This window comes from Halobacillus salinarum (assembly GCF_022919095.1).
Classification (GTDB): Bacteria; Bacillota; Bacilli; order Bacillales; family Halobacillaceae; genus Halobacillus_B; species Halobacillus_B salinarum.
In genome coordinates this window covers 1,208,339-1,266,009 of record NZ_CP095073.1, presented here as the reverse complement: position 1 = coordinate 1,266,009, position 57,671 = coordinate 1,208,339, and the positions used below count along the sequence as shown (strand labels likewise).

General features: G+C 45.7%; 50 protein-coding genes and 3 pseudogenes (2 of these 53 running past the window's edge). 14 read left to right on the top strand and 39 right to left on the bottom strand.

What is annotated here, in order from left to right; all coding sequences use genetic code 11:
- From MUN89_RS06490 to MUN89_RS06470, 5 genes are all read right to left on the bottom strand, one after another.
- Positions 1-2,215: the 5' portion of an alpha-mannosidase gene (locus MUN89_RS06490; protein ID WP_244712372.1), read on the bottom strand. It extends 893 nt beyond the left edge of the window; the window shows 2,215 of its 3,108 coding nt (coding positions 1-2,215); its start codon is at positions 2,213-2,215; its stop codon lies beyond the left edge, outside the window.
- A gap of 24 nt (positions 2,216-2,239) precedes the next feature.
- Positions 2,240-3,064, bottom strand: coding sequence for a carbohydrate ABC transporter permease (locus MUN89_RS06485; protein WP_244712371.1), 825 nt, complete (start codon positions 3,062-3,064; stop codon positions 2,240-2,242).
- Positions 3,065-3,078: 14 nt separating this feature from the next.
- Complete coding sequence (locus tag MUN89_RS06480) at positions 3,079-3,933, bottom strand: carbohydrate ABC transporter permease (protein WP_244713603.1); 855 nt, start codon at positions 3,931-3,933, stop codon at positions 3,079-3,081.
- 131 nt (positions 3,934-4,064) lie between these two features.
- Positions 4,065-5,447 carry an extracellular solute-binding protein gene (locus tag MUN89_RS06475; RefSeq protein WP_244712370.1) on the bottom strand — a complete coding sequence of 461 codons (1,383 nt, stop codon included), beginning with the start codon at positions 5,445-5,447 and terminating at the stop codon, positions 4,065-4,067.
- Between the two features lie 277 nt (positions 5,448-5,724).
- Positions 5,725-5,922 (bottom strand): hypothetical protein, encoded by a 198-nt coding sequence (locus tag MUN89_RS06470; protein WP_244712369.1) that lies wholly within the window; start codon positions 5,920-5,922, stop codon positions 5,725-5,727.
- Positions 5,923-6,106: 184 nt separating this feature from the next.
- Here MUN89_RS06470 and MUN89_RS06465 point away from each other — a divergent pair, with 184 nt between their 5' ends.
- Positions 6,107-6,394 (top strand): DUF4190 domain-containing protein, encoded by a 288-nt coding sequence (locus MUN89_RS06465; RefSeq protein WP_244712368.1) that lies wholly within the window; start codon positions 6,107-6,109, stop codon positions 6,392-6,394.
- Between the two features lie 231 nt (positions 6,395-6,625).
- The gene (locus MUN89_RS06460; protein ID WP_244712367.1) at positions 6,626-7,876 is read left to right on the top strand and encodes a TcaA NTF2-like domain-containing protein; all 1,251 of its coding nucleotides are present in this window, start codon (positions 6,626-6,628) and stop codon (positions 7,874-7,876) included.
- Positions 7,877-8,112: 236 nt separating this feature from the next.
- On the opposite strand, the gene MUN89_RS06455 is transcribed toward MUN89_RS06460, so the two are convergent.
- From MUN89_RS06455 to MUN89_RS06415, 9 genes and pseudogenes are all read right to left on the bottom strand, one after another.
- Complete coding sequence (locus MUN89_RS06455) at positions 8,113-8,433, bottom strand: hypothetical protein (RefSeq protein ID WP_244712366.1); 321 nt, start codon at positions 8,431-8,433, stop codon at positions 8,113-8,115.
- Between the two features lie 86 nt (positions 8,434-8,519).
- Positions 8,520-8,894 carry a hypothetical protein gene (locus MUN89_RS06450; RefSeq protein WP_244712365.1) on the bottom strand — a complete coding sequence of 125 codons (375 nt, stop codon included), beginning with the start codon at positions 8,892-8,894 and terminating at the stop codon, positions 8,520-8,522.
- A gap of 275 nt (positions 8,895-9,169) precedes the next feature.
- Positions 9,170-10,012, bottom strand: a complete 843-nt coding sequence (locus MUN89_RS06445; protein WP_244712364.1) for an SDR family oxidoreductase — start codon at positions 10,010-10,012, stop codon at positions 9,170-9,172.
- A gap of 16 nt (positions 10,013-10,028) precedes the next feature.
- Positions 10,029-11,055, bottom strand: a pseudogene (locus tag MUN89_RS06440) (mannonate dehydratase).
- Between the two features lie 15 nt (positions 11,056-11,070).
- Entirely contained in the window at positions 11,071-12,468 is a 1,398-nt protein-coding gene (uxaC, locus tag MUN89_RS06435; RefSeq protein WP_244712363.1) for a glucuronate isomerase, read from the bottom strand.
- The gene (locus MUN89_RS06430; protein WP_244712362.1) at positions 12,468-14,876 is read right to left on the bottom strand and encodes a glycoside hydrolase family 31 protein; all 2,409 of its coding nucleotides are present in this window, start codon (positions 14,874-14,876) and stop codon (positions 12,468-12,470) included. The genes uxaC and MUN89_RS06430 overlap by 1 nt, the downstream gene beginning before the upstream one ends.
- A gap of 19 nt (positions 14,877-14,895) precedes the next feature.
- Positions 14,896-16,200 (bottom strand): TRAP transporter large permease, encoded by a 1,305-nt coding sequence (locus MUN89_RS06425; protein ID WP_244712361.1) that lies wholly within the window; start codon positions 16,198-16,200, stop codon positions 14,896-14,898.
- A complete protein-coding gene (locus MUN89_RS06420; protein WP_244712360.1) occupies positions 16,200-16,691 on the bottom strand; it encodes a TRAP transporter small permease in 492 nt (163 codons plus the stop codon). The genes MUN89_RS06425 and MUN89_RS06420 overlap by 1 nt, the downstream gene beginning before the upstream one ends.
- 137 nt (positions 16,692-16,828) lie before the next feature.
- Positions 16,829-17,827 carry a TRAP transporter substrate-binding protein gene (locus MUN89_RS06415; protein ID WP_244712359.1) on the bottom strand — a complete coding sequence of 333 codons (999 nt, stop codon included), beginning with the start codon at positions 17,825-17,827 and terminating at the stop codon, positions 16,829-16,831.
- 131 nt (positions 17,828-17,958) lie between these two features.
- Between MUN89_RS06415 and MUN89_RS06410 the strand changes: the two genes are divergently transcribed.
- Positions 17,959-19,146: an ROK family transcriptional regulator gene (locus MUN89_RS06410; protein ID WP_244712357.1), complete on the top strand. Its 1,188-nt coding sequence runs from the start codon at positions 17,959-17,961 to the stop codon at positions 19,144-19,146.
- A 26-nt stretch (positions 19,147-19,172) separates the two neighbouring features.
- Here MUN89_RS06410 and MUN89_RS06405 read toward each other — a convergent pair whose 3' ends face one another.
- The 5 genes from MUN89_RS06405 to MUN89_RS06385 form a co-directional block, all read right to left on the bottom strand.
- Positions 19,173-20,051, bottom strand: coding sequence for a GNAT family N-acetyltransferase (locus MUN89_RS06405; protein ID WP_244712355.1), 879 nt, complete (start codon positions 20,049-20,051; stop codon positions 19,173-19,175).
- Between the two features lie 24 nt (positions 20,052-20,075).
- Complete coding sequence (locus tag MUN89_RS06400; protein WP_244712353.1) at positions 20,076-20,525, bottom strand: hypothetical protein; 450 nt, start codon at positions 20,523-20,525, stop codon at positions 20,076-20,078.
- A 96-nt stretch (positions 20,526-20,621) separates the two neighbouring features.
- Entirely contained in the window at positions 20,622-22,292 is a 1,671-nt protein-coding gene (locus MUN89_RS06395; RefSeq protein ID WP_244712352.1) for an acyl-CoA dehydrogenase family protein, read from the bottom strand.
- Positions 22,292-23,791, bottom strand: coding sequence for a class I adenylate-forming enzyme family protein (locus tag MUN89_RS06390; RefSeq protein WP_244712350.1), 1,500 nt, complete (start codon positions 23,789-23,791; stop codon positions 22,292-22,294). The genes MUN89_RS06395 and MUN89_RS06390 overlap by 1 nt, the downstream gene beginning before the upstream one ends.
- Positions 23,784-24,173, bottom strand: coding sequence for a MerR family transcriptional regulator (locus MUN89_RS06385; RefSeq protein ID WP_396266082.1), 390 nt, complete (start codon positions 24,171-24,173; stop codon positions 23,784-23,786). Before MUN89_RS06385 ends, MUN89_RS06390 begins: the two co-directional genes overlap by 8 nt.
- Before the next feature lie 141 nt (positions 24,174-24,314).
- On the opposite strand from MUN89_RS06385, the pseudogene MUN89_RS06380 reads away from it, so the two are divergent.
- Both MUN89_RS06380 and MUN89_RS06375 read left to right on the top strand, forming a co-directional pair.
- Positions 24,315-24,727 (top strand): annotated as a pseudogene (locus tag MUN89_RS06380) (RDD family protein).
- Between the two features lie 2 nt (positions 24,728-24,729).
- Positions 24,730-25,569, top strand: coding sequence for an aminoglycoside 6-adenylyltransferase (locus tag MUN89_RS06375; RefSeq protein WP_244712348.1), 840 nt, complete (start codon positions 24,730-24,732; stop codon positions 25,567-25,569).
- Positions 25,570-25,880: 311 nt separating this feature from the next.
- Here the strand turns inward: MUN89_RS06375 and MUN89_RS06370 are convergent, their stop codons facing one another.
- On the bottom strand, positions 25,881-26,117 hold the full coding sequence (locus MUN89_RS06370; RefSeq protein ID WP_244712347.1) for an AbrB/MazE/SpoVT family DNA-binding domain-containing protein: 237 nt from the start codon (positions 26,115-26,117) through the stop codon (positions 25,881-25,883).
- A gap of 48 nt (positions 26,118-26,165) precedes the next feature.
- On the opposite strand from MUN89_RS06370, the gene MUN89_RS06365 reads away from it, so the two are divergent.
- Positions 26,166-27,137 (top strand): nuclease-related domain-containing protein, encoded by a 972-nt coding sequence (locus tag MUN89_RS06365; protein WP_244712346.1) that lies wholly within the window; start codon positions 26,166-26,168, stop codon positions 27,135-27,137.
- Between the two features lie 427 nt (positions 27,138-27,564).
- On the opposite strand, the gene MUN89_RS06360 is transcribed toward MUN89_RS06365, so the two are convergent.
- From MUN89_RS06360 to MUN89_RS06345, 4 genes are all read right to left on the bottom strand, one after another.
- A complete protein-coding gene (locus tag MUN89_RS06360; protein WP_244712345.1) occupies positions 27,565-28,827 on the bottom strand; it encodes a PucR family transcriptional regulator in 1,263 nt (420 codons plus the stop codon).
- A 104-nt stretch (positions 28,828-28,931) separates the two neighbouring features.
- Complete coding sequence (gene pruA / locus MUN89_RS06355) at positions 28,932-30,479, bottom strand: L-glutamate gamma-semialdehyde dehydrogenase (RefSeq protein WP_244712344.1); 1,548 nt, start codon at positions 30,477-30,479, stop codon at positions 28,932-28,934.
- Positions 30,480-30,503: 24 nt separating this feature from the next.
- Complete coding sequence (locus MUN89_RS06350; protein WP_244713600.1) at positions 30,504-31,427, bottom strand: proline dehydrogenase family protein; 924 nt, start codon at positions 31,425-31,427, stop codon at positions 30,504-30,506.
- Between the two features lie 283 nt (positions 31,428-31,710).
- Entirely contained in the window at positions 31,711-32,460 is a 750-nt protein-coding gene (locus MUN89_RS06345; protein WP_244712343.1) for a PRC-barrel domain-containing protein, read from the bottom strand.
- Between the two features lie 159 nt (positions 32,461-32,619).
- On the opposite strand from MUN89_RS06345, the gene MUN89_RS06340 reads away from it, so the two are divergent.
- Positions 32,620-33,192, top strand: a complete 573-nt coding sequence (locus MUN89_RS06340) for a YdcF family protein (RefSeq protein ID WP_244712342.1) — start codon at positions 32,620-32,622, stop codon at positions 33,190-33,192.
- A gap of 217 nt (positions 33,193-33,409) precedes the next feature.
- Here the strand turns inward: MUN89_RS06340 and iolE are convergent, their stop codons facing one another.
- The 13 genes and pseudogenes from iolE to MUN89_RS06275 all read right to left on the bottom strand — a co-directional run bounded on the left by iolE (position 33,410) and on the right by MUN89_RS06275 (position 48,155).
- The gene (gene iolE / locus MUN89_RS06335) at positions 33,410-34,303 is read right to left on the bottom strand and encodes a myo-inosose-2 dehydratase (RefSeq protein WP_244712340.1); all 894 of its coding nucleotides are present in this window, start codon (positions 34,301-34,303) and stop codon (positions 33,410-33,412) included.
- An 83-nt stretch (positions 34,304-34,386) separates the two neighbouring features.
- Positions 34,387-35,850 (bottom strand): CoA-acylating methylmalonate-semialdehyde dehydrogenase, encoded by a 1,464-nt coding sequence (locus MUN89_RS06330; protein ID WP_244712338.1) that lies wholly within the window; start codon positions 35,848-35,850, stop codon positions 34,387-34,389.
- A gap of 12 nt (positions 35,851-35,862) precedes the next feature.
- On the bottom strand, positions 35,863-36,858 hold the full coding sequence (gene iolC / locus MUN89_RS06325; protein ID WP_244712337.1) for a 5-dehydro-2-deoxygluconokinase: 996 nt from the start codon (positions 36,856-36,858) through the stop codon (positions 35,863-35,865).
- A gap of 204 nt (positions 36,859-37,062) precedes the next feature.
- Positions 37,063-38,085 (bottom strand): Gfo/Idh/MocA family protein, encoded by a 1,023-nt coding sequence (locus MUN89_RS06320; protein WP_244712335.1) that lies wholly within the window; start codon positions 38,083-38,085, stop codon positions 37,063-37,065.
- Complete coding sequence (locus tag MUN89_RS06315) at positions 38,082-39,047, bottom strand: sugar phosphate isomerase/epimerase family protein (protein ID WP_244712333.1); 966 nt, start codon at positions 39,045-39,047, stop codon at positions 38,082-38,084. The genes MUN89_RS06320 and MUN89_RS06315 overlap by 4 nt, the downstream gene beginning before the upstream one ends.
- Positions 39,048-39,074: 27 nt before the next feature.
- Positions 39,075-39,971, bottom strand: a complete 897-nt coding sequence (gene fba, locus MUN89_RS06310; RefSeq protein WP_244712331.1) for a class II fructose-1,6-bisphosphate aldolase — start codon at positions 39,969-39,971, stop codon at positions 39,075-39,077.
- 12 nt (positions 39,972-39,983) lie between these two features.
- The gene (locus MUN89_RS06305; RefSeq protein WP_244712329.1) at positions 39,984-40,829 is read right to left on the bottom strand and encodes a sugar phosphate isomerase/epimerase family protein; all 846 of its coding nucleotides are present in this window, start codon (positions 40,827-40,829) and stop codon (positions 39,984-39,986) included.
- A gap of 84 nt (positions 40,830-40,913) precedes the next feature.
- Positions 40,914-41,774 carry a sugar phosphate isomerase/epimerase family protein gene (locus tag MUN89_RS06300; protein ID WP_244712327.1) on the bottom strand — a complete coding sequence of 287 codons (861 nt, stop codon included), beginning with the start codon at positions 41,772-41,774 and terminating at the stop codon, positions 40,914-40,916.
- Between the two features lie 21 nt (positions 41,775-41,795).
- The gene (locus MUN89_RS06295; RefSeq protein WP_244712326.1) at positions 41,796-42,824 is read right to left on the bottom strand and encodes a bifunctional inositol 2-dehydrogenase/D-chiro-inositol 1-dehydrogenase; all 1,029 of its coding nucleotides are present in this window, start codon (positions 42,822-42,824) and stop codon (positions 41,796-41,798) included.
- A 21-nt stretch (positions 42,825-42,845) separates the two neighbouring features.
- Positions 42,846-44,288: a sugar porter family MFS transporter gene (locus MUN89_RS06290; protein ID WP_396266098.1), complete on the bottom strand. Its 1,443-nt coding sequence runs from the start codon at positions 44,286-44,288 to the stop codon at positions 42,846-42,848.
- 138 nt (positions 44,289-44,426) lie between these two features.
- A pseudogene (gene iolD / locus MUN89_RS06285) lies at positions 44,427-46,339 on the bottom strand (3D-(3,5/4)-trihydroxycyclohexane-1,2-dione acylhydrolase (decyclizing)).
- 33 nt (positions 46,340-46,372) lie between these two features.
- Positions 46,373-47,191 (bottom strand): 5-deoxy-glucuronate isomerase, encoded by an 819-nt coding sequence (gene iolB / locus MUN89_RS06280; protein WP_244712324.1) that lies wholly within the window; start codon positions 47,189-47,191, stop codon positions 46,373-46,375.
- Positions 47,192-47,399: 208 nt separating this feature from the next.
- The gene (locus tag MUN89_RS06275) at positions 47,400-48,155 is read right to left on the bottom strand and encodes a DeoR/GlpR family DNA-binding transcription regulator (protein ID WP_244712323.1); all 756 of its coding nucleotides are present in this window, start codon (positions 48,153-48,155) and stop codon (positions 47,400-47,402) included.
- A gap of 157 nt (positions 48,156-48,312) precedes the next feature.
- On the opposite strand from MUN89_RS06275, the gene MUN89_RS06270 reads away from it, so the two are divergent.
- Positions 48,313-48,702 carry a tautomerase family protein gene (locus MUN89_RS06270; RefSeq protein ID WP_244712322.1) on the top strand — a complete coding sequence of 130 codons (390 nt, stop codon included), beginning with the start codon at positions 48,313-48,315 and terminating at the stop codon, positions 48,700-48,702.
- 156 nt (positions 48,703-48,858) lie between these two features.
- On the opposite strand, the gene MUN89_RS06265 is transcribed toward MUN89_RS06270, so the two are convergent.
- A complete protein-coding gene (locus MUN89_RS06265) occupies positions 48,859-50,520 on the bottom strand; it encodes a M14 family metallopeptidase (RefSeq protein ID WP_244712321.1) in 1,662 nt (553 codons plus the stop codon).
- Positions 50,521-50,880: 360 nt separating this feature from the next.
- The gene (locus MUN89_RS06260; RefSeq protein ID WP_244712320.1) at positions 50,881-51,183 is read right to left on the bottom strand and encodes a DUF3243 domain-containing protein; all 303 of its coding nucleotides are present in this window, start codon (positions 51,181-51,183) and stop codon (positions 50,881-50,883) included.
- A gap of 137 nt (positions 51,184-51,320) precedes the next feature.
- Between MUN89_RS06260 and MUN89_RS06255 the strand changes: the two genes are divergently transcribed.
- The 6 genes from MUN89_RS06255 to tcuA all read left to right on the top strand — a co-directional run.
- Positions 51,321-52,922 carry a sensor histidine kinase gene (locus MUN89_RS06255; RefSeq protein ID WP_244712319.1) on the top strand — a complete coding sequence of 534 codons (1,602 nt, stop codon included), beginning with the start codon at positions 51,321-51,323 and terminating at the stop codon, positions 52,920-52,922.
- 3 nt (positions 52,923-52,925) lie between these two features.
- Positions 52,926-53,597 carry a response regulator gene (locus MUN89_RS06250; RefSeq protein WP_244712318.1) on the top strand — a complete coding sequence of 224 codons (672 nt, stop codon included), beginning with the start codon at positions 52,926-52,928 and terminating at the stop codon, positions 53,595-53,597.
- A 188-nt stretch (positions 53,598-53,785) separates the two neighbouring features.
- Positions 53,786-54,763 carry a tripartite tricarboxylate transporter substrate binding protein gene (locus MUN89_RS06245; RefSeq protein WP_244712317.1) on the top strand — a complete coding sequence of 326 codons (978 nt, stop codon included), beginning with the start codon at positions 53,786-53,788 and terminating at the stop codon, positions 54,761-54,763.
- 67 nt (positions 54,764-54,830) lie between these two features.
- Positions 54,831-55,280 carry a tripartite tricarboxylate transporter TctB family protein gene (locus tag MUN89_RS06240; RefSeq protein WP_244712316.1) on the top strand — a complete coding sequence of 150 codons (450 nt, stop codon included), beginning with the start codon at positions 54,831-54,833 and terminating at the stop codon, positions 55,278-55,280.
- An 11-nt stretch (positions 55,281-55,291) separates the two neighbouring features.
- Positions 55,292-56,812, top strand: a complete 1,521-nt coding sequence (locus MUN89_RS06235; protein ID WP_244712315.1) for a tripartite tricarboxylate transporter permease — start codon at positions 55,292-55,294, stop codon at positions 56,810-56,812.
- Positions 56,813-56,825: 13 nt separating this feature from the next.
- Positions 56,826-57,671: the 5' portion of an FAD-dependent tricarballylate dehydrogenase TcuA gene (gene tcuA, locus MUN89_RS06230; protein WP_244712314.1), read on the top strand. Its footprint extends 654 nt past the window's final position; only the first 846 of its 1,500 coding nucleotides appear in the window; its start codon is at positions 56,826-56,828; its stop codon lies beyond the right edge, outside the window.

The following is a 57,671-nucleotide window of genomic DNA, read 5'->3' as shown; positions in this document are numbered from 1 at the left end:
ATACTTGAAAGACATTGCCCTTTTTACCTTCAGCTAAGACACTCCGGTCATTTTGTAAATCGACAAGCGCCGTCAGCTGACCCTTTTCATTCCACCGAAGCTCATAAAAAGGAGTGATGATGCCCTGGTCGACCTTAGTAAAGGGGGAGTCCTGTGATCCAGAACCGCTCGTTTTTTCAATAACAGTTTTTCCCAGGGAAGGAAGCTGTTCCGCTGCCACCAGCCAATCTCCATCAGCCGTTTTTTGCGCATCAAGCACTTTGCCTTGACTATCTTTCCATACAACATCATTCGTTTCATGTTTAATGCGGACAAGATCGGTACGTACATGAGGAGCAGAATTAAAAATGGTGTAAACGCCTGCTTTTTGTGTCACTAACTGCTCAGCCGCCTTATTCCACGCACTTGCAGCCAGTCCTTCTGCTTCTTCATACTCGATCTTGCTGTCTTCATACACTTCGCGGATCGATGATCCAGGAATAATATCATGGAATTGATTACGGAGGACTGTTTTCCAGCTTTCCGTCAGTTCCTCTTTCGGATAACCTTCCCACGTATCCTGTTCGATGCTGTTGAAGGCATTCATCCATTCTGCTTCTCTTAACAAAAGCTCCATCTTCCGGTTCATCCGTTTGTTGTATGCCTGGCTTGTGTACGTCCCGCGGTGGTACTCTAAGTAAAGCTCGCCATCCCACGTGTGGACGTATTGATCGGTTTCATCGATCGTTTTATGAAGCCTGCGGAAATAATCATCTGCTCTTCCCGTTTTCACTTCAGGAAGACCAGGCATTTCATCAAACCGCCGGCGCATCTCCAGCATCTCACGGTTGACTCCACCGCCTCCATCGCCATAGCCGTAAGCAAGAATCAGCTCCTGATTTAATTCTTTATCTCGATATGCATCCCAAATGCCTTTGACTGAACGTGCGTTAATCTTACCGTTATACGTGTAAAACCAGCGGTCGTCTTCAGGAGTCGTAATAAAATGGGTAAGAATTTCGGTTCCATCCATCCCTCTCCATTTAAATGTATCATGCGGCATTTTGTTGTACTGACTCCAGCTGATTTTTGTCGTCATAAAGGTTTTTATGCCTGATTTTACAAGAATCTGGGGAAGCGCCCAGCTGTATCCGAATACGTCCGGAAGCCATAAGTATTCGCATTCCTTGCCAAACTGCTCTTTAAAGAATCTCGTTCCAAGCAATAACTGGCGGACGAGCGACTCACCGGAGGTTAAGTTACAATCTGCTTCCAGCCACATCCCGCCTTCCGGTTCCCAGCGTCCTTCCTCTATTCTTTTTTTCATCTGATCATACAATTCCGGATAATCACGACTTACGTAGTCGTAAAGCTGCGGCTGGGTTTGCAGGAAGACATAGTCCGGATATTGCTCCATTAAACGGAGCACCGTCGAAAAGGAACGGGCCGCTTTCTCCCTTGTATGTTTTAAGCGCCACAGCCAGGCAACATCAATATGGGTATGGCCAATCGCATTAATCCTGACCTGCGATTCATTCGGAATCTTTTCAAGTCCGCTACGAAGCTGTTCCTGCGCTTGATGAACAGACTTATAAAAATGTTCACTGCCCGGCTCTGACCAGTCGATCACATAAAAAGCACGGTCAAGAGCTTTAAGCAGAGCAAGCCGCTCCGGCTGATTTTCATCCAAATAGTTTACGGTTTCCAAAGCCGCGGCCGATGTAAAGTATAAATCATCCGTTTTTTCGTCGAGACAGGCAATAAAGGCTTGCTTCAATTTATGTTCCTGGATCGTTGGCGCGCCTCCGCCTTCCAGCCCGGACCAGAGGCGAAAGCAAAGCTCAACGCGAGAGCCGGCAAGTGAACGGTCAAATATTACTTCCTGATGATTCATGTCCACGCCTTGATAAGGCTCCCCGTTTACATAAAGGAGTGATTCAAACCCTGAGTTATGGCCGCCATCAGTGATGCCGAAATCAAATACGCCGACAATTTTTTCATTTTCCCATTCCCCAGGAAACGAGATTTCCTTCTTTAACCAGACATACTGGTCACGACCTTCCCACCTTTCTCCAGTCTTCCACGTCCCCCAGTCTCCTGCCTCAGGCGGACGGGCTGCAACCTCTCCTTCTTCATCAGGCAGGGAGGCAAACGATTCGAGTGGCCGCTTAGCAATATATCGATAAGCATTTAATTCTGAAATACGTTGTTCTAGTTTTTCAATCGTCCAAAACAATCCTATCACTCCTTCGAAATTAAACTAGCCTTTTGAGGCCCCGCCAAGACTGAACCCTTGGGACATAAACTTTTGAGCAAAGATATAAAGAATGACAGCCGGCATCGTATAGATGATGGAAAATGCCGCGAGCTTTCCGTATTCCACCATTCCATAGGTACCAAAGAATTGAAAAATAGTTACCGAAGCAGGAAATTTATCCGGGGATTGGATAAGAATATACGGAACAAAGAAGTTCCCCCAGCTCATCGAAAAGGTAAAAATTCCAACGGTACAAATGCCGGGAATCATTAATGGTGCGACTACACGCTTAACCCCTTTCCAAATCGATGCACCATCCACCCAGGCGGATTCTTCCAGTTCAAGCGGGACTGCGTCCATAAAGTTTTTCAGCATCCATATCCCGTAAGGAAGACCTGACGCAGTGAGAAAAAGCATGGTAGCAACAAGCGAATCCTGCAGCTTTAGAAAAATAAATAATTGGTACACCGGCACCATCACCGCTGTAATCGGCAGGGAAGTCATAAACAAAATTGTGAACATAAAAGGCTTCTTATATTTTTGTGAATAACGGGACAACGGATAAGCAGCAAGCACTCCGACGATGATGACCAGCAGCGCCTGGCCACACGATAAAAAGAGTCCAATCATAAACGAGCGGATATTCGCCGGATCCGATAAAATCGCGGTGAAGTTGTCCAACGTAAACTCCTTCGGGATCGTCAACGCCTGCTTCGCATTTAAATCCACAGAAGCAAACATCACCCATAAAAGAGGAAGCATAAAGCAAAGGCCGATGACCGTTAAAATAAAGTAAGGAACCACTTTTTCAAGTTTAAAACGATTCATTCTTTCCACTCCTTCTAAATCTGTACTTTCATGGATCGAATGTAAAAAAGGCTGGCAAAGATTCCAATGATGAGCAGCACGAGAGAAATGGCAGTTCCATAGCCTAACTGGTAATTGACAAATGCCTGGTTATACATAAAGATCGGCAGTGTCTGGGTAGCCGTGCCTGGCCCTCCGCCCGTCATTGTAAAAATCAATGTAAATACGCCGAGCGTCTGCAAAGTTACGAGAATCATGTTCGTCACAATCGATCCCTTCACCATCGGGAGAATAATCCTTGTAAGTACTTGAAACTTGGAGGCGCCATCAATGATTGCTGCTTCTTCAACGGTTTTCGGAACGTCGTCAAGGGAAGCCTGGAATACCATCATTGAAAAAGCTGTGCCGTGCCATATGTTTGCGATACACACGCTAATCATCGGAAAGGAATAAAGCCAGGTAATCGACTCCAAACCAAGGGAGTTCAGCAGCATGTTCAACGTACCGCTGTCACTTAAAAAAGCAACCCAGCAGAAGGCAACTACAATCTCCGGTGTTACCCAGCCGGCAATAACGATAATCCCGATAATTCTGCGGAATGCCTGGTTCTTTTCTTTCATTAAGATCGCAAGCAGAAAACCTAATACCTGCTGACCGACAATCGCGGAGAGAAACAAGAAAACAATGGTTTTCATCACACTCACTCTAAAGCCGGGATCCTCGAACATCGCCGCAAAGTTTTGAAAACCGACGAACTCCATACTTTGGGCTTGTGTACCGGTTAATGCGAGGTTCGTAAAGGAGAAATAAAAGGTTAACAAGATTGGGCCGACGAAGAATACAAGCAGTAAAATCCACGAAGGCAGCAAGAAAAAAATCGACCGCAGCATAATAGCTTTTCTTTTGCCTTTTTTCTTATTAATTCTGGCCGATAACACTTGATCTGCACTCAACAAGACCACCTCTTTCGAAATGTATTTCCAGCACAGCCCTTCTGGAGGGAGGGCTGTGCTCGTATGCTTTATCGTTCGACCACTTTATCAGCACCTACTATATCTGTAACCTCTTTTTTGTATTGGTCTGCTGCCTGTTCAGGGGTGAGTTTATCGGTTACTACATTTTCAACGAGTGTCTGGATGACTGTAGATACACGCGGGTATTTATCCACTGCTGGACGGAAATGAGTATTTTCCAAGTAAGCGGAAGCTTCTTCAAAGAAGTCCATTTGCTGGTATTCTTCTTCTTCCGCCACATCTTCACGAGGCGTCAAGCTTCTGTCCTTCAGCTGCAGGTTAAGATTGTTTTCTTTCGTTGAAGCCATTTTAATAAATTCCCAGGCTAGATCTTTATTGTTTGATTTTGACGGGATGGAAAGTGCCCAGCCACCAGACATCGATGTCGTACCAGGATCCTGCCCGTTTTGTGTCGGCATAGCAGCAAAACCAAGATCTTTATCAGATTCCGGCCACGGAGCTGGACCGCCTTCTCTCCATGTTCCTGCCTGCCAAATGCCATCCAGACCAATGCCAAGCTTCCCTTGCGGCATGAGCTGCTGGTAGGCAATTGTTCCACCCTGTCCGTTAAGCGCTTTAGAAAGATCAGGACCTAAATCCTGTTCATAAACCTGATCAATAAACTTAAAGGTGTCTGAGAGCCCGTCACTTTTCACAATCCACTTCTTCTTATCCTGGTCATATAACGGATCCCCTGTTCCATACAAAAGCATTTCAAAGGTCTGCATTGACGTCGCCTCACCGGTTGCTTTTCCTGAATTCATCCATAATGGAACGACATCCTTCGGCATGTTTTTCTTCACAGCTTTTGCAGCGGCAAGAATGTCATCCCACGTCTTCGGCTCCCAAGGAACAGAGACACCAGCCTCTTTAAGAACTTTCTTGTTATACCAAAGCCCCCGGGAATCTGTATTGTAAGGGACACCGTAGATCTCTCCATCTTCTGCTATTACACCGGCTTTTACGTTTTCCGTAAAATTGCCCCATTCATCCCAACCCTTCACCTTATCCGATATAGGCTCAAGATAACCGGCACTTGCATCTGAATTCACCATAAACGTATCCTCGGTCACGAGATCCGGGGCTGTATTTTCTGACTTTAACAACAGGGCCACTTTAGCGAAGTAATCTCCTTCGTTTACTTTCAGAGGAGAGAGTTTCACATTGACATCCGGATGTTCCTCATTAAATTGCGGGATCACTTCTTCATTGAGCCATTCAACCAATCCTTCATTGGAACCTCCACCTCCGCGGAAGGTGATCGTTAGTTCATCCTTTGAACCGCCATCTCCTGATCCATTTGCTTCATTATCCGAACAAGCCGCAAGCATGAAGCAGAAAATAAGGAGAACGGATAGACCAGCAAGCTTTTTAGCAGACGTGAACTTCATAACATCGCTCCTTTATCATAGTAATCAACCGAAAATAGTAAGCGCTTTCAAATACAGACAAAAAAATAAAAGCATGGACAGACCAGTCGACGAATTAAGTAAGTGACTGTTATTTTTTGGACATCCCTCCGATTAGGTTGTTATATAGTTAACATACTTGATATATATGTATAGGTCAATATAATATTAGAATTTTCTTAAAATTTTATTTTTTTCCATACAAAAAATGCAGAGACCTGAAAAGATCTCTGCAAGCGGGGCTGTTGCCGCCGGATATTTAAATAGAAGTCCACTTCACCGATTCGATGATACTTGATTTAGGATATTTCACCCGGTACTTTTGATTAATTTTATTAATGAGCGGATGTTTAATCTCCGGCTCGTTTACCTGCGTATCAGTAAATGGCTCCTCCCCATAGCGTACTTCAAAGTTGATATGATGTCGTTTGTAGCGGATGATTCCTGAGATGAACATAGACATCCTCCTCTCTATTTAAAATAACATTTTCTTTTATACAGATGAACCCATGTCCTAATGGTCTTAAAGACCTTTATGAAAATTATTTAGTTAGATATTTTTTACCATATATTGGTGACAAATATCCCATAAAATGCTATATTAATCAAGAACTACATATAGGATGAAAGGAGGAGTTGAAGTGGAAGAACAAACGACGAGACTTATCGTGGAGAAACCAGAAGGCAATGGACTTGCGGTGGCTTCATTGGTATTAGGGATTATCGGAGTAGTATTTGGATTTATCCCGTTTATTGGTATATTCTTTGGATTCCTTTTTTGGGTACTAGCAATTATCTTCGGTTTTATCGGGATGAAAAAGGATGTAAAAAAAGGACTTGCCATTTCCGGATTAATTATGGGCGCCTTTATGTTTATTTACCAAATTGGATTTGTAACCCTTCTTGGAATAGGAGCGTCCGGTTACTAGTATCAAGTTACATAGTTCCTTATCCTAATCACATGAATGGGCGCTTGAGATTCTTTCTTAAGCGCCCATTCATTTTCATGAAAGGAGATAGTGAGGTTGAATTTTTGTACCGAATGCGGCCATAAGCTGACTAATGAAAACTTTTGTACAGAATGTGGAATAAAGCAGGTTAAAGAAAAGGAAGACCTGAAATTTTCCGAGCCAAAACAAGAAAAGGTTAGGAAACCGCCTATGTCGCGTAAGAAAAAAATCAGTATAATTGCTGCTATCGCTTTAACAGCCATACTTATTAGTATGCACCTGCTTATTCTTTCACTATTAGACCCCATGAAAGACGTAAAAGCAATGGATCGTGCCATGACTGAATCCAATCAAGATGCTTTTTTCACACACCTTACTCTAGATGACAAAGCAATGTTAAATAAACAAGAATACTTAAATTACCTTAACCAAGCAGACTGGAAAAATATTCGTACTCAGCTGACTGAAGCTCTCAACGGAGATAAAAATTTTGATTCGAGCATTCAAGACTTTGATGGAAATACTTTGTTCATGGTGAAAAAGAATACGGTTGTACCTGGAATCTACCATAATTATGAAATTCAGGCTGTACCATCCCTTGTAATGGTACATTCAAATCTGCCTGCTTCATTTTTCCTCAAAGATCACTCCGTTGAGCTAAAAAACCCGGAAGAGCCTCTTGAACTAGTGGCTTCATACCCTGGAAAAATAGAAATTAATGGGCTGATGAAGACGGAATTTGGAGACATTAAGCAAAAACAAACCATAGAGATTGTTCCAAATCAGTCCCAGGAAATCGTAGTAGAATTTGAATTTCCTGAGCGCACTTATCAAATAACGACCAATGTTCCTGAAGCTACTCTCTATATCAACGGAAAAAGTACAAACAAACAATTAAAAGACTATGAAGCACTTGGTCCTTTTCCAGAAGATAAAGAAGTGAAAATGCATGCTGAATGGAAGGACAAGCAGGGGACAAATCATAGCACAGAAGTAGTTAACCAGGCATCTGGATATTGGGGAGACCTTGATTTTGAATTTGAATTAGAAGAAGAAGTAATGGCAGGCTCAAGTCGAGAAAGCAGCGCAAACAGTGTAGAAGCTGCTAATAATCATGTTCTATCCTTCCGGGATGCTTATGAACAAGCTTTAAATTCAAAAGATTTCAACATTGTTTCGTCTTTTCTCGCCAAGGATGCTGGAGCTGAACTAAAAAACTACATTGGAAAGCTTAAGGATAAAGGATATTCTTATAATTTTACCAATAACGAAGTGACTCATAGTGTTCAGAATGATGAGGACACTTATAAGATTACAACAAACGAAAAATTTATCTTTACCAACCACCTAGGCGAACAGACAAAATATGATCGAAACAAAACTTATACAGTAGAAGAAACCGATGAAGGATTAAAAATTATAAAAATTACTATTGAAGACACCAATCGGAATGAACTATAGTTTCAAAGGGACTTGGCCAAGAGTGTTTTAATCATAATAAAATCCGAATGAAGGTGAAATTGATAAGAATTCACTCTCCGTTCGGATTTTTTATGGTAGATTATTTTCATATCTATCACTGTCAATACTTTGGACAGTTGTCTATTAAAACGGTAGAACGGTCTCCTCAACATCATGCATCGCTTTCAGAAGAACCGTCAGGAATCAGATCATATCTATAATTTCCCAGTCCCTTTTTAAAATACACTTAAAAGAGTATCGATCTTATCAATCATACCTTCAACTAATTTGTAGCCGATAAAATAGGAAATGATTAGAGTCGAAAGCATAGCCCCAAAGCTCCAATACATACTATTTACCTGTGGTTTATATTTCAGTACATACGTATAGATCGCTAAAGCCGGCACAAGGCACATCGAAAAGAATAAAGAAATTCCTGCCAGCCCTAAAGTTAAGGTGGCGCTTCCACTTAAACCAAAGACTATAGCAACGATATTTAATGCTGCAAATGGAACTAATAAACTTGCATATTGAGCAGTTAGAGCTTTAACATCCAAAGGTATGGATAGCATTTTAACGGCAGCAAACAAAACCACAAATCCGATAGACAGAGCGATGAAGCCTACTAGAAAGAGCCTTGAACTTATTGGAAAAAAAGGCAGCGATTGCCCCCTACAAAGCTCGCAAACTGTTTGTAATAAGAGTTTGCCAAGAAATATAAACTGAGTGAAAAGGCAAGTAAATAAACGAAAAGAGTAGTTAGACCTTGAAAAAACAATGAATCATCGGCATCAAATGCATGAGAAGGTCTTTTTAATAATTTTAAAGAATAATGGCCATATGCACTGGAAAACTGCTTCGCCTTCTCTAAATTTTCATTATTTGAATGAGCCGCCTCTGCTGCTGGCACCTCCGAAACTTCTCCAGCATGAGTTAATCCATCACTAACTAACGAACTTCCACAACCTCCGCAAAACTTCCCTGATTCCTGTTCGTGATTACAATTAGAACACTTCATTCAACCATCCTTTCTATTAAGTTATAGAACTCCTATGTAATCCTAGCAATAACCCTAACACCCTCCTTTAGACTTATCTATCAATAGTTATTTTATCATAAAAACAGATAGTTATTAGTATCTTTTTACTACAAAATAAAATCTTATTCTGTTGGATTTGATGAGTAACTTAAATGAAATGCCTGAAATTTCAAGCGAGCTTAGTAAATAGAAAGCTTGCAGAAAAACCAAGTTTTTCTGCAAGCTGAGTTGCTGAATCAATTATTTGTTTACTATTATACTCCGGAATACGCTGAAAAGCCTCCATCAATAGGAACGACAATTCCATTCACAAAGCTCGATGCCTTATAATCTACGAGCCACAGCAGCGTACCTACAAGCTCCTCTGCTTCCCCGAAGCGCTCTGTTGGAGTTTGGGAAAGAATCTTATCCGCACGCTCTGTATATTTTCCCTGTTCATCCAGCAGCAGCCCGCGATTTTGCTCGGTGAGAAAAAAGCCAGGCGCCATAGCATTGACGCGGATGCCGGCTTTGGAAAAATATACGGCCAGCCACTGGGTAAAATTACTTACCGCGGCTTTCGCACCGCTGTAGGCTGGAATTTTAGTCAATGGGGTAAAAGCATTCATCGAAGAGATGTTAAGGATCACCGCTTCTTTTTTATTCGTCATCTGTTCAGCAAATACCTGAGTCGGAATTAAAGTACCGGAGAAATTGAGACGGAATAGTTCGTCCACGGCTTCTGTTTCCAAATCAAAAAACGTTTGCGCGTCTTCCGCTTCCCCAGTGAAATATTCATGACTGGTCGTTGCCTTCGGATGATTGCCTCCGGCTCCGTTTATCAGGATATCCACGGGGCCCCACTTTTCGTTGAGCTGCTCTCTAATATCCAGCAGCTCGTTTTTATCGAGGACGTTCACACTATATCCACGGGCTTCACCGCCATCTTCATGAATCTCGTTCACTACCCGGTCGATTTTTTCCTGATTGCGGGCTAGAATGGCCACCTTTGCACCGCACTTGGCCAGTGCACGACTGAGCACAGATCCGAGTACCCCGCTTCCGCCGGTGACGACTGCTGTTTTTCCTTCGAGATTAATATGAAAAGGGAGTTCCATCTAATTCCTCCGTTCTTTATTTAATGGTGTCGATGATGCCGTTTAAATAGGAGGCCCTAACGCACGGTCATAAAGCCCGTAACCAGGACGGCCTTCCTCTCCCCAGATCATCCGGCCGTGATCAGGACGGATCGGCCCATCAAAGCCTGCCTCATGGAGCTTCTTGATTAAGTCCACCATTGGCAGAGATCCTTCATGAATCGAATGGGCCGTTTCCTGGAACGACCGCTCCCCAGTCCACTTCACATTTCTTGCGTGCACAAAATGGATCCGGCCTTTAGCGGCCTCAATGATGTCAAAGAGATTATTTTCTTTAGAAGATCCTAAAGACCCGGTACAAAACGTCAGGCCATTATGAGGGCGGTCAACTTTTTTCAAAAAGTATTCAATGTTTTCCTTATTCGTCACAATTCTCGGCAGGCCGAAAATAGACCAAGGCGGATCATCCGGATGAATGGCCATGAGCACATCCTCCGCTTCCGCTACCGGAATCACACGTTCTAAAAAGTAGATTAAGTTGTCCATCAGCTGCTCTTCGCTAATGCTGCGATACTCATCCATAATTTCTTGAAGCTCTGTCGTCTGATAAGATAAATCCCACCCCGGCAATACCAGTTCGCCTGCTAAGGGATCAATCGAAGCCGCTGTTTCTTCGTGGTAAGCAAGCGAATGAGAGCCATCTGCCAGCGCAGCCGTTAAGTTCGTTCTCGTCCAGTCAAACACCGGCATAAAGTTGTAGCAAACCGTACCGATGCCCGCTTTTCCTAAATTGCGGATCGTTTGCTGGTAGTTTTCAATGTACTTGTCTCTCGTCGGACGGCCAAGCTTAATATCTTCGTGAACCGGCACACTTTCGATCACGTTTAAGCGCATGCCAGCTTCTTCAATCCGTTGTTTTAAGGAAAGAATATGGTCATAAGGCCATACTTCCCCCGCTGGAATATCATAAATAGCAGAAACGATCCCTTCATCTGAGGAATTTGTTTAATGTGTTCTAGCGTTACGGGATCATCCGTCCCGTACCATCGAAAGCTCATTTCCATAAGCTTGACTCCCTTCTATAAGTTAAAATATCGCTGTGCATTATAGTAAGATATATCCTGCACATAGCGGCCGAGCCATTCTGTATCAGCCGGGACTCTGCCGCTTACTGCCCACCGGCCCATCATATCGCAAAGAATGCGCCGGAAGTACTCGTGACGGGAAAAAGACAGAAAAGATCGCGAGTCTGTTAACATCCCGACAAAGTGCTTAATTAACCCCACATTAGCAAGGATTTTCATTTGGTCCTCCATGCCGTCAATGTGATCGTTAAACCACCAGGCAGGGCCGAACTGAACTTTTCCCGGCACACTGCAATCCTGAAAGTTCCCGGCCATCGTGGCCAAAATATAATTGTCACGAGGATTTAAACAGTACAAGATTGTCTTTGGCAGGTGCTCATTCATATCCAAGGAATCCAGAAAGCGTGAGAGCGGCTCGGCAAGAAGCTCATCCCCAATCGAATCGAAGCCGCTGTCTTTGCCGGCGGCTTTCAGCATCCGCGTATTGTTGTTACGCATCGGGCCGAGATGAAACTGCATCACCCAGCCTTTTTGGCAATATCTTTCGGCGAGGAACTTCAGCGCATACGTCTGGAACTGCTCCACCTCATGCTTCGTTAACGGCTCATCATCCAGTCGTTTTTGAAAAATGGAAGCAGCATCTTCCTCTGTCGCCTCGGCAAAAAACATCCGGCTGATCCCGTGATCCGAAGCCTTACAGCCATGAGCTGCAAAATAGTCGATCCGTCCTGACAGTGCATCAATAAACAGAGGAAAAGAGGAAATATCTTTGTTCGTTACTTTCCCGAGCTTGTGCACCCAGTCCAGAAAATACTCGCTCGTAATATCAAGAGCTTTATCAGGTCTGAATGAAGGGGCAACGGTAACCGGAAATTCATCCTTGGCGAGATCCGCATGGTGAGTCAGCGAATCGGCAGGGTCATCCGTTGTGCCGACAAATTCCACGTGGTTATTAATCAACAGACTGCGTGGAAGCATATAACTCTGCTTGAGCTCCTCGTTTGCCGTCTCGTAAATGCGCGCTGCATTTTCCTTAGTAAGAATTTCGTCAATATCAAAATATCGTTTCAGCTCCATTTGTGTCCAGTGAAAAAGTGGGTTGCCTAATGTATTCGGAACCGTTTCCGCCCATGCTTCGAACTTCTCCCAATGGTTCGCACCGCCGGTAATATAATGTTCATCGATGCCGTTGGCCCGCATTAAACGCCATTTATAGTGGTCTCCTCCAAGCCACACATCCGTAATCGTACCAAATGAATCATTATTGGCAATTTCTTCGGGAGGCAAGTGGTTGTGAAAATCGATAATCGGCAGGTCTTTCGCATAATCGTGATAAAGCTCGCGTGCAAGATCATTCGTGAGCAAAAAATCATCGGTAATAAATGCAGTCATTATTTTCCTCCTCTAGTCCTATCGTTCATACTCAATTGAATGGATTTTCCATCTAGAGGCTGCTGATTCACTTGGATAAGTCTTTTCTCCGTCTCTGGAAAATACACGGAAATCGTTTCATAAGAAAGTGGATACTCTCCCTCTACCTTTACTTGAACGTCTACCTGCTCTTCTGTCGTAATGGTTTTGACCGTGATCCAGCTGCAGTGGTTCTCCTGGTATTCAAGCGTTTCGCCATCATCTTCATAAAAGGACTGCTCTACTTCACCATCTCCGCGTCTTGGAAACACAAGCAGGCCACGCGACTGATCACTGTTATGCTCGAAGGAGATGTCCCCATCACAAATCGGAAAGACGGATCCTGCCTGCGCAAACATCGGCACCTTGGAAAGCGGGGCATCGACGGTTACTTCTTCTCCACCTGCGTACCATTCGGAGGCATTGATATCATACCAGCCGCCTGCATGATCAGGAAGATAAACCGTTCGTTTCGTCTGTCCTTTGTCCATGACATTCGCGATTAATAAGCTGCGCCCAACCATGAATTCATCATTTTCCTCAAAGGTCTTTTCATCCTGTTCAAAATGATAAAAGGTTGGTGTTAGCATCGGCTCGTTATTCACATGAGCTTCGTGGAGCAAATGGTACAAATAAGGAATCCACTTGACCCGTTCCTTCATCCAGTGACGAATCTCCTCTACGTGGTCAGGATACATCCACGGAACGTTTACCGTCTGATCTTCATTCCAGGAATGGATTGTAAACCTCGGGTGAAAAATCCCATTTTGAATCCAGCGGATAAATAATTCAGGTTCTGGAGCCTTGCCGGCAAACCCGCCGACATCATGGCCGAAATTATAAACGCCGGACAAGCTTAAGCTCAGCCCCATTTTCAAATTGTACCGAATGGTTTTCCATTCCGTAAAATTATCTCCGGACCACGTCTGTACGTAGCGCTGTAGTCCAGGACCGCCTGATCGGGAAATTAAGTAAGGCCGCTTTTCCGGTGCATGCTCCTTTTGAGCATCGTAGGAAGCCTTCATCATCAGCAGCGTTTGAATCGGTTTCAGATAAGACAACGGCAGTGGATCACCGAAACCATCCGCGACCGCCCGGTCATCCCATACTTCATATTCATTGTTATCATTCCAGGTGGAGTCAATGCCGTAATCAAGCAGCGTCTCTTTTACTTTTTCCTTCCACCACGTAATGGTGTCTCTATTCGTAAAATCAAGATAAGAACCCAAGGCATCCCAGAACTGAGAGATTTCCGGGTGAATCCCGGAATGGTCCTTAATAAACAAGCCCCGTTCAGCCGCCTCCTTATAGAAGGGATGATCATCCAAAAGAACGGGCTTAATATTGGCACAAACGGCTATACCGTGTTCATGAAAATGTTCATTCATGCCAACAGGGTCTGGAACTTTGGAAGTATTCCAGTTAAATACGTATCGTTTATCCCCTTTAGAGGTGTACCCGGAAGACAACTGAAATGAATCACAAGGGATATCGAATTGCTTACAGGCTTCTACGAATTTTTTCAACTGTTCCTGGGCATCAGGAGCATCCGTATAAGTCATCGTCGATCCTGAGTAGCCGAGACTCCACTTAGGAGGGAAAATCATCTTTCCTGTCAGCCACGTGTAAGTTTTTACGACGTCACTGATCGATGGGCCAAGCATAAAGTAATAATCAAGGTCGCCTTTTTTGGACTGATAATACCGGTACAGCCCATGGTAGTTATCAAGCTCTGCCCCCATATCAAAGACACTGTCCGCATAATTGTCATAGTAGATCCCGTAGGATGTGGAAGTTTCCTGCGAATGGACGAGATAAAACGGAATGAATTTATACAAAGGATCCGTCCGCTCGGCATCATACCCCATCGCGTCAATCGTCCTCATTTGGTAACGCTTGTGATGACGGTTCATCTCGCCGCTTTTTTCACCGAGACCGTAGTAGCGCTCTTCAGGTGTACGCTCCATATAATGATAGACGCCGTCGCCGAGCTGCTTGTTAAAATTATAGCTTTGCGTTTTCCGATCACCGGCGATTTTGACCCAGTCAGAACCGCGCTTTGTGTACCAATCGATGAAAAATCCATTTAAGTGGACCGTAGCTTTCAAGCTGTTTGTCCAGATGTGAACCTTTTCTTTCTCTTCCTTGACTTCGTAGGCGGGCAGATGAAAAGGAGTCAAATCAAATCGGTCTCTTCCTTCAAATGGAACATCCGTCATACCCGGCGCTACCGCCCATGTCTTCCTTTGGGAATAGAGTTCATCAAAGCGGCTGTAAACCCGGAAAAGCCCTTCCTCTAAAATATAGAGATGGACTTGCTGTTCTTCCCCTTTAAATATCAATTCATTATCGTTTATTCTATCTAAAGTAAATCGAATAGTCGTAATCAAAGGTCCGCCTCCTTTCCAGTTACATTAATCCGAATAATCTTGGCAGCGCGAGACTGAACCAAGGAATATAGGTGACGAGCATAAGCATGACAATTAAAGCGGCAAACATTTTGACCAGCGGCGGCAGAACGGACTCGATCGAGACGTCTGCAACACTACAGCCGACAAATAACGCACTTCCAACTGGCGGAGTCATAATTCCGATACATAAGTTGAACACAAGCACGATACCGAAGTGAACAGGATCCATGCCAAGCTGGGTGGCAATCGGTAGAAAAATCGGTGTAAAGATCAAAACGGCCGGGGTCAAATCCATAAACGTCCCGACAATCAGCAGGATAATATTCATGATGAGCAGAATGATAATGGGGTTCGTGGAAGCCTGCAGCAAGAGACCACTAATGGCTGCTGGAATCCCAGTAAAAGCCATCACCCAGGACATGATCGAAGAAGCTCCGACCAAAAACAATACAATCCCGGTCATAACGATTGTTTCAAGAAGGATTCCCGGAATATCCGCAAGCTTTATTTCCCGGTAAATCGCAGCAAGGATAATTGAATAAAGTACAGCTACCGCCGCACCTTCCGTAGCTGTAAAAATACCAGCTACAATCCCGCCAATGACGATGACAATCAGCAAAAGACTTGGAATGGCATCTAAAAAGATTTTCATTCCTTGAGAAAAAGTCGGCCTTTCTGCGACCGGGTACGACTGCCGTTTGGCTATAAAAAAGGCGACGGTCATCACAGCGACTCCCATGAGAATCCCCGGCAGATACCCTGCCATAAATAATGCAGAAATAGACGTTCCACCACTGACGAGGGAGTAAAGGATTAAGACGCCGCTAGGAGGAATCAACAATCCCGCAGGGGAAGAGGCAATGTTGACCGCCGCTGAATAAGAACGATCATAGCCTTCCTTCGCTTGCAGCGGTGTCATGACTCTTCCAATTGCAGCAGCTGCTGCTACGGCAGAGCCTGATATCGATCCAAACAGCATGTTTCCTACGACATTTGTATGCGCAAGCGAACCTGGGAGACGTCCGCCGATTAACTTAGCTAAATTAATCAGCCGGATAGCAATCCCCCCGTTGTTCATAATACTTCCGGATAAAATAAAAAAGATCACGGCAAGCAGGGCAAAGCTGTTAATCCCCTGGACCATTTTCTGCGCTGCGGTAAAAACAGCAATGTCCATCGGTACGACCGTTAAAGCCGTGATAAAGGAGGATACCCCTATCCCGACAGAAATCGGAACCCCGATCGCAAGCAGGAGAAAGAACACCCCAAACAACAGCAAGGAGGCTTGTAAGACTGTATCCATCAGTTTTCCTCCTCTCTGCCGGCCATTTCCTCTTTATATTCTTTCATAAGGAGAAGCTTATAAATAATGATGATGACGCCGCTAATCGGCAGGATGGCATACACAAGTCCCATCGGCATGTTCAAAATCGGTGTGGTCTGTGACATGGTTGTCTGTACGACCTCCATCCCACCTTTGACCATGACTAATACAGCAAAGGCAAGAATAAATAAATCGTTAATAATCCGGACACTGAGCCGGCTTTTTCCTTTAAACTTATTCTTCAAGAAAGTAATGGCTAAATGCTGGTTTGAACCAAACGCATAAGCCGCTCCTAAGATCGCTGTCCAAACGAGCAGGAAACGCAGCAGTTCACCCGTGAACGTACTCGGCGCATTGAACAAATAACGGCTTGCCACCTGCCAGATGGCCCCGAGAAACAAGATGACAGTAAAGACGGAAGTAATTCCTAAAACAGTTCGGTCAAGGACCAGTTTCATTCTATCAACCATGCGGATCTCCCTCCTGGTGAATGCTCTACATTAAGAAAAGGCAGAGAAACTTGCAAATACGGACCGCGTCAGCATACCATACGAACGCTTCGTGAAAAATAACCAAGAGGCACCCGGAGCGGGCACCCCCCTTACAGTTATTTCATACTCTTAATCTCATCAATGATTTTGGCAATATCCTTATCTTTCTTAAACTCTTTATACATCGGCTGTACCGCATCAATAAACGGCTGTTTATCAACATCATAGAATTTCACACCCATATCTTCTGCCTCTTTAACAGCATCATCAATGGCTTTATTCCAAATTTCAGTATGGTATTTGGTCGCATCCGCAGCTGCTTCTTCAAAGGCTTTTTGTTGATCTTCCGTCAAGCCATCCCACGTTTTTTGACTGATCACAGCGATATCAGGAATCATCGTATGTTCATTTTTAGAGAAAGCTTTTGCAACTTCTCCATGCTTCCCTGTCGTCAGAGCGGTCGGGTTACTTTCTGCTCCGTCTACAACACCTTGCTGAAGCGCTGTATAAATTTCTCCATAAGGCATCGGAGTCGGAGTACCTCCCATAAGCTTGACCATCTCAATGGCAGTCGGGCTGTCCATAACACGAATTTTCAGCCCTTTTAAATCGTCAGGTGTTTTAATCGGGGTATCTTTTGTATAAAAACTGCGTGCCCCGGAGTCAAAATAAGTAAGCCCTATAAATCCTTTATCTTTCGTAGATTGATAGATATCTTTAACAACATCGGACTCCATCACTTTACGGTAGTGATCCTTGCTTTCGAATATATATGGAAGTGAAAATACGGAATATTCTTTTGAAAAACTCTCAAGCGCTCCTGCGCTTACCTTCGTCATATCGACTGCTCCGCTTTGCAGCTGTTCGAGCACTTCCTTTTCACTTCCTAACACACCGTTAGGATAAATTTTGACTGTTACTTCTCCATTCGTTTTCTCTTTGACTTCCTCCGCAAACTTTTCAAGCGCTTTATTAACCGGGTGATCCTCACTTAAATTGTGGGCAAGCTTCAGCTGCTTTGAGCCGCCGGATTCCCCTCCGGATGAATTCCCGCACCCCGTTAATAGAACGATACTGAAGCTTAAAACCAGCAGGCCTAACAAAAATCTTTTCATTTGTTTCCTCTCCCTTCTAAGCTAATCGTGATGACGCTTCCAAAAACTTTGTTTGTTTACACAACAAACCGTTAGTTATATAATAAAAGCTACCAATCTAAAATTCAAGCGTTTTTTGAAAGGGGTTTCAAATGAGTACAGGAGACGCCACTTACATCAAGGCTTTAAACAAACGAATTTTAATAGAAAAAATGATAGAACACCGGTCGATTTCAAGAATAGAGCTGTCCCGACTAACCGGATTGAACCGTTCTACAGTGTCGGCACAAATCAATCAAATGATGGAGGACAAGCTGGTGATCGAGCACCATTCTGATGTTTCCAGAGGTGGAAGAAAGGCGATTCTCCTGCAAATGAACGAGGAAGCCGGTTTTACGATCGGTATTGATCTCGACTTTCCTCAAACACAAGTCCAAGTGACAAATCTATTAGGTAAACCGATCCTCACCAAGCGTTTCACGATCGATGAAGCCTCAATGGCTCAATCCGAACAGCGGCTGATTGAAATTATTCGAGAAGTTGTGGACGAATACAGCAAACGTTATACCCCGGTTGGATTAGCTGGAATAGGCATCGGTGTGCACGGGATCGTCGATAACGAGAATCATATTGTGTTCACACCAAAACAGGAGCGCATGGAAATCAATTTACAAGCAGCAATGGAAAGTGAATTTCACGTACCTGTCTCTATTGATAACAACGCCAATTTAAGCGTGTATGCCGAAAAGGTCTACAACTATCCTATTTCTGATTTATTTTCCATTACGATGTATTCAGGAATTGGGCTCGGAATCGTTGAGGATCACAGAATTTACCGAGGGTTTCAAGGATTTGCGGGCGAACTGGGCCATATGATCGTCGAGCCGAACGGCCTGCCGTGTGCCTGCGGAAATCTCGGCTGCTGGGAGCTTTATACATCGGAGAAGTCCCTGCTGAAGCAGCTGAACGCTGCCGGTGTGAAAGTAGATGAAATTGAAGAGCTGGATTTTAGCTACATCCGTGAAGAGTTTCCTGAGTTCATCAGGCAGTTCCTTGATTATTTAGCCATCGGCATTAATAACGTGATCAATATTTTTAATCCGCAGATGATCATTTTAAACAGCCAATTTCTTCATATGAACCAGGAGCTGCTTGAGGAAGTAAAAAAACGATTGACCTCGCGTATGAACCATTATGACCAGATTGTCTCTTCCTCACTCGGGAAAGAAGCGTGCTCCCTTGGCGGAGCCATGATTGCTTTGAAAAGTTACTACGGTGTGAAGACGTTAAACTTATCTGCCTTTGAATATTTCCAAGAAAAAGAGACCAGTCAGCCTTGAGAGGCTGTATGCTGGTCTCTTTATTTTCACAAGGTCTTTCGAAAGTAATCGGTTGAATAAGTGACTTCAAAACCAAGCTGCTTATAAAGCTGAAAAGCCCGGAAATTTTCGCTGTTCACCTCAAGGGAAATCTGCTTAGCAGGCAACGTTTGCGCTTTTTCAAGCAGCAGATACATCAGTTCTTTTCCTAAGCCTTTTCCTTGATGGGCCGGGAGAATACCGACGCCGTAAATGGAAATCAGTTCGTTTTCGATCGCAATCGATCCCATTCCTACAGCTTCCTTGTTTACGTCAAATAAAAAGGTATAGCGCTGTTCACTTTCGATGGACGCTTTTGAAAAAGTTTTCGCATCCTCAAGCGCCAAGCCAAACGTTTCGTGATTTAAATCGGTCAGGAGATCCAGGTCCTCCCCTTGGGCCGACCGCATCGTTAATCGTCCATTTACAGGAATCGAGAACGGTTCTGGCTGGACCCACTTCATAAAGTATTCCGTAAACTCATAATAGCCATTCTGCCTGACAGCAAAATCCTCGCCGCTTCTCGATTTTCCGTTAACTAAATAGAGCAGCGACGGAATTTTATGGTTTTTCCAGACGTTCAGTGCATAAGTCTGCAACGAACGGAATAAACCTCGACTTCGATAATCAGGATGGGTGAAACCCATGAGCTCAATCTCTGTACGTGTCGGAATAAACAGCTGGAGTACAGCGATAAGCCTGCTGTTTTCATGAATTGTGAACACCCACGGCAGCAAACGGTCGAAATTTAGATTTTCAGCTAAGTACAGCTCCGTCTCAAACTGATCATGGTTGAGCATCGTTAGTTCGAGCTCACGTATCTGCCGCGTCAGATTTTCGTCTATAGAGGTATGGGATTGAAAATGGTAATGTTGCTCTAACTGCATAGCAGGCTCCTCCTAAAAAAACAGTTACTTATTATAATTCCAAAGAATGGTCCATTTTCCCTCCTCTTTCGCCGCAAATACATCCTGATACATCGTAAAATTTCCAAATTGTCCGTGATACGTCTGCACAACATTCATTGAATAAACAGTAGCAATCGGCTTTGCCCCTTGCTCCATGCTCCAGTTCTTCAGCTTTTTTCGATGCTTGATTTCATAAGAGAAATCCTCACCGCCAAAGTGCTTTAAAATGACATCCGACCGCTCCTGAATGTATTGATTTTTCGTGAACTTTTTCTGCACCCGTGAATTTAACATCGACCACGAGTCTGCGAATTCCGCTTTTTGCTCATAATTATAGAACTTTTCTACGGCCTGTTTTGCCTGGTAGCTGGGATTAGTAAGGAAAAGAATGGCGACGGTGATGCCTCCTGCAAGCAGAATAACGAAAACAAAGACCGCTAACCCTTTGCTCATGGCTCCCTCCCCCTTGTCTTCTACAATTTATGCAGAAACAGAAGGATTTAGGAGGCTTATCTCATCGGAAACAGCAGTGACACAGAACTCCTTGACTCAACCTTTGATATCCTCGTAATACTCTACCGTTTTCATCTGCCCGCCTGATGGCCGGAGCTTCCATGTCGTTTCCAAATAAATCTCGGCAAGCTTCTCAAACTTCCCGCCATATTTGCCGGCCCATTCAACAGCGACGATGCTTTCGTACATCAGAGCCATTTTTTCGGCGAGCTGTTTCGCTTCAAAGGTCTGCAAGGCTTCTTCAAAATCAGCGAAGGCGAGCAGCTCGTCACGGAGAATGGTCATCTGTTTTACTGCTGCTGCCTTCAGGGCGGAGTCAGCGATCTGTCCGAGCCGGTGTTCCATTTCGCTGATAAACAAATAATGAGCCTCATATTTATTCACAAGCCTGACGAGTTCAAGACCGAGGATGTTCGCGGTTCCTTCCCAAACAGTGAGTACCTGGGCATCACGCAGCAGCCGCGGAGTGACAAAATCCTCAATATACCCGTTTCCGCCATGCATTTCGATGGCTTCATGGGAAAAGTGAATCGCCTGTTCGGCCGTTTCTTTTTTCAAAACCGCAATGAACAGCCGGTTTAATATTTCCTCCTCAGCAGTAGCGGTACCGCTCGTAACTTTTTCAAACAGCTGAATGGAATCAAACAGCGTGGCGGTCTCCGCATGAAGCTTCGCTTTCAATTTTCCTAATGTATCCTGGACCATGGGATAAGTGGTGAGCCGTTTACCGAACGCTTCTCTTCGTTCTGCGTATTCTTCTGATTCAGCGAGCGCACGGCGCATAATGCCGATCGAAGCGACCGCATTGCACACCCGTGAAAGGTTAAGTGCTTCCATCATATAATAGAAGCCGCGGCTCTTTTCGCCGACCACATAAGCAGCGGCACCATCAAACTCTACTTCAGCTGACGGAACAGCTCGGACGCCGAGTTTATCCTTTAACCGCCGGATCCTCAGTCCATTTAACTGGCCATCCTCTTTGCGCCAGGGCACCGCAAATAAGGTCAGGCCCCGCGATCCCTTCTTTTCCTCATCGATTCTGGCAAGCACCATTGCGACTCCGCACATTCCGGCGTTGGAGGCAAAATACTTTTCACCGTACAGCCGGTAATGATCCCCGTCTTTGACTGCCTTTACGACATTAGCACCAACATCAGACCCTCCCTGGCGTTCGGTTAAAAAGGTGGCCCCTTCATACAATGGTGTTTCCCCAGTAGAGCAGACGTGTGGCAGGAACCGATTTTTTAGTTCATCATCCGCATAGTGATCTAATAAATAAGCGGTTGCCATCGTTAAAGTCACGGGGCAGTAAAAACCCGGCTCAGCCTGTGAGAGTAAATAGCCCTGGGCATAACTGTACGTGTAGCTGCCTTTATGTCCGAGCGCCGGAATCGGCTTATGCACATAGCCGACGATTCCGCTGCGGTACGTTTCCTCAACCGTTTGTTTATACCCTTCGTTCACCCAGACTTCTGAGACTTCTTCACCAAACTTATCATAGCGATCCAGCCTCGGCTGACCGCTGCGATCCGTGTGCTTAGCCCGCTCATCAATCTCATTCGCACAGCGTTCACCGAACTCTTCCAGCTGCTTTTCAGCAAAATCAAGAAACGTTCCGCTTAAGCGCTCTTTTAATATCCGGTGCAGTGTCTCGTCATTTTTGAAAAAATTTGTTCGGTCCGACTGTTTTTCCTGCAGTACTTTCATTACACTTTGCTCCCTTCGCGCAGCGGCTGTTTCAATATTTTTCCCGAGGCGTTTCGCGGCAGGGCATCCACCTGCTCATACATACGAGGTACTTTGAATTTGGCGAGCCGCTCTTCAAGAAATGCTCGCAGCTCTGATTCCTCAACCTTCCCATCCGCAGCAAAAATCGCTTTAACCGTTTCGCCCCATTCCGGGTGGGGGACACCGATCACTGCAGCTTCTTTGATGCCAAATTGCAGGAGCGCCTCCTCGATTTCTTTCGGATACACATTAACCCCGCCGGTAATAATGACATCCTTCTTACGATCGACGATAAAAAAATAACCCTCTTCATCCTGCTTGGCAAGGTCCCCGGTTTTCAACCATTCTCCTAAGTAAACGGCGTTTGTCGCTGCTTCGTTTCGGTAATACCCAAGCATATTTCCTTCGCCTCTCAGAACTATTTCACCGATTTCCCCTTGTGGAACATCTTCCCCGTTATCGTCGACAAGGCGGATCTCGGTGCCTTGAGCGCCCCGTTTCCCGATGCTTCCTGCCTTTTGGTCATGCTCGTCTCCAAGCAGCAGTGTTCCGCTCGGCCCCGCTTCGGTCAGCCCGTACACACAGACGAGCTGATCGGTCTGAAATGCCTGTTTCACTTGGCGCACCTCGTTTTCAGACAACGGCGCGCCTCCATACACCCACCATTTCATCGAAGACAAGTCCGCTTCTTTGAGGCGCGGGTGAGTTAGTGTAGCTAAATAAGCGACAGGTGCACCAAAGAAATGCGTTGTCCGCTCCTCTTCCACCGTGTTGATCAATAATTCCGGGGTAAAAGCAGGCGTCAGCACTAACGTTGACCCCACCATCATGCCGGCCATGAGAAATAAATGAAGCGGAGCGGAATGGCTGAGAGGCATCATAAGGAGAATCCGGCTCTCCGGCTTGACTTCCATTTCTATACAGATCATCGAAGCCACCGTCAAAATATTACGATAGCTGAACAGCACGCCTTTAGGATCTCCTGTCGTACCTGAAGTATAAAGGATCGTTGATTCATCATCTTCTGTACAGCCACAAAATATCGGATCAGGGTCTCCGGAATTAAGCAAGGCATTGAAGTCCATCCACCCAGGCGCTTCCGGTCCTGTTTTGATTTTTAATCCTGAAAAGCTCGTCATTTTTACCGTATGAAAAACCATTTGGTGCGCGATTAACGCTTTTGCTTCAGAATGCTTCAAGATGTGCTCGACTTCCGGAAGCGCCAATTTCACATTGATTGGCACGACGACCGCCCCTAAACGCTGCATAGCAAAATAAGCGACAACAAATTCCGTTACATTCGGTACAAATAACGCCACTTTATCACCACGCTGGATCCCTGCTTCTTTGACAGCGCTTCCAAATTGATTGACAAGACGATCAAGCTGTTCATAGGTCAGACGTTCTTTCTGACTGACAACCGCTTCACGAGATGGGTACTTTCTGGCATTGCGTTCCAACAGCTGAGAACTATTCATGAGCCTTCTCCCCTTCAAATTGGTTTAGTTTATTTTCAAACTGGGTGAGTAATGCTTCCATTTCCTGTTTCATTTCCTGAAACTCAGCAATCGTCGCTTCGATTTCTGCAATTCGTTTTCTCCCGTAATCGACCGTGACCTCAAGCTGCTTTTTTCCGGTACGATCCTGATCAAACAGCAGCACCATTTCCTTAATTTCCTCCAGTGAAAAGCCGTACCGCTTGCCGCGGAAAATCAGCTTGAGCTTCGCCATTTCTGCTTTGGAATACAGTCGTTTATTCGCGGCTGTCCGTTCCGGATGCAGCAGTCCAATCTCTTCATAATAACGGATCGTCCGCTGGGAAACGCCAAACTCTTCGGCTGATTCGGCAATAGTTTTCACCCTCACTCCTCCCTTATCATACACTCCTGTTTTCAGTTTACCATTGCCGTTAACGTAAAGTGCAAGTGCATCGTACTAATTTTCGCAATGTTTTCTATTTTTTAGTAAGCTTGAAAGGATGACGGATGAAAGGATGATTTTATGGTACTAGAACGCCCAGCAGGATTTGGCGTGCGTTTTTTTGCAAACCTGGTCGACTCTATCATTGTCGGAATTATTCTAGGATTCATCACTTTACTCGTTTATGGGGAATTTTATATGCAAGATACGAACTTCACCGATTTGATCAGCTTTCTTTACCTATTGCTCACTCCAGTATTCTGGCGGGGGTACGTGATTGGCAAACGGATTTTCGGGATCCGGATCGTTAAAACATCCGGGGAAAACGTCACGTTCGTCACGATGCTCCTCCGCGTCATTGTCGGGGTCTCGCCTATGTAGCAACACTTGGAATTGGTGTAATCGTAAGTGCATTTATGGTCGGTCTCCGTGAAGACAAGCGGGCGATCCACGATTTTATTGCCGGAACCTACGTAAAATACGGGGAGGAATAATTTTGAGAACCGAACAGGAAATGATGGATTTAATTTTGACTACAGCTGCCGAGGACCCGCGAATTCGGGCAGTCATGATGAACGGATCGCGAGTGAATGCCAATGCCGTAAAAGACGAATTCCAGGATTACGATATCGTCTATTTTGTAAAAGATATCTCTTCCTTTACCGCCGACCACTCCTGGGTCGACGTCTTCGGTGAGCGGCTCATTATGCAGATGCCTGATCAAATGCAGCTCTACGAACAGGACAAAACTGATCCCGACCGCTTTGCTTACTTAATGCAGTATAAAGACGGCAACCGCATCGACTTGACGCTTAAGACTGATGCGCCAGAGCAATTCGACAGCCTAAGCAGCGTGCTGCTTGATAAGGATGGGAGGCTTCCAGTCCTGCCCGACCCGACAGATACCGATTACTTGATTAAGAAACCAAGCGCTGATGAAATCGCTGCCAGCGCCAACGAATTTTGGTGGGTGAGTACATATGTTGCAAAAGGCCTGTGCCGGAAAGAGATCCCTTTTGCCAAAGCAGCGATGGAAGGTCCCGTCCGGCAAATGTTAAAACGAATGGTCACCTGGTACATTGGCGTCGAAACAGACTTCAGTGTGAACGTCGGAAGTGCCGGAAAATACTTTGAGCGGTATTTGGATGAGGAGAAGTGGACAAAGTACACTTCTACATACGCAGGTGCCGATTACGACGAAAACTGGACAGCCTTGCTCGCGATGGGCGAGCTGTTTACAATTACCGGGCGCGCTGTTGCTGAAGCGTTCGGTTACGAGGATCCCGCGGAGCCGCAAGTGTTCGAGTATTTGCTGGAGATGCAGAGAAAGGGCTGAGGTTTTTTGGTGGTTGTGGGCTGGGCTTAGTTTGGGCGGGGTCTGGCGGGGTTTGGCGACGGGTTTTGGCGTCAGGTTCGCTGAATTATTCCTGCTTTCGCTTATTTATTGCGAAAAGCGCTGAATTATTTCTGTTTCCGCTGAATTATCGTGAAAAACGCCAAATTATTTCTGTTTCCGCTGAATTATCGCAAAAATCGCTGGATTATTCCTGCTTCTGCTGAATTATCACAAAAATCGCCGGATTATTTCTGCTTCCGCCGAATTAAAACGCCAACCACGCGTTTTAAAACGTTTGGTTGGCGCATCATCTACCAGAACTCTTTCCCTTCCGGCTTACCCCAGTCGATTTCCTCATGTTTATTTTCTTCAGTGATTCTGGAGACAAGCTCTTCAACGCTATACTTTTTCCTTTTTGCAGCTATTTCCATGTCCTTTCCCCGAACGCTGAGATAAACGTGATCGCCTTCCTTCACGCCTAATTCTTTTAAAATCTCCTCAGGCAGGCGGATGGCCAAATCTTCTCCCCATTTTTCAACTTTACTCACTTTATCCACTCCTTTATGCAGGAATAATGATGCTCTATGTCTAAATAAATGGCTGAAAGGTGTGACGTCATGATAATAAAAGACAGGCAGTTCCCGCTGGAAATCCAGCAGCTTCAGGTGCTTAAACGAAGGCTCCGGCCTGATCATCCTAAAATGCAGGAGGTTGAGGCAAAACTGGTCCGGCAGCTTGCCGGCTATAAAGGCGAACTCTCCCTCGGTTATCCGCTCAGTTTTCTCCCCGCTGACTACTTCATCTTCCACGACCTGCGACTCAAGATTGATGGCCATTTTTTCCAAATGGATACTCTTATTCTATCACCAAAATGGCTGATGATCATCGAAGTTAAAAATATTGCCGGGGAAATTCATTTTGACCAAAGATTCAACCAATTGGTTCGTAAAGTGAATGATGATCAAGAAGCTTTTTCTAACCCGATTGTACAAGTGGAGCGGCATCGCTCTCACCTCAATTGTTGGATGAAAAACTTCTCCCTTCCGGAGCTTCCGATTCACTGTTTAGTCGCAAGCAGCCACCCTCATTCTATCATTTCCTCTAATGACCCTCACTTGAATAAGGTCGTCCGTACAGATAATCTTCCTGAAAAATTGAAGGAGTTTGACTCAGCTCCAAATACGCTTAACAAGAAGGATATGAACAAGATTTCCACGTTAATTTTGAAAAACCACACTGCCAAACCGCTAAGTACTATCGATCAACTGAAACTGTCGCCAAAAGATATAAAGGCTGGTGTCTACTGTGAAAAGTGCAGTTATCTTCCACTAATACGAAAGCATGCCCGCTGGGTCTGCCCTTCCTGTTCTAAAAACTCAAAACACGCTCATTTAGCCTCCTTAAAGGATTATGCGTTATTATTCGGGCCGGAAATCACCAATGCCTCTATGCGCAGGTTTCTCCGCCTCGAATCTTCCCATACAGCAAAGCGGCTGCTCAGTTCTTTGGAGGTGGAGAAATCCGGAGTTACGAAAGGAAGAAAGTATCGACTGCGTTACGATAATTAAGCGATCGCTGAATAATTCTCATTTTCGATGAAAAATTCCTATTTCCGCTGAAAAATTTCTGTTTTCGCCGGATTATCATGATTTTCGATGAATTATCTAATTTTCCGCTTAATTATCATGATTTCCGCTGAATCCAGACCTTCCTCTCGACTCAACACTATTGTCGCTGAATCCAGACCTTCCTCTCGACACAACACTATTGTCACTGAATCCAGACATTCCTCTCGTTCCACCACTATTTTCGCTGAATTCCCGTCTTCCCCCTGAACTACAGCTGCTTTCGATGAATTCCAGCCTCTCAACTAAATCACAACTCTATCCGTCGAATTCAGCTCCCCATCTACTCCACTGCTTTTCCCACCGAATCCCGCCTCTCAGCTAACCCCCAACTCTTCCAATAAAACAAAAAGCCGAGACTCATCTCGGCTTACAGAACATCTTTATAGCGCTGGTAATAGGCTTCCACATTATTCAGCAGCAGCAGCTCGGTGTACAAGTAACTTTTCATGTTAAAATCGCTGAAATCGATGCTTGTCAGCTCCTGAATCTGCTTAATCCGGTAATTAAGCGTGTTCGGATGGATGAACAGCTCGTTTGCGGTCTGCTTGCCTTTGCCGTTGTTTGCTAAATAAATTTCGAGTGTCCGGAGCAGATCGGTCTGCTTCTCGGTATCGTTTTGAATCAGCCGCAGCAGATCGTCGCTGTAATAGTCCTCAGAGCTGTTTTTTTCATATAGGGCGGCCAGGTAGCGGAAGATGCCGAGCTTTCTGAATTCGCGGGGCATCGTTTCCGGTCGCGGCGTGATGAAGTTGGCGATTTCGATGACTTCGAGCGCTTCAAGAAAGCTTTTCCGCGTCTGGATTAACGTCGTATATTCCTTGCCGACACCAATTAAATAGTTGTAAAAATTTTCTTCACCGGTTTCCTGCTTCACTTCTTCAATTAAACCCCGGGCGAGCTCCGTTGAGGAATTCTGCTCACCCGGTTCTCCGTGCAGAACGATGATCATTTGGAATTCGGTTTTTAAGTAGTGCATTTGTTTTTTCGCAAAAAACGCCTGAACGGTTTTTTCCAAGTAATCAAGCATGTATTTATACTGCGGTGCAGTAACTGAAAAAATAACAACCGAAAAGCGCTCCGGCAAAGCGAGTTTCGCAAGCGAGGCCTCATGGCGGAACTGTCTTTCGCTGCCGTATTCATGGTGCAGAAGCTTCCATAATAGTTCTTCTCTGCGGCCTTCTTTCGCGTTCACTTTTTCGTACAGGTCATAGATCAGCTTGCCGAGATGAGGTGTAATTTCTTCTAAAAATAGCAGCTCCTCTTCATTCAGAATGCCATCGGATTCCTGCACCCATACGTAGCCCATCGTGTGGCCGAGATGCTTGGCCGCTATAACAACGCGCTGATGAAAGCCGAGCTCTTCGATAGGATGAACACGAATTGGATCGGAGTCCTTTTCCAGCTTCTGCACGATGCCTTCTTTTTTCAAGCGGTCGATGATAAAAATCGGACACTTTTTCGATAGGATTGTCTTCTGCTGGGTTTGATCGAGAGCTTCCATTGAGGAGCTGTAGGAGACGAGCTCAAAGTTTTTATTTTCAATGATGACGGGCTTTTGCAGTTTTGAACTTATCAGCTCGGTTGCTTTATGAATGTCTTCGACTTGGAGAATCAGCTCTTTCACTTCCATAAAAACCCATACCTTTCCAAAAATCAGCTATTTATCTCATATTATAGCGATATATGGAATAAAAAAAAAGAAGCTCCCCTTATTAAGGAGAGCTTCCAGGTTGATTAAAACTTTTCGGAAATGGTTTTCGCCTGCATGTGGAGCGCTAGATAATCCGGTCCACCGGCTTTGGAGTCGGTACCTGACATCTTGAAGCCGCCAAACGGCTGGTATCCGACGATCGCACCAGTACAGTTACGGTTAAAATACAGGTTCCCAACGTGGAAATCGGTTTTCGCAATTTCCAGATGCTCGCGGTTGTTGGAAATCACAGCACCCGTTAAGCCGTATTCTGTATTGTTGGCAATTTCGATCGCTTCATCAAAGTTTTTCGCTTTTGTAAAGCAAACGACTGGACCGAAGATTTCTTCCTGCTGCATGCGGGATTTCGGATCAAGGTCGGCAAAAATGGTCGGGTCGATGAAATAACCTTTGGAATCATCGCCTTTTCCGCCGGTAACGAGACGTCCTTCCTCTTTTCCGATTTCGATATAGCTCATAATTTTGTCATACGCGCTTTGGTCAACGACTGGTCCCATATAGACGTTACCTTCAGAAGCGTTGCCGACCGTCAGCTCTTTCGTGCGTTTCGCAACCATATCAAGCAGTTCATCATAGACATCTTCATGAACGACTGCCCGGGAGCCGGAAGAACATTTTTGACCGGAAAAACCGAAGGCAGATACGACGATGGCTTCTGCTGCGGTTTCCAGATTGGCATTGCTGTCAACGACTACCGTATCCTTCCCGCCCATTTCTGCAATGACTTGCTTCAAGTGGTTTTGACCTTCCTGAACCTCGGAGGCACGTTTCATTATGCGTTTCCCTACATCACGGGAGCCAGTAAAGGAAATCAGCGCCGTTTTCGGATGATCGACGAGGTAATCTCCAACTTCGCCGCCGCTTCCTGGTACGAAGTTGAGTACGCCTTTTGGAACGCCTGCTTCTTCAAGTACTTCTACGAACTTAGCTGCGATGACCGGACTGTTACTAGCCGGCTTCATAATGACAGTATTTCCTGTAACAAGTGGTGCAATGGTCGTACCTGCCATGATGGCAAAAGCCAGGTTCCAAGGAGGAATGACCACAGATACGCCTGTCGGCTGGTAGATATAGCGGTTTTGCTCACCAGGACGGCTTTCAACCGGCTTGCCGTCTTTCAGTTCCAGCATCTGACGGCCGTAATATTCCATGAAATCGATCGCTTCTGCCGTATCGGCGTCTGCTTCCTTCCATGGCTTGCCGACTTCATATACGAGATAGGCAGAAAACTCATGCTTTCTGCGGCGTACAATGTTCGCAGCACGGAAAAGAATTTCAGCGCGAGCTGCCGGATTCCATTTCCTCCAGCTTTCAAATGCATCGGAGGCAGCCTGTACGGCTTTTTCAGCAATTTCCTGATTGGCTTTCGATACGGAGCCAACGACTTCTTTCGTATTCGCCGGGTTTGTGGAAATAATTTGGTTATCCGTTCGGATGCGCTCCCCGCCGACCAGCAGATCGTGGTTTTTACCTAATTCATCCTTCACCTGCTTTAGTGCATCTTCAAACGCCTTCTTGTTTTCCTCAATAGAAAAGTCTGTAAATGGTTCGTGTCTGTAAGCGGTTACCATAGAAATAAAACTCCCTTCAAAAAATTATTTCGTAAAGATTCCTTTGACTGCAAAAGCAATGTTTGCGGGTCTTTCTGCCAACCGTCTCATGAAATAGCCGTACCAGTCTTCTCCGTACGGGAGATAGACACGAACGGTATAGCCTTCCTTCAACAGCTCATGCTGCGTTTGGTTCCGCATGCCGTAAAGCATTTGAAACTCAAACTGGTCGTTCGGAATGCCATGCTCCTTGACCAGTCTTTTCGTGTAATCAAGGATCGCGTCATCATGACTGGCAATCGCCGTATAATGACCGTTCAACAGATTTTTCTTAATCAGGCCTTTTAAGTTCTCATCCACCTTCTGTTTTTCCTGAAAGGCGACTTTGCCTGATTCTTTATAGGCTCCTTTGACGAGCCGTAAGTATGGGCGGTACGGATCCAATTCGTCCACATACTCTTCAGACTTATAAAGGTACGATTGAATAACGGTACCTAAATTTGGATAATTTTCCTTTAAAGCTTTATAGATTGCGAGAGTTCGTTCGCATCTGGAGGAATCCTCCATATCGATCGTCACTGTGATTCCCAGCTTCTCCGCTTCCTCGAGAATCTGCTCCATATTTTCCATCACGAGCTCTTCGTCAATATCAAGCCCTAATGAAGTCAACTTTAATGAGACTTCGGAATTCAACTGATGGTGGGAAATAGCCTGAATGGTCTCTATACATTCCTGAGCACGTTCCCGAGCTTCTTTCTTCGAATTTACGAATTCGCCAAGATGGTCCACAGTCACCTGCAGCCCCTCATGGTTCAGTGTCTCAATCAACGGAATTGCCTGGGAGAATGTCTCTCCGCCTACAATCTTGTCAGCCCCAAACTTCGTTCCAAACCGCTTTGCCATGCGGTCCAACACTTTATTTTTGGAAAGGTATAAGAAGAAATTCTTACTAATGGCTTCCAAGATCATCACACCCCTTCATCCTGCTCTATATTCTGAACCCATGTGAGTATATCAGGTGGAAATTCCTTTGTACTAAAAGTATAACGAGACTACCCACGCGCGCACAACGTGTACAAACGACAATCTTTGCACCCTTGTTTTATGTGAATGACACAAAATTATAAAAATTTTGTATAATGATGTTTAATTTTAATGATCGACCCTGGTCGATAGTATGTTCAATTGAATGATCCAGCAGTTTCCGGGACACCAAAAAACCCTTCGCACGTGCGAAGGGTCTCCGACTTCCTTACTCCCAATAAGGCTTCTTGTCGTAGCTTTCATATAATTTCTTTTCAAAATCACGTGTCATCGTTTCGCCTTTACGATACAGCGGACCTCTTTCGATATCCTCAAGGCTCATGTTGACTTGCAGGTTATCTTTTTTCCAATCAGCAAAATCAATCCAGTCCGGGGAGACAAGAGCAAACGTATGGGTGGACCATTTACCAGAGTTGGTGAGGAAATAACGAATCCGCCACGTTTCTTTTTCGATAAATACGTCCTGGATATAACCGACATCCCCATCGTCAGCCACTACGTGAGCATGGCTGAACACACCTTTCATATGGTTGATGCTGCGGAGCTGTGATTTTCTTTCCGTGATCCCTGGACTCTGGACGGCTGCATTCGAATGAATGTCCGGGGTAGGATAATCGCCCCAAAGTAATTCTCCCGCCCAGTATTTGCTCCAGTTGAAGTGAGCGGAAAGCTCCTCTTCCTTTTCCGGACTCATTTCAGACTCTTTCGTAACACCGGCGCGATTCCGCAATTCACTACGGGTATGATTGACTTCAATTCTCTTTTCGTCAAAATCAACCCGGCTGATGGCGGACGGAGAAAGGTAAATCACCTGATCAGGGAACCAGCGTTTCGATACGATCGTTAAATATCGCACGGTGTAATCATGATCATCAAAGTAAAGATCCTTGACTTTTCCCATTTCCCCATCTTCTGCATAAAGGGTTAATTTCTCAAGACCTGTTGCACTTAAAAACATTCTACTCACCTCTTTATAGCGTTCTAGTAAAATATTCCCTTTTTCACATTTCACAAAACGGTTTTACAAAAGAATAAACTTCCAAATTCCTCCTGTTAACAAAATTCCTATATAATAGAAGCAGTATCGATGAAAGGATCTCTGCTATTGCCACTCACTATGAAACAAACCAAAAAAATTCTGCTCAGTTTTTTCGCTGTCTGCGTGCTTAGTGTCATCCTATGTACGGCCACATTATACATCCTTGGGCCAAATTTTTTACTAGTCAAGGGGTCCCCTAAGCCTAGTGATGCCATTATCCTCTTGAGCGGAAGTGAAGACCGATTAGAACTCGCTGCACAGCTGTACAGCAAAGGATACGGTAAAAAAGTCATTCTTACTAATTCTACAGAACCCGCGACCACACCAGAAGCTGCGATGAAAGAAGGGATCGCGAAGGAAGCCATACTCGAAGAGCCTAACGCAACGAGCACATATGAAAATGCCTTGTTTGCAAGAAAAATTATGCATGAGCATCACTTAAAATCAGCTGTGGTGGTGACAAGTGACTACCACTCCCGCAGGACGAGGTACACGTTTAACACCATTTATGACGATATCGATGTGACGTACGCGTTTTCAGATTCGTACTTTAACCCTGATGACGGGCTTACTAAACAGGAAAATCGCACGGTATTTCAGGAATATGTGAAAATGATCGGATATGCGGTGCGCTTTTTGTTCACATCCTAATCAAAGGTGTCCTGGAGGCTGTGGAAACTGAAGAACTGCTGACTTTTTGAGTTATGCATACAAAAAGAAGCCGCATTGGACAATAATATCATCCAATGCGGCTTCTTCAGCGCGAGCAGAACATCCACGTGGTCAAGTGATCTTCTTGACCACGTTAACTGAGGCCGTGCCCGCGGCAAGCGATTCGTGAGTATCAACGACAGACTTAAAAGCATAACTAAACTCCCGCTTTCTCCCTAATATAATTCCGTGCGATCAGTGCGTATTCAAGCGGGTTGGCAAGCGCCGGATCCTGTTCTGCTTCGACAAGCAACCAGCCCCGGTACTCGGAAGAAGCGAGTGTATCAAAGATGGGCAGGAAGTCGATGCTCCCGTTTCCTGGCACAGTGAACATTCCTTTTCTTACACCTTCGAGAAAGGTGCTTCGTTCTACTTTTACTTGGCGGGCGACGTCTTCACGCACATCCTTCAAGTGAACGTGCTTAATACGTGGAAGATGGGTCTTCAGCACTTCGACGGGGTCTTCCCCGGATAAGTAAAGGTGGCCGGTGTCATAGAGCAGCGAGACGAGCTTCTCATCGGTCATCTCCATCAGGCGGTTGACTTCTGCAGTCGTTTGGACGCCCGTACCCATATGATGATGAAAGACAATGTCCATATCCTTTTCCCGAGCACGTTTTCCGAGGCGGTTTAAACCATCAGCAAGGGCCGTCCACTCTTCTTCAGTAAATATCGGCTTCGCTTCAAATAAAGGCACGTTTTCTTTTTGGATGCTCTGCCCCTGCTCTGAGACAACGATTACTTCAGCTCCCATTTCATAAAGAAAATCACGATGCTCAAGAAAGGCTGCCTCCGTTTTCTCGTAAGGTTCGGTTGTTAAAAACGCGCTGAACCAGGCACTGGCAATTTCCATATTCCTAAGCTCAAGAGCTTTTCTTAACTGCTTCGTATCACGCGGATATTTGTTGCCGACTTCTGTGCCTGTGTATCCGGCAAGAGCCATCTCGCTGACGCACTGTTCAAAAGTATTCGCACTTCCTAATTCAGGCATATCGTCATTGGTCCAGCCGATCGGACAGATGCCGAGCTTTACATTTTGTTCCTTTAACATATTGCTCACCCCTTAACCGCTTACATTTTAATGTATGAGAAAAGGAAAGAAGCCGAGGCTCCTTTCCTCTCGATTTGAAAAAGTTAGACCCAGCGTGTCGTCATCACTTTTTTACGAGTATAGAATTCCACGCCGTCTTTTCCGTTCGCATGCAGATCACCGTAGAAAGAATTTTTCCAGCCTGAGAACGGGAAGAAGGCCATTGGAGCAGGCACACCGATGTTGACACCGAGCATGCCGGCATCTATGGTTTCACGGAACTGCCGGACACTGCCTCCGTCGCGCGTGAAGATGCAGGCTCCGTTGGCAAAAGGTGATTCGTTGGTGACGTTAATCGCTTCTGTCAGGTTGCTTACCCGGACAATGGACAATACAGGCGCAAAAATTTCATCCTGCCAGATTTTCATTTCTGTCGTCACGTTGTCAAAAATCGTCGGTCCGACAAAGTAGCCTTCGCTGTCGGTTTGGTCATTCCTGCCGTCACGCACAAGCTTTGCACCTTCTTCTTCTCCAGTGCCGATATAATTCAACGTGCGCTCTTTATGCTGCTCCCGAATCACTGGTCCTAAGAATACCTCATCATCGAGCCCGTTCCCCATTTTGACCGCGTCGGCTTTTTCCTTCAGCTGGGTAATAAATTCATCAGCAGCCGATTCTTCGATAGCTACAACAGATGCGGCCATGCAGCGCTCTCCTGCTGAACCAAAAGCAGCGTTTAAGATTTGGGTGGTCGCATTATCAAGGTTGGCATCTTTTAATACGATGGAGTGGTTTTTGGCTCCTGCAAGCGCCTGGACACGCTTTAAGTTTTCTGTGCCGCGTTTGTACACATATTCTGCCACAGGTTGAGAGCCGACGAAGGAAATCGCAGCAACTTTTTCATGATCGAGCAAACCGTTCACGACATCGTGAGCTCCATGAACAATGTTGAATACCCCTTTCGGCAATCCTGCTTCCTCCAGCAGCTCAGCTAGGCGGTTAGCCAAAAGCGGCGTACGCTCAGACGGTTTCATCACAAAGGTGTTGCCAGTTGCGATCGCCATCGGGTACATCCAGCAAGGAACCATCATTGGAAAGTTAAAGGGAGTGATCCCGCCGATGACGCCAATTGGATAGCGCTGGACTGAAGATTCCAGACCGGTGGCAATCGACGGCAGCTGATCGCCCATCATGAGCGTAGGAGCGCCGCAGGCAAATTCAACATTTTCAATCCCGCGCTGGACTTCTCCCTTCGCTTCTTTCAAGTTTTTGCCGTTTTCTATCGTAATCAGTTCAGCAAGTTCATCCCAATGGTCGACGAGAAGCTGCTGGTATTTGAATAAAATGCGGGCACGCTTTGGCACAGCTACCTCTTTCCATTCTTGAAAAGCCTCCTGGGCGACGGTCACGGCATGGTCCACATCTTCCTGTGAAGAGATAGGGACGTGAGCAATGACTTCACCAGTCGCTGGATTATAGACCTCCTGAGTCTGATCGCTTTTTGGTTCGATCCATTCTCCGCCCACATAATTTTTTAATGTTTTTACCTCGTTAATGACTTTACTCATGTAAATGCCTCCTTAAGATTGGATGGTTGCAGTGGCCATAAACTGGTCAATTTCATCGGAAGTCGGCATCGCTTCCGAACAGCTGTGCTTGGAAATCACAATCGCCGCTGATGCGCTGCCGTATTCCATAGCTTTGGAAAGATCCCATTGGTTAAACAAACCGTAGATAAAAGCAGATGCATAAGAATCGCCGGCCCCGAATGTTTTAAGCACTTTTGTTTTAAACGTTCCGCTCGTATAAGTACTGCCATCTTTCGTATAAGCATAGGAACCTTTGGAACCATGCTTAATAACGACGATTTCTGCTTTGTGGCTGAACCATTTGGATGCCGTCTCTTCATCGTTCTTCTGCTCTTTTTCAAACTGCTCCATCATATTGAACTCATCCCGGGTACCGATGATGACATCGCATTTTTCTGCGGCAAGGTTATAATAGGTGGCTGTTTCCTTGTCATTGTTCCAACTGTATGGCCGGTAATCCAAATCAAAGATAACGACGACATCATGCTTTCTTGCGTATTCGAGCGAAAGGAACACCGCTTCGCGGGACGGGCTGGCTGACAAGGCTGTACCGGAAATATGGAGGGCTTTGGCACTTTTGATGTAATCCTCCGAAACGTCATCTGTACTCAGCTTTAAATCAGCGACATTATCCCGATACATCAGGATGCTGCAATCTTCAGGACTCTTAATCTCTGTAAAAGCAAGCCCGGTGACCGCTCCCGTCTGGTCAACTGCAATATTGGCCGTATCGATTTGTTCATTCTCCAAGTAGTTGACGATGAATCGTCCCATCTGGTCATCAGATACCTTGCCGATAAAACCCGGCTTCAGTCCCAGTCTTCCTGCTCCAATGGTAATGTTCGCGGGTGATCCTCCAACGTATTTTGTAAAAGACTTTGTTTCTTCCATCGGACGATTAAATTGATCCGCGTTTAAGTCAATGCAAAGTCTTCCAACTCCGATAAGATCTATGGGTCTATCAGACTTGAAATCCAAGTGATACATATAATCCCCTCCCAATATTTTTGCTAGGAAACGCTAGATTCGGCACCTGTAAGCGCTTGAATTGTTCTATCATTACCTTATAATATCTAAAACTAAAACGCAACCAAAAGTTACAAAATAAACCCAAAAAATAACCTTAATTTACCCAAAAGTTGATAGCGTATAAAGAGGTTCTATTTGATTAATAACTAAAAAATAATAAAACTATTCCTTTAATAACTTATCCGAAGCTGCATAAAGGGAAGGGATTTCCTGCTTATGAACTGCGATAATTTCTCTTGAGCTCTTCGCTTCCACACATGCTTCTACTGTTAAAGCAACTTTGTAGCCATCCCAGGCAGACGGTCCGGTGACTTTTCCCGCTTGCACTGAGTCGATCCATTCCTGTATCTCCTTGTCGTAAGCCTCCAAAAACCGTTCCTTCCAATCCACTAATATCTCGTTGGTTCGTTTGGCTTGCTTGCGCATCAGCACACTTGCAGGTTCGGGGAGGTTCGCGATTCCTTGTTCACCGATAATTTCGCAGTGAATATCATAGCCATATTGGCAGTTGACAAAGATTTCTGCATCGATTCTTGTCCCCTTCTCTGTTTCCAGCAAAATAATATGTGGATCCTGAATGCTGCTATGAGACGTTTTTCTTGGAAGTACGACTTGAGCAGACACGAATTCATCATCAAGCAGCCAGCGCAGCGTATCAATTTCATGCGGGAAGGAATCCGTAAGCGGCATATCTTCACTAAAGTTCGGAGCTGACGGCGCCCGGTGAGCACAATGGACGACCAGTGGTTCCCCCACTTGTCCTTCATCCACAAGTTTTTTCAATGCTTTGTACCCCTTGTCATAACGTCTCATATAACCGACCTGGACGTATTGCTTCTCTTTTTGTAATTCCGCCTCTACAATTCGCTTGCAGCCTTCCGCTGTCACAGCTAACGGCTTTTCACAAAATACCGGCTTGTCAGCTTCGATTGCAGCCAGTACAAACTCTTCATGTGTCGGCCCCCATGAAGTTACGATTACAGCATCCACATCAGGGGCCTGAATTAAATCAATGCCACTTTCATAAACCTCTGCATCCAGGTGCTCTTTGGCGCAAGCCTGACGTGCACGCTGTTCGTCCACATCATTGACAGCGGTCACTTGTGCTCCTTTCAATACATTCGTAATTCTGTGAATATGATCCTGGCCGATCATCCCTGTCCCGACCACTCCTACACGTATCATGTAAACTGCCTCCTTTTTTCTTCAAACGTCCTTGGCAAAGCTTCCTTCAGTACATCCATTGATTTTTTTACACCGGTTAACGGATCCATCGTTAAATCTTCCATTTCGAGGACTATTTCATTTTCATAGCCTGCCATTTTCGCCACTGTGAAAAATTCCTTCCACCAGCTCACTTCATGTCCATGCCCTAAAGCAGCATAGTTCCAAGAACGTGAAGCATAGCTGTCCATTGGTTTAATGTCGATTAGTCCCTGGCGTTCTGCGAGACCTCGTTCAATCCGGACGTCCTTGGCATGAATGTGATAGATCGAGTTTCCAAGCTCTCTTAGTGCACGTATGGGATCGCCGCCCATCCAAAATAAGTGACTCGGATCGAAGTTCATCCCAATCCGGTCACCGACTTCATTTTTTAAGCGGAAAAACGTCTCCGGGTTATACACGAGGTTATAGCCTAGATTTTCGATCGCAATTTTTTCTACGCCATACTCTTCTGCTGTTTTGACAGCTTCCTTCCAGTAAGGCACCGCTACTTCATTCCATTGCCAGTTAAGGGCCTCAAAGTGTGGAGGGAGAATCGGATGAGTGATCCAGTTTGGGGTTTTGTCGCCTGGTCCTCCGCCGGGACAGCCGGACATCATCACCACTTTCTCCACACCGAGGAGACCTGCGAGGCGAAACGTTTTGTTTACTACTCGTTTATGAGCTTCACCTTCAGCTCCCGGAGCCAGCTGGTTGCCGGAGCAGTTCAAGGCTGCGATGCTCATACCTTTTCGCTCGATCGCATCCAGGAAATTTCTCCTGGAAGATTCATGTTCAAGCAAAGCATCAAGGTCCACGTGAGGGGCATCTGACCAATTCCCACAGCCCAGCTCCAGTGTTTCAACCCCCAATTGTTCACATGTATCAAGCATCTCTTCAAAAGATTGGTGCCCAAGAATATCTGTCACTAATCCAGTTTTCACCTGTAAACCTCCCTTTTTCGAATCTCTTTAGCTCGATTTTACGTGTAAAGCTTTCCGGCTCGTATGAAATTCCTTCATTTTACTGATCGCCATTTGCTTAACAGCTTCTTTCGCAGGCGTAATGATCACTCTCGGTTCATATACCTTTTCATCGCTGGCAAGTACATCTCGCAAGGCGTGCGTCCATGCCTGAATGCATTCAGTATTGACGTTGATTTTGGCGTGGCCATATTCGATCGCCTTTTGAATCTGATATTCTGGAATCCCCGACCCTCCATGCAAAACGAGCGGAACCTGAGTTAATTCCGAGATTTGCTTCATTTCTTTAAACCCAAGCTTCGGTTCACCTTGATAAGGACCATGCACAGAGCCGAGCGCAGCGGCAAGTGCATCCACACGGGCTTCGCGGACAAGCTGTTCACATTCTTTCGGATCCGCATACTTAATGCCGCCGACCAGTCCGTCTTCTGTTCCGCCGACGGTGCCCACTTCTGCTTCCACCGATACATTTTTTGGATGGGCGTAAGCTACTACCTGTTTTGTCATCGCAATGTTTTCTTCAATCGGTGAACGTGATCCGTCAAACATCACCGACGAAAACCCCGCATCTATCGCAGCTTTGCAGCGGGCAACGCTCATGCCGTGATCTAGGTGAAGTACGACTGGAACACGGATATTCATCTCTGCTATTAACGATTTCACCATCGCTGCTATCGTGCGAAACCCGCCTAAATGATCGACTAACCGATCCGATGCTCCAAGGATTACAGGTGCTTCTTCCTCTTCTGCCGCTTCAAGGAAAGCCTGGATCGATTCCAAATTATTAATATTATACTGACCGACGGCATATTTTCCTTCCTTGGCCTGATTAAGCACGTCTTTCATCGAAACTAACGCCGGCACTTCGATCGCTCTATTTTCCATAAGTATCATCCTTTACATGGGTTGAGTAGAATAATAGCTGCTGACTGCCTCTAACGTCGTTTGCTTGGCCTTTTGAATGACTGCTTCTGCATCCATGGCGTAATACTCTGGGCGGAACAATTCGACCGACACCACTCCTTCATCCGGGAAGCCAATGTCCTTTAACGTGGCAAACACTTTCTGCAATGGCAGAATGCCGCGGCCCGGCCACACCCGATGTTCATCCCGGAGACACCCCACCGGGTAATCCTCCGTGTCATCAATGTGAACGATGAATATTTTCGTGCCATCAGCCTGGGCAAGATCCTCTACCCGCGATCCCATCGCGTATAGATGAAAGCAGTCCATGACAAGTCCGATATTTTCCCTGTCTACTTCCTGAACGACTTCATAGGCGTCATTAAACGTATTAATCGTACACTCCGGATGGCCGACAAACTCCAGTGCTACCTTTAATTCGTAATCTTCCGCTATCTTTGAGAACTCCCGGAGCATACGCACCGCGCTGTTTTTAATGTCCTGCTTTAAAATTGCTTTGCCGGTGACGAGCGGAACAGTGACAAGATATTCAACTCCGAGCTCTTTTCCGGTTTGAGCCATTTCCGTGAACTCTTTGATCACAGCCTCCTCATCATCACGGTTATTAAAGAATACAAGTGCATTCAAGGCAAGCGGCTTAATATGGCGGCTGGCAAAATCATTCTTCAAATCTTCCAAAGTATGTGTTTCTAAGTATTCGGGCAGCTTATCCATCCAGCGGATTTCAATATAGTCATAGCCATGTTTTTCACAGAGTTCCAAGTCTTTTTCCAGATTGGAATTCTCAAGCGTAGTCGCCTCGTTAAAGCATAATTTCATCGCTGTTTACTCCTTTGATAAAAAATGCAAGTGCTCCGCCGCAGACTTACCTGCGGCATCAGCAGCTTGCTTTCTCGCAACTTTTTAAACGTTCAATTCCTCGCGAAGCCTGTGAAGCATAAACGAAGAAGCCTCATCTCTTTTATCGACCCAGGCAAATACGGAATTCGTTGCAATACCATCAAACTTCATATCTCTCATTCTCGTAAAAATCGTGTCAAAATCGACTTCCCCTTCCCCGATGTTCAAATGCTGGTGAACAGTCACTTCTGCTCCAGGCGGGTTGACGATATAGCGCAGTCCGTTGGCAGCTTTATGGTTAAAGGTGTCTGAGAACAGCACATGGGTCAAACGGTCCCCGGCGTCATCAAACATCGTATTGATATCGCCAATACCGTCATCGTAATAAAAGGTGTGTGCCGTTGAGTAGACGAGATTGATCCACGGTTTATCGAGGGCTCTGATCATATTCATTGCTTCGTCGTTCCGTTCAATAAAGTCATAGGGATGAGCCTGCAAGTTGAGTTTAATATTTTCTTTTTCAAAGATTGGCAGCAGCTCATCCATCGATTTTATAAATTTTTCTTCACACGTCTGTGGTTCATATTTTGAACCGCTGAATTCTGTATTCATCACGTCCACGTCAAGCTCCACCGCGATTTCAATGGCACGCTTCCAGTTGCGCACCGCTGCCTGGCGTCGGTCTTCATCAGGACCTGCCCAGTAATGCACGGGCAGGATTGAGGAAATCTTCACGCCGGCGTCCTGGCACCATTTTTTTAAGTTTTGGATTTTTTCGCGGTTAACCTTCGGATATTTGTAAAAAGGAACAAAATCCTCCCGCGGCGAAAGTTCAATATACTCATAGCCGAGCTCTGCGGTTTTATTAACAACTTCCTTCAAAGAGAGGTCTGTGTACATGGATGGGTCTAGTGCTAGTTTCATAAATAAAAATCCTCCTTAAAATTAAACGTGTAGTTTTTGCTCATAAAATTCAGGCTTTTCACCAAGCAGAACATCTTGTTCTTCTCCCGTTTCCTGAGCCTTTAAACAGGCATCCGCCGTAACGGCAGCAATGTAACCGTCCCACGCACTCGGTCCTTGAGGCTGACCGTAAGCTTCGATCGCATCAAAGAAGTTTTGCAGCTCCTTGTTGTAGGCATCCATAAAACGAAGCTTCCAGTCATTTAAAATGTTCGTACTTGCTTTGGACTGCTTGCGGACAATAACACTCGGAACTTCAGGGAGACGTGCGATACCTTCTTCACCGATCACTTCGCATTGAATGTCATAGCCGTACCGGCAATTGACAAATACTTCTACGTTAATCAGGACCCCTTGCTTTGTTTTCAAGGTGAACACCTGCGGATCCTGAAGTTCAGCGTGGGCGTGCTTTGTTTTTCTCGGAAAGTCAACCTTTACAGAGTGGTAGTCATCGTGAATCAACCAGTGTAAGGCATCGATTTCATGAATTAAGGTCTCTGTCACGGCCATATTGGTTTTATAGCTTTCATCGACAGCAGCATTTCTATGGGCGGCACGGACCATAAGCACGTTGCCGATTTCGTTTTGGTCCAGGGTTTCCTTCAGCTGAGCATAGCCCTCATCGTAACGACGCATAAATCCAACCTGGACGAGACGCCGGCCATGCTTTTTCTCCGCTTCGATGATTCTCAGGCACCCTTCTGCTGTCGTTGCCAAAGGTTTTTCGCAAAATACATATTTACCCGCTTCAACCGCAAGCAGCACGCTGCTCTCATGCGCCGGCCCCCAGCTTGTAATAAACACCGCATCAATATTTCCATCAGCAACGAGAGCCTGATCATCAGGATAAATCGCAGCGTTTAAGTTAAAATCTCGCACAGCGCTTTGTGCAGACTGCTCGTTCACATCCGTAACAGCGGTGATTCTCCCTCCTGAAATTACGTTTTCTACCCGGCTGATATGCTCTCGGCCAATCGCCCCTGTTCCAATAACTCCAACTCTTACTGTCATGATCAAACCCCACCTTAATGATTATTTACTTGCACTTACTTTCCCTAAAGGGACATCTTCGCCCTTACTTTTGTAATTACGGAAATACTGCTCCAATTCCTCCAGAGTTTTCCCTTTCGTTTCCGGCAGAAATTTTGCTACAAATGCAATCGCAAGAACACCTAAGAATGCAAAGATGAAGAACGTCGTGGACAACCCTAGTCCCTCTAGAAGAATCGGGAAGGAAAAGCCGATTAGGAAGTTGACCATCCAGAGGACAAACACGCTGACACCCATACCAAGCCCACGGAGCCGCAATGGGAAGATTTCAGACAGCATCAGCCACGTTACTGGAGAGATTGCTCCTTGCTGGAAGGCTAAAAAGGTTACCGTTAAAGAAATAATCACATATGGAAGCGCCGTAGAGCCTTCCATTGTAAAGGAAAAAATCCCGATGAGAAGCAGTGCCCCTACTGTTCCAATCTGTCCGGCGAGAAGCATCGGACGGCGGCCGATTTTTCCGAGCAGCCAGATTCCGACAAAAGTAGCAAGCACCGAAATGACACCGTTTGCAATATTAGCTACAAGAGCCGCTTCCGTCGCAAAGCCTGCATCCCGCAAAATTTCTGTACCATAATACATAATGGAATTGACCCCGGTAATCTGTTGAACAACAGCTATTCCTAAACCGATAAACAGAATCCGCCTTACCCAGGGGACCGTCAAATCGCGATACGTCGCTTTTTTAATATGACGTTCACTGGCTACCGCCGTAACAATCTCGCTTAATTCTCCTTCAGAAGCGCCATCTTGACGAATTCGATCAAGGATTCCACCCGCCTGCTTCGTTTTGTTCTTTCCAACAAGGTAACGCGGACTTTCAGGTAAACGAAGCATCCCGAAAAATAGAAGGAGGGCCGGTACAGCGGCGACACTGAGCATAATCCGCCACACGAATGCATTATCACCAATGGAAGTTCCTAAAATTGCATTGATTGTAAAAGCCATGAGCTGCCCGGTCACAATCATCAATTCGTTCTGAGTCACCATTCGGCCACGGCTTTCCACCGGAGCCATTTCAGCTAAGTAAGTCGGCACCGTTACCGATGCTCCCCCAACAGCAAGCCCAAGCAGGAACCTGCATAACACCATCACCTCTACATTGGGCGCGAACGTACATCCGATCGTTGAAATAAAGAACAGTCCAGCTAGATAAATGATCGTTGTTTTACGGCCTTTCCAGTCAGAAACACGTCCGCCAAGCACGGCTCCAATCGCCGCTCCAAACAGCAGCACGCTTGTAACGATCCCTTCGGTAAACGCCGTCAAATTCAACTGGCTTTCGTCAGACATGTACGGCAGCGCACCGTTGATAACACCCGTGTCGTAACCGAACAAGAGTCCTCCAAACGTCGAAACAATGATGATGATAAACAAGAATTTCCTATGGTCCATGGTTTTTGTCTTCACGACTCTAACCTCCATTTTCTGATTTTTCGGAAAACTCAACGGACAACTTCCTGCGCATTCCCCTGTGTCATGGATCCTAACCAATTGAAACCGCTCACAATTCGGTTCAAATTTTTTTGGCACTGGCAGGAGAATGCACTCCCGCCACCCCAGTTAATATTGCTTCGCTTCACTCAACATGTTCATGCGTTCTTTATGAGCCTGTTGAATGCTTTCCTTATCCGAAACTTCCGCTACTCCGACATTCCACCAGCCCTGGTAGCCGTCTGTCATCGTTTTCGGAAGTACTTTCATATCAATTAAAGTGGAAACGTCCTGCTTTTTGGAATCTTCAAGCGCTTCTTCCAGCTCTTTCAGCGAGTGGACTTTATACGTTTTGGCTCCATATCCTTCTGCTACTTTGGCATAATCAATGTTCATAATTTCATTGTTGTCTGTGCGGAACTCACAGTAATAGCTGCCGCCCCCATGGTCCATTTGCAAATTGTTGATGCAGCCGTAACCAGAGTTATCAAACAAGAGCACATTGATTTTCTTATTGTATTGCAGCGATGTAATCAACTCGGAATGAAGCATGAGAAAGCTTCCGTCGCCTACAATCGAATAAACCTCTCTATCCGGATGGGCAAGCTTTAAACCGAGCGTACCGGAAATTTCATAGCCCATGCACGAATAGCCGTACTCCAAGTGGTACGTATTCGGCACTGAAGCATGCCAGAGCCGCTGAAGATCCCCGGAAGCGAACCGGCCGAGCAAATAATCACACTGTCTGGAGCAATGGTTTCATTAATTTTCAAGAGTGCCGTCGTCTGCGGAAGATCGGTATTCAACGCATCTGCGTATTCATTCAGCGTCCCTTGGGAGAAATGCTCTTTAATCTCAGGGTCAAAGCTGTCGCGGTTAAACACCACTTCACTTAAACGCTTGCGTTCTGCAAGCCATTCCTGTTTTAATGCCGTTATGGATTCGCCAAATTCTGTTTGATAACCGTCCAATCGTTCGACCAGCGCCTCCAGAGCAAGCTTGGCATCAGCAACGACTTGAAAGCCATCCATTTTATATGCCTGCATCCGGTTCACATTGATATTGAGAAATCTAGTATTCTCTAAATCAAACGCCGTTTTAGAGGAAGTGGCAAAATCGGTGTATCTCGTTCCGACCCCAATAATTAAATCCGCATCTTTCGCTGCTTTGTTGGCGCAAAGTGTACCGGTGATGCCAAGTCCGCCTAAATTATTCTGGAACTCTGATTCGACAACAGATTTGCCAGCCTGCGTTTCCACAAGCGGAATATTGTGCTTTTCAGACAGCTGAATTAAAGCTTCACGAGCCTGCGAGTAGCGGCAGCCGCCGCCGACGAGAATCACAGGTTTTTTACTCTCGCGGATTAAGGCTTCCGCCCCTTTTAACTCGCGATCGTTAGCGAGGGGACGATCGAGGTAATGCACCCGTTTTTTGAAAAACTCCACATCATAGTCGTAAGCTTCTCCTTCGACATCCTGGGCGATTGATACGGTAGCCGGCCCTGCTTTTGCCGGATCAGTCATGACTTCAAAGGCACGGATTAAGCTGCTCATCAGCTGCTCCGGACGCGTAACAAGGTCCCAGTAACGGGACACCGGTTTTAAAGCATCATTGGTCGTTGTAGCAATACTTCCTTCCTGCTCGAACTGCTGAAGCACTGGATCAGGCTGGCGGGTGGCAAAAGTATCGCCCGGCAGAAACAGGACAGGAATGTTGTTAGCCAGCGCGGTCGCTGCTGCCGTCACCGTATTCGCTGACCCTGGTCCGACAGAAGTAGTAACAGCATAGATTTTCTGGCGGAGCATTTCTTTACTGTAAGCAATTGCTGCCAGCGACATGCCCTGTTCATTTTTACCTTGAATAACGTTCAAATGGCCGGAATCCTGCTCAAGAGCCTGCCCAATCCCAAGTACATTGCCATGTCCGAATACGTTAAATATCCCTTCCACAAACGGAAACTCGTCCCCGTCTACATGGATGTACTGATTGTTCAAAAATTTAATTAAAGCCTGTGAGGTTGTTAATCGAACCGTATTTGTCATATCATTTTCCACCCTTATCAGTGTTTTGTAAGATCAGTCCCGTTCTACAATCCACTCGTGGTCTGGATCATTATGAAACTTCCATTTTCTTTTCGGGCCTGCCATGACATTTAAATAGTAGGACGTATAGCCGTCAGGCACACCGACCGGATGGTAGCCTTTGGGAACGAGGACGACATGACCGTTTTCTACGGTCATCGTTTCATCAAGCGAACGGTCATCGGTATAGACGCGCTGGAACACAAACCCCTGCGGCGGGTTCATTTCGTGGTAGTAGCTTTCCTCAAGGAACGATTCCTCCGGTAAATTGTCCTCATCATGCTTGTGCGGCGGATAACTCGACCAATTGCCGCTTTCAGTAAAGACTTCAACGACCAGCAGGCTGTTAGCCGAATCGTCGTAGTCCGGCAAAATGTTATGTACCCTCCGCTTATTGTTATCCTTGCCTCGATGCTCGACATCGTTATCGGCTGCTTTAATTAATTTCGTTGGCAGCTGATTGTCTGATGGCGAGTAGCACAGAGCGACGCGGGCCTTAGTAACCGCTTCCACTTTAAAGCTGCGGTCATTGGATACGTAAACACTGTCCGTCGGCCGCTGTTCAAACACACTATCCCGCGCACCTATATTTTCGAAGGTTTCTGTGCCGTCAGTGACGTCAATCCGCCCCGTCAAAGCAACGATACAGCACTCGACTTTTCCCAGCTCCTCTTCGTGCGTCCCGCCTGGAGAAAGGTCGATCACTTTAAACCCTACATATTCAAGCGGGGTCGCTTCCTTCGTATGGTCGTGAACGACAACCACACCGTTAGATAGCTGCTCATGTTCTGGTTTCCGCAATAAGCGGCTCATTGTACATTCCTCCATCCATGCAAATTACAAAAGTTTACCTTAAATAACCCATATACCTTTAGGTTAAGTGGATAATTAATTGTTTGTTGTAAACTTATGATTAACTTTTTGTTAACTTGTGATTACATCATAATATTTAAAACGCTTACAGTCAAGAGTATTCTGACAAATTAATAAAAAAGGAAGGAGAACGCCTTCCTTTAGAGGATCATTCGGGATACACGAGCTTCATATTATTCTTTTCAGCAAACTGTTTATACTTATCTTCCGGCTCCTCACCTGTCACCATATAATTGATATCTTCCAAACGACAGTATGTGGTTAATGAATACTTATCAAATTTGGAATGATCGACTAAAAGAAAAACCTCTTCACTCCGATTGACGACTGCACTTTTAATCTGTGTTTCCAGTGGTGATGAATTGGTCACCCCATTCGTAAGGGAAACACCCGTGGACGCCATAAATACTTTACTGAAGTTATAGCTCTTAATTGCTTCTGCACTTTCAAGACCGGTATAGGATTTCGTGGAACGCTCATACATTCCGCCGGTGGAATAAATCTTTAAATTCTCATACGGTGTTGCTTCCAACGTGAAATCCAGATTGTTCGTCACAATCACTAAGTTTTTTTGCTTAATAAAATCAAGCATTTCTACTGTCGTTGTTCCAGAGTCGAGGAAAATAATATCGCCGTCTTCCACGTATGAAGCGGCCAGTTCAGCAATTTTGATTTTTTCCTGATGATTCTGAATCTGGCGGTGATGAAATGGCAGCGTCGATGATTGATTGACCGATACTCCTCCATAAACCTTCTTCAGTTTGCCTTGTTCCACAAGCTCCTGAACGTCCCGGCGTATCGTATTTTTCGAAACGTTAAACTCCTTCACGAGTTCATCAAGCGAAGCGGTCTGCTTCTGATGGACATAGTCCAGCAATTCATTAATTCGTTCTACTTTTATCATCTTTGTTGACTCCCCTCTATTTGTAGTTTGTCTAGTCTTTAGTAACTATGTTACCAAAAAAGAACCAAAACTTCACCATTTTATTTGCAAAAGTACTGATATTTATCTTTTATTGTGATACATTTATGATATTCTTAACCAAAAAGGAGGCGTATTTATGCCATTAGTACGTTTTGATGTGATGGAAGGACGCACGGATGAGGAGCTGCAAACTCTGCTTGATGCCACACACGAAGCTATGGTCGATGCCTTTCAAGTGCCGGAGCGGGACCGCTATCAAATTGTCCACCAGCATAAAGAGGGTGAAATGATCATCCAGGACACGGGACTGGGATTTGAACGAAGTAAAAATGTAGTCGTCATCTCGATGGTGAGCCGGCCGCGAACGGCAGTCCAGAAGGAGACACTGTATAAGAATCTTGTTGAATTATTGCAAGAGCGCTGTGGTATCGCCCCAGAGGATGTGATGGTTTCGATCGCCAACAACGGTGATGCTGACTGGAGTTTTGGCGGCGGGAATGCCCAGTTTTTGACTGGTGAGCTGTAGTTGGCCGATCATTAAAAAAACTACTTTGAGTGTATGAATCAGCAGGCTATTTATTAATCACACCACTTACCTGTTTGCAGCCTGCCATTAATGTTTGAAATTCTCTTTACAAAAGAAGAGATCACAGCCCATAACGGCCGTGATCTCTTTCTTCGTTCACTTTAATTTTCTTGGATTCAATCCTTTTGTAAACCGGTAGATCGGAAGTTTCTTCCCTTCCTCTGCATCAATCGCGTTAAAGGTAACATAGCTGTCGTCAGATTCCGGCTCAAGGGCAACCGCAGCAAGATTAGCCTCTGGCTGAGCCATCGTTACTACATAGGTGCCTTTTTCAAAGGTTTTCTCTTTCTTATTTACTTCTGTTTTCACATTAATCAGCTGGTGACCTTCGTACATCCGTCCCTCTTCTTTTTCCGTAACCGTGTAAGCTTCTGCCGGAAGCTTGACCTCCTTCGGCAGCTTAAATACTTTTACTCCGCTGTTTTTCAGTTTTTCAACCGCCTCTTTCTGATCTGGTTCAAGGAAGTAAGCGGTCGGGCGCTGCCGGGTCAACGTCGGAATGGAGTCGGTGGCGCTTGAGTAATCAATTGGAATATCTTTCGTTTTCCCATTTGCAATATCGACCACCTTAAGGGTCTGATCGTCTACTTCTTTCTGGCGGTCTTCAATAACAATTGGATCGTCATCATTTGCGGTAAACCCTTTTTTCACAATGTTCCAGCGTTCCTTATTCACCAGACGTTTTATGGAACGGGCGTTTTCTGCCGTTGTGTTAATGAGTGACGTATGAGTCTCCACCTGGGCCGCTACTCTGCGTTTGAAATTTTCACGCCCGATGCCAATGCCTCGTGTTTCCACAAGGTAGGATAACGAGGGGGACAAACCGAATGCATTTCGTCCGATTCGCGGATCAGTCCCACCTTCTTTGATGACGACCTTCTTGTCATCACGGCTCGTCGTATAGTAATCCGTCGTCGTAAATCCGTCGCTGCGCAGCTGTTCCTGTGCTTGGTCGACAAATAATTCGTCAGACGTTTTACGGATTTTCTCTGGGATGTTTAAATTTTTCCCTGAAAGAATCAATAAATCGTGGTATTTTAAGTATCCCTCTTCCCCAAGATCACTGAAGGTATCATTGCCTACACTGTACTCATGGGCATCAATGGTGACCTCAGGATTATATTTATTATAGAGGTCGTGGATAGCCTGAATTTCGGGAAGCTCAAATTTGATGTGATCACGGTTGGCGTCTAGTCCATTAGCGGTCGTCCTTTCAAAGGCTTGGGCTCCGTCCGGGTTCACACGCGGAACAATGATGACGTTAACTTTGTCGAGAACCTTTTCCCCGTACTCCCCGCTGAGCTTGTCAGCCATTGCGAGTACGCCTTCCCCGCCTGCCGGCTCATTTCCGTGGATTTGTCCTTGGAGCCATACTGTCGGTTTTTTAGAATAACGGTGGTGTTTAGAGAATCGATGATGTTTTTTGTCGTCTTTGGAGAAAAATAATGCTGGTAATTCGCGGCCCTCAATGGACTCGCCGATCATTTTTACGTGGAGAAGATCACTGGACTCGTCCAGTTTTTTAACAAAGGAAAGCATCTCTTCCTGGGTAGTGAACGCTTTTCCTTCTTTTTCAAAAGCAGGCGTATCAAAGTCAACATCAGGTTCCGGATAAAGCTTCTTCACCTGCTCCGGCTGTGAATATTCCTTGCCAAAATAAGGGGTTTCTTCTGCGGCGCTGACCGTCCCGAACGACCCTAAGGACATCATCAGCAGTAAAGCAAATGAGAAAAAAGACATGCGGATTCGTTTGTTCATAACATTGCTCCTTTCCTTTAGTTATCCGCCATTATAATGAACAATATCGAATATTACGACTAATTTTGCGATAATTCTGCAAAAATCAAACTATGGAATGATTCATTAGGTATCCTTTCCTTAATAAAAAGTACCACTCCTAAATGAATCGTACCGGTTCTTTTTACAGGGGATTCTAGGCACTTCATTTGAACACAAAGAGAAATCTTCTGTCAGAGCGGTCATGCTCCCATCTCCTTATAAGAAGTTGAAGTTCAACTAACCTAAAAATCCGAATGAGGGTGAAGTCTTATCGTAATACGTTCACCTTCATTCGGAATTTATATGGTCTAAAACTCTTCTATCCCAGTCCCGCTGGTATTAATTGGTCTGTTCAGCAAGTTTCACGAGCACGTGAGCCATATGCTCGCGTTCTTTTTCATCGGCCACATTCCATAATTCATTCAACACCTTTTCTTCACGATTGCGTGGCTGTTCATTTTCGGCTAAATAATCAGCCACGCGTTTGGCTCCTTTTGTGAGACGTTCTTCACTCAACCCAAGCTTTTCCCCGCGATGCACCTGATTGCCTAAATGATTCTTAAACGATTCGAAGTTTTCGAGGATTTCATCTTTCGTATCTTCCTTCATATTCTGAACAAATTTTTTCGGATCTTTTTCCATCAGTAAGAACCTCCTACATTTTGATTACCATACCATTTCCGCATAATCCAATTAAAAAACATGACGATGTGCTCCTCGCCTGTTTTCAAAAAATTCTGTTAGAATAGGGAGAATAGACGTTCTGAAGGGGGGATTGGATGAACAAGCTGTTCAGGGTTTCGCTGAAGGTGAAAATACTCGGGTTGGTCATCTTTCTCCTGCTGCTCGTTTTAAGTCTGGTCACGTTTATGGTTGCCTATATGGATTCTAACGAGGATGAACAGAATGCCGAGGATTTGGCATTGCAGACATCGAAAACGCTTTCCTACATGCCGGTCGTTCAGGAATCGTTTAAATCGAACTCACCAACAGAGGACTTGAATGCGGTCGCCGAGCAAATCCGTGATGAAGTCGAAGCGTCGACGATTAAAATCCTCACCCGTGACGGCGTCATGTACGGTTATGCCGGCGAGAGCTCTCCGGATGAAAATGAAGATAAACAGCGGTACAGCGCCTTAGTCTTTGGCAGCAATTATGTACTGCAGACACAAGCGGATGACCATAACATATTGAAGGCGATTTCGCCGATCATGATCGACTACGGTGAATACAGAAAAGTCGAAGGCACCGTTTCCGTCGAATTTAATATGAAACAGATCCATAAGAAGATTATCCGTGATATCAAAAAGCTTATCCTGGCGTCGGCTTCGGTTTTCATTGTCGGAATCGCCGGGAGCGTACTGTTAGCGAGAAGCATCCGTAAAGATACGCTCGGCCTGGAACCCTTTGAGATCTCTGCGCTTTATCGGGAGCGAAATGCCATCCTTCAATCGGTCAAGGAAGGGATGATTGCCTTTGATCATATAGGGACCATTACGATGATGAATTTTTCCGCCCGCCAGCTGCTTGGACTGCCTGGAAACATGGAAGGGAAGAATATCTACAATTATATTTCATCGAAAGAACTTCTTGATGTCGTCAATTCAGAAGAAAGCCTAACCAATAAAGAACTTGTGTACAGAGATCGCCCGGTTATCATCAACAGCAGCCCAATAATCGAAGAGGGCCGCCACACGGGGACGGTCGTCAGCTTCCGGGACAAAACAGAAATAAAGCAGATGGTAGATGCTTTATCCGAGGTCCGCCAGCATTCGGAAGATCTTCGTGCCCAGGCGCATGAATTTACGAGCAAGCTGTATGTCATTCTCGGCATGATTCAGCTCGGAAAATATGAAGAAGCGATAAAGCTGATCCAGGAGGAAACCCATACCCAGGAGCAAGTGTCCGAGATGTTTTTCAGAAATATTAATGATGAAAAAGTGCAGGCGATCCTGCTCGGAAAATTTGCAAAAGCCTCCGAGAAGAAAATCACGTTTACGATAGAAGAAGGCAGCTCGCTCCATCCATTGCCGAGCCATATCCGCCTTTCTCCACTCATCGTTATGTTAGGCAACGTCATTAACAACGCCTTTGAAGCCGTCGCAGATCAGAAAGTCAAGCACGTGACCTTTTTCGTTACCGATCTTGGCAAGGATATCGTGTTTGAAATCGCAGACAGTGGGCCGGGTATGCCGCAAGCGCTGCAGGAACAGATTTTTCAAAAAGGGTTCTCTATGAAAGGAAATAACCGCGGTTACGGGTTAGCCAACGTCAAAGAAGAGGTGGAACGGCTCAGCGGCTCGATGGAAATCAGCAGCCAGACACAGGAAGGAACGATCTTTACGATCATCCTTCCCAAACAACTCGAAATGGAGGAATAAGGAATGTTTCACGTCATTATTGCAGAAGACGATTTTCGCGTTGCACAGATACACGAAGAATTTATCTCTCAAATCGAGGGCTTGGAGCTGGCAGGGAAAGCCCGTGATGCGGAAGAAACGATGGCTTTGCTCGCCGCACACGAGGTCGATCTCGTCCTCCTTGATGTGTACATGCCGGATCAGCTCGGTACAGAGCTGCTGCACCGGATCCGTGAGCAATATCCGCTTGTCGACATCATTATGATCACAGCCGCCAAAGATAAAGCCTTTTTAGAAAAAGCCCTCAGCTACGGAGTTCACGATTACTTAATTAAGCCTGTGACGATCGAACAGTTCCACAATTCCCTGACCCGTTACAAAAAAAAGAAGGAGCTGCTGAACTCCACAGACGAAATTAACAGCACTATGCTTCATCAGGTCTTCGGGGAAGCTCCGAAGAAAAAATCAGGTAAATCCCTGCCGACCGGAATTGATGCACGGACTTTGGAAAAGATCATAGAGCTCTTGGAAACAGAGGCGGAAGGCATCACTTCTGAACTCGCCGGAGAACGGATCGGAGCTTCAAGAACGACAGCCCGGCGCTACCTGGAATACTTAGTGGGCATTGACGAAGCGAAGGTGGAACAGGTTTACGGCATCGTCGGCCGTCCCGAACGCCGCTATTATACCCAATAATTATTCGAATACTAAAAACATTTTGTGAACTTAATGCACAAAATGTTTTTTACGTTTATAAAACACATTATTTTGAAAACGTTTACATTAGTTTTCAAGCAATTGTAATATGAATGTAATCGATGATTCACCACTCAAAATTACCGCGGTATGAGGTGGAAATATACTACAACATAGGAGTGAAAACAATGCGCAAATTTGGAATAATCCCCATTCTTGCTCTTCTCTTACTTATGACAGCCTGCTCAGGAAATGCTTCAGGATCTCAGGAATATCCAAAGAAAAACATTGAACTTGTCGCCCCTGCTTCTCCCGGCGGCGGCTGGGACTTAACGGCCCGTTCGCTGAAAAAAGTGCTCTCCGGAGAAAAACTTGTGAAGAAAAACATCACGGTAGTCAATAAACCCGGCGGTGGCGGTGAAGTCGGCTGGAAGTACTTGCAGTCAAAAGATTCCCATTCGCTGGCGATTAACTCCAGTCTCGTTTTAACAAATGAACTGCTCGGACAAAGTGAATTGAGCTACAAGGACTTTACACCGATCGCAACCCTTGCGACGGAATGGCAGGCGCTTGCTGTTCCGAAGGACTCCAAGTACTCCTCCGCCAAGGAATTTTTGAAAGACCTCAAGAAAGACCCGAGCTCTGTAAAAATTGGCGTCGGCCCCGGTTTAGGTAACGACGACCACTTGTCGATCGTCCAGGCAGCTAGTGAATATGGCATCAAGCCGTCAAAAATGAACTTCCTCGTTTATGAAGGCGGTGGCGATGTCGTAACTGCCCTGCTCGGCGGGCACGTCGATGCCGTTACAACTTCCTTATCTGAAGTAAAAGACCAGCACCAGGCCGGCAAGCTGAAAATTCTCGCCGTCTCCTCTGACAAACCGATTAAAGGGATGGAAGATGTGCCGACGTGGAAAGAACAAGGCATCGATATGGTGTTCCCTCACTGGCGCGGCATTATGGGACCGAAAGACATGACTGAGGAAGAAGTCGCTTACTGGGATGAAAAACTCAGCAAAATGGTGAAAACAGATGCCTGGAAAGAAGTCCTGAAAAACAACGACTGGGAAGGCTTCTATAAGGATAGTGAAGAATCGAAGCAATTCCTTAAGCAACAGCACGACCAGTACCAGAAGCTTGTTAAAGAATCCGGCTTAGTTAAGTAAGCTCAATCGCCTGCTGTCCTACTAAGGCAGCAGGCGTTTACTTCTACCAACACGAGGTGAACGAAACATGAAAGCTATCAAACTCGGCTTCCCGATTTTACTCATTCTCTTCAGTATTGTGTTTTTGATCGCTTCCCTGCAGCTTCCAAAAGCGAACTTAGGGAATTCCAATGCACCGATTTATTTTCCTGCCGGCATTAGCGTGTTCATGCTGCTGTTTGGCGTGATTTATCTAATTCAGGAACTGAGAACGCTGCACGAAGAAAACGGAGATATCCGTCAGATGCTTTCCGGCCGGACGCCAAAGTTGATTGGTATAACGATTCTATTCGGGTTGATTTATGCGTTTATTTTTGAACGCGTCGGCTTTTTACTCTCTACCTTTCTTTTTCTCGGCGGGCTGTTATTTGTCATCAACGGACGGAAAAAATGGCTGGTCAATGTGATCGTTGCCGTTTGCTTCTCATTTGTATCCTGGTATGCGTTTAGTCAATTGCTCGGAGTCAGTCTACCTTAGGAGGTGATCGTATGGATTTAAGCAGTTTTATGGACGGGCTTTCCCTATCCCTGCAGCCGATTAACATCATGTGGATTATCGTCGGAGGATTTTTAGGAACAATCGTCGGCATGCTTCCCGGGCTCGGTCCAGCAACAGCCGTGGCTGTATTGATTCCAGTCACATTCGGGATGAGCCCTGTCAGCGCGATTATTTTAATGGCCGCCATCTACTATGGAGCGATGTACGGCGGATCGAGAAGCTCGATTTTGTTAAATACACCCGGCGACGGTTCAGCGATCGCCGCCACGTTTGACGGCTATCCAATGGCTAGAAAAGGCCAGGCCGGCCCTGCGCTTGCGATCTCTGCGGTCGCTTCATTCATCGGCGGTACGATTGCTGTGATCGGTTTTATTTTTCTAGCTGAGCCGCTAGCGAATTTCGCTCTTGATTTCGGTCCGGCCGAATACTTTTTACTGATGCTGTTGACGCTGTCAGCAATCGTCGTTTTGTCGATTGGAAAAATGGTCAAAGGCTTTCTTGCCATGATGGTCGGGCTTGCGTTAAGCACGATCGGCATCGACACCCAAACCGGTGTCTACCGCTTTACGATGGGAATTCCACAATTAAGTGAAGGCATCGATTTTCTCATCGTTATTATCGGCGTCTATGCGATCGGTGAAGTGCTTTATAATTTACTCAACATCGATCAAATGAAAAAGGAAAAGAAGAAAGTCGGCAAAGTATGGTTTTCCAAGGAACAATGGAAACGATCGGTTTGGCCGATTCTCCGCAGCGGCCCGCTCGGCTTTGTCGTCGGGGTGCTTCCGGGTGCAGGAGGTTCCATCGCTTCCATGATCGGGTACACAACAGAAAAGCAGATCTCGAAGCGCTCCGACGAATTTGGTGAAGGAGCAGTGGAAGGTCTTGCTGCGCCGGAGTCCGCGAACAACGCAGCTTCCGTCGGCGCCATGATCCCTCTGTTAACGATGGGGATTCCCGGATCAGGAACAACCGCTGTCATGCTGGGCGCACTGATTATGCTCGGACTCAGGCCGGGACCGCTGTTGTTCGAACAACAGCCCGAAACCGCCTGGGCACTCATTAACAGTATGTTTCTCGGTAACATTGCCCTTGTTATCATCAACATTTTGCTTGTTGGGGTGCTCGTGAAAATTCTCGACACACCGGCTAAGGTGCTGTATCCGATTATCGTGCTGCTCGCCTTTATCGGCACCTACACCCTCAGCTATTCGACCGTCGACTTCTTCCTATTGCTTATCTTCGGTTTTGTCGGGCTGATGATGAAAGTGCTCGACTTCCCGATTGCTCCGCTTGTATTGGCATTGATTGTCGGGTCGGATATGGAGCAGAATTTCCGGATGGCGGTCTTGTCTTCCGGCGGGAATCTTGGCGTATTTTTCTCATCAGGCGTAAGCATTGCCCTGTCGATTCTAACGCTGTTGTCTTTAACGTATCCGTTTATCATCCGCATGATTCGAAAACGAAAACAACATTTAAACAGCAAAGACCAAGTCTACAGGTCTTCGTAAGGAGGAATATGGAATGTCCTATGATGTCATTGTAGTCGGTGCAGGAAATGCGGCCTTATGCGCTGCTCTTTCTGCTCGCGAAGACGGCTCGAAGGTCCTCGTGCTTGAACGCGGACCTGAACATAAACGAGGCGGCAACTCTTATTTTACCGACGGCGCGATCCGCTTTGCTTATCACTCCCTTTCCGATATCCGTGAACTGATGCCTGAGTTATCCGATAATGAAGCAGATCAAATCGTCATGCCGGAGTACAGTACAAGCGATTATTACAACGATTTAATGCGCGTAACAGGGGAAAAAAGCACACCTCAGCTGGCAAGCCATCTCGTCAACGAATCGTATCGGACGATTTCTTGGATGAAATCCCACGGCGTCGAATTTGAACTTAACTACAGCAACCAGTCGTTTGAAAAAGAAGGAAAATACCACTTCTGGGGCGGTCTGCCTGTCAAAACGAAAAACATTGGCATGGGGCTGATGAAGACTTTATTTAACCGGGCCAATGAACTCGGTGTTGACATCTGGTATCAATCGCGGGCAGTAGAATTAAAAACCGAAGAAGACAGGATTACCGGAGTGGTCGTTGAACAAAATAATGAAAAAATTGAAGTACCCGCGACAAGTGTCATCCTCGCGTGCGGCAGCTTTGAAGCGAATAAACAAATGCGCGCCGAGCAAATCGGCGAGGAATGGGAAGCAGCGATCGTCCGCGGCAGCGAATTCAACACTGGTGACGGGCTTGACATGGCTCTTGCCATTGGCGCTGAAAAACACGGCGAATGGTCAGGCTGTCATTCGATCGGCACCGACTATAACGCGCCAAAGGTTGGCGACTTCAACAAGCCGGGTGACATTTTT

What these genes read in the sequence shown, in the direction of transcription:
- MUN89_RS06485 (WP_244712371.1), bottom strand. Translation starts at nt 3,064, where the DNA reads ATGAATCGTTTTAAACTTGAAAAAGTGGTTCCTTACTTTATTTTAACG.
- MUN89_RS06480 (WP_244713603.1), bottom strand. Translation starts at nt 3,933, where the DNA reads ATGCTGCGGTCGATTTTTTTCTTGCTGCCTTCGTGGATTTTACTGCTT.
- MUN89_RS06475 (WP_244712370.1), bottom strand. Translation starts at nt 5,447, where the DNA reads ATGAAGTTCACGTCTGCTAAAAAGCTTGCTGGTCTATCCGTTCTCCTT.
- MUN89_RS06470 (WP_244712369.1), bottom strand. Translation starts at nt 5,922, where the DNA reads ATGTTCATCTCAGGAATCATCCGCTACAAACGACATCATATCAACTTT.
- MUN89_RS06460 (WP_244712367.1), top strand. Translation starts at nt 6,626, where the DNA reads ATGTCGCGTAAGAAAAAAATCAGTATAATTGCTGCTATCGCTTTAACA.
- MUN89_RS06450 (WP_244712365.1), bottom strand. Translation starts at nt 8,894, where the DNA reads ATGAAGTGTTCTAATTGTAATCACGAACAGGAATCAGGGAAGTTTTGC.
- MUN89_RS06445 (WP_244712364.1), bottom strand. Translation starts at nt 10,012, where the DNA reads ATGGAACTCCCTTTTCATATTAATCTCGAAGGAAAAACAGCAGTCGTC.
- uxaC (WP_244712363.1), bottom strand. Translation starts at nt 12,468, where the DNA reads ATGACTGCATTTATTACCGATGATTTTTTGCTCACGAATGATCTTGCA.
- MUN89_RS06425 (WP_244712361.1), bottom strand. Translation starts at nt 16,200, where the DNA reads ATGGATACAGTCTTACAAGCCTCCTTGCTGTTGTTTGGGGTGTTCTTT.
- MUN89_RS06420 (WP_244712360.1), bottom strand. Translation starts at nt 16,691, where the DNA reads ATGGTTGATAGAATGAAACTGGTCCTTGACCGAACTGTTTTAGGAATT.
- MUN89_RS06415 (WP_244712359.1), bottom strand. Translation starts at nt 17,827, where the DNA reads ATGAAAAGATTTTTGTTAGGCCTGCTGGTTTTAAGCTTCAGTATCGTT.
- MUN89_RS06410 (WP_244712357.1), top strand. Translation starts at nt 17,959, where the DNA reads ATGAGTACAGGAGACGCCACTTACATCAAGGCTTTAAACAAACGAATT.
- MUN89_RS06405 (WP_244712355.1), bottom strand. Translation starts at nt 20,051, where the DNA reads ATGCAGTTAGAGCAACATTACCATTTTCAATCCCATACCTCTATAGAC.
- MUN89_RS06400 (WP_244712353.1), bottom strand. Translation starts at nt 20,525, where the DNA reads ATGAGCAAAGGGTTAGCGGTCTTTGTTTTCGTTATTCTGCTTGCAGGA.
- MUN89_RS06395 (WP_244712352.1), bottom strand. Translation starts at nt 22,292, where the DNA reads ATGAAAGTACTGCAGGAAAAACAGTCGGACCGAACAAATTTTTTCAAA.
- MUN89_RS06390 (WP_244712350.1), bottom strand. Translation starts at nt 23,791, where the DNA reads ATGAATAGTTCTCAGCTGTTGGAACGCAATGCCAGAAAGTACCCATCT.
- MUN89_RS06365 (WP_244712346.1), top strand. Translation starts at nt 26,166, where the DNA reads ATGGCTGAAAGGTGTGACGTCATGATAATAAAAGACAGGCAGTTCCCG.
- MUN89_RS06360 (WP_244712345.1), bottom strand. Translation starts at nt 28,827, where the DNA reads ATGGAAGTGAAAGAGCTGATTCTCCAAGTCGAAGACATTCATAAAGCA.
- pruA (WP_244712344.1), bottom strand. Translation starts at nt 30,479, where the DNA reads ATGGTAACCGCTTACAGACACGAACCATTTACAGACTTTTCTATTGAG.
- MUN89_RS06350 (WP_244713600.1), bottom strand. Translation starts at nt 31,427, where the DNA reads ATGATCTTGGAAGCCATTAGTAAGAATTTCTTCTTATACCTTTCCAAA.
- MUN89_RS06345 (WP_244712343.1), bottom strand. Translation starts at nt 32,460, where the DNA reads ATGTTTTTAAGTGCAACAGGTCTTGAGAAATTAACCCTTTATGCAGAA.
- MUN89_RS06340 (WP_244712342.1), top strand. Translation starts at nt 32,620, where the DNA reads ATGAAACAAACCAAAAAAATTCTGCTCAGTTTTTTCGCTGTCTGCGTG.
- iolE (WP_244712340.1), bottom strand. Translation starts at nt 34,303, where the DNA reads ATGTTAAAGGAACAAAATGTAAAGCTCGGCATCTGTCCGATCGGCTGG.
- MUN89_RS06330 (WP_244712338.1), bottom strand. Translation starts at nt 35,850, where the DNA reads ATGAGTAAAGTCATTAACGAGGTAAAAACATTAAAAAATTATGTGGGC.
- iolC (WP_244712337.1), bottom strand. Translation starts at nt 36,858, where the DNA reads ATGTATCACTTGGATTTCAAGTCTGATAGACCCATAGATCTTATCGGA.
- MUN89_RS06320 (WP_244712335.1), bottom strand. Translation starts at nt 38,085, where the DNA reads ATGATACGTGTAGGAGTGGTCGGGACAGGGATGATCGGCCAGGATCAT.
- fba (WP_244712331.1), bottom strand. Translation starts at nt 39,971, where the DNA reads ATGGAAAATAGAGCGATCGAAGTGCCGGCGTTAGTTTCGATGAAAGAC.
- MUN89_RS06305 (WP_244712329.1), bottom strand. Translation starts at nt 40,829, where the DNA reads ATGAAATTATGCTTTAACGAGGCGACTACGCTTGAGAATTCCAATCTG.
- MUN89_RS06300 (WP_244712327.1), bottom strand. Translation starts at nt 41,774, where the DNA reads ATGAAACTAGCACTAGACCCATCCATGTACACAGACCTCTCTTTGAAG.
- MUN89_RS06295 (WP_244712326.1), bottom strand. Translation starts at nt 42,824, where the DNA reads ATGACAGTAAGAGTTGGAGTTATTGGAACAGGGGCGATTGGCCGAGAG.
- MUN89_RS06290 (WP_396266098.1), bottom strand. Translation starts at nt 44,288, where the DNA reads ATGGAGGTTAGAGTCGTGAAGACAAAAACCATGGACCATAGGAAATTC.
- iolB (WP_244712324.1), bottom strand. Translation starts at nt 47,191, where the DNA reads ATGAGCCGCTTATTGCGGAAACCAGAACATGAGCAGCTATCTAACGGT.
- MUN89_RS06275 (WP_244712323.1), bottom strand. Translation starts at nt 48,155, where the DNA reads ATGATAAAAGTAGAACGAATTAATGAATTGCTGGACTATGTCCATCAG.
- MUN89_RS06270 (WP_244712322.1), top strand. Translation starts at nt 48,313, where the DNA reads ATGCCATTAGTACGTTTTGATGTGATGGAAGGACGCACGGATGAGGAG.
- MUN89_RS06265 (WP_244712321.1), bottom strand. Translation starts at nt 50,520, where the DNA reads ATGAACAAACGAATCCGCATGTCTTTTTTCTCATTTGCTTTACTGCTG.
- MUN89_RS06260 (WP_244712320.1), bottom strand. Translation starts at nt 51,183, where the DNA reads ATGGAAAAAGATCCGAAAAAATTTGTTCAGAATATGAAGGAAGATACG.
- MUN89_RS06255 (WP_244712319.1), top strand. Translation starts at nt 51,321, where the DNA reads ATGAACAAGCTGTTCAGGGTTTCGCTGAAGGTGAAAATACTCGGGTTG.
- MUN89_RS06250 (WP_244712318.1), top strand. Translation starts at nt 52,926, where the DNA reads ATGTTTCACGTCATTATTGCAGAAGACGATTTTCGCGTTGCACAGATA.
- MUN89_RS06245 (WP_244712317.1), top strand. Translation starts at nt 53,786, where the DNA reads ATGCGCAAATTTGGAATAATCCCCATTCTTGCTCTTCTCTTACTTATG.
- MUN89_RS06240 (WP_244712316.1), top strand. Translation starts at nt 54,831, where the DNA reads ATGAAAGCTATCAAACTCGGCTTCCCGATTTTACTCATTCTCTTCAGT.
- MUN89_RS06235 (WP_244712315.1), top strand. Translation starts at nt 55,292, where the DNA reads ATGGATTTAAGCAGTTTTATGGACGGGCTTTCCCTATCCCTGCAGCCG.